Annotated in this window: 50 protein-coding genes (2 of these 50 cut by a window edge); 5 read left to right on the top strand and 45 right to left on the bottom strand. The window is 32.9% G+C overall.

Features of this window, described 5'->3' with window-relative positions; genetic code table 11:
- Together PND65_RS01215 and PND65_RS01210 are read right to left on the bottom strand one after the other, a co-directional pair.
- Positions 1 to 1,073 carry the 5' portion of an LCP family protein gene (locus tag PND65_RS01215; RefSeq protein ID WP_271989827.1) on the bottom strand. It extends 673 nt beyond the left edge of the window, so 1,073 of the gene's 1,746 nt are visible here — the first part of the coding sequence; it begins with the start codon at positions 1,071 to 1,073; its stop codon lies off the left edge, out of view.
- An 81-nt stretch (positions 1,074 to 1,154) separates the two neighbouring features.
- On the bottom strand, positions 1,155 to 2,906 hold the full coding sequence (locus tag PND65_RS01210; RefSeq protein ID WP_271989829.1) for an LCP family glycopolymer transferase: 1,752 nt from the start codon (positions 2,904 to 2,906) through the stop codon (positions 1,155 to 1,157).
- Positions 2,907 to 3,151: 245 nt separating this feature from the next.
- Between PND65_RS01210 and PND65_RS01205 the strand changes: the two genes are divergently transcribed.
- On the top strand, positions 3,152 to 3,763 hold the full coding sequence (locus PND65_RS01205) for a sugar transferase (RefSeq protein ID WP_271990105.1): 612 nt from the start codon (positions 3,152 to 3,154) through the stop codon (positions 3,761 to 3,763).
- Positions 3,764 to 3,906: 143 nt separating this feature from the next.
- On the opposite strand, the gene PND65_RS01200 is transcribed toward PND65_RS01205, so the two are convergent.
- The 28 genes from PND65_RS01200 to PND65_RS01070 all read right to left on the bottom strand — a co-directional run bounded on the left by PND65_RS01200 (position 3,907) and on the right by PND65_RS01070 (position 35,851).
- The gene (locus PND65_RS01200) at positions 3,907 to 5,949 is read right to left on the bottom strand and encodes an S-layer homology domain-containing protein (protein WP_271989831.1); all 2,043 of its coding nucleotides are present in this window, start codon (positions 5,947 to 5,949) and stop codon (positions 3,907 to 3,909) included.
- A 161-nt stretch (positions 5,950 to 6,110) separates the two neighbouring features.
- Positions 6,111 to 7,085: a phosphate acetyltransferase gene (pta, locus tag PND65_RS01195; RefSeq protein ID WP_015535269.1), complete on the bottom strand. Its 975-nt coding sequence runs from the start codon at positions 7,083 to 7,085 to the stop codon at positions 6,111 to 6,113.
- Between the two features lie 164 nt (positions 7,086 to 7,249).
- Positions 7,250 to 10,612 carry a hypothetical protein gene (locus tag PND65_RS01190; protein ID WP_271989833.1) on the bottom strand — a complete coding sequence of 1,121 codons (3,363 nt, stop codon included), beginning with the start codon at positions 10,610 to 10,612 and terminating at the stop codon, positions 7,250 to 7,252.
- A 254-nt stretch (positions 10,613 to 10,866) separates the two neighbouring features.
- On the bottom strand, positions 10,867 to 12,831 hold the full coding sequence (locus PND65_RS01185) for a hypothetical protein (protein ID WP_271989835.1): 1,965 nt from the start codon (positions 12,829 to 12,831) through the stop codon (positions 10,867 to 10,869).
- Between the two features lie 319 nt (positions 12,832 to 13,150).
- Positions 13,151 to 14,104: a DUF5011/hyalin repeat domain-containing protein gene (locus PND65_RS01180; protein WP_271989837.1), complete on the bottom strand. Its 954-nt coding sequence runs from the start codon at positions 14,102 to 14,104 to the stop codon at positions 13,151 to 13,153.
- A 149-nt stretch (positions 14,105 to 14,253) separates the two neighbouring features.
- The gene (locus tag PND65_RS01175; protein WP_271989839.1) at positions 14,254 to 14,952 is read right to left on the bottom strand and encodes an LPXTG cell wall anchor domain-containing protein; all 699 of its coding nucleotides are present in this window, start codon (positions 14,950 to 14,952) and stop codon (positions 14,254 to 14,256) included.
- 1 nt (position 14,953) lies between these two features.
- Positions 14,954 to 15,940, bottom strand: a complete 987-nt coding sequence (locus PND65_RS01170; protein ID WP_271994382.1) for an LCP family protein — start codon at positions 15,938 to 15,940, stop codon at positions 14,954 to 14,956.
- Positions 15,933 to 16,583, bottom strand: coding sequence for a CpsD/CapB family tyrosine-protein kinase (locus tag PND65_RS01165; protein ID WP_271994379.1), 651 nt, complete (start codon positions 16,581 to 16,583; stop codon positions 15,933 to 15,935). Before PND65_RS01165 ends, PND65_RS01170 begins: the two co-directional genes overlap by 8 nt.
- Positions 16,584 to 16,585: 2 nt before the next feature.
- Positions 16,586 to 17,320, bottom strand: a complete 735-nt coding sequence (locus PND65_RS01160; RefSeq protein WP_035403459.1) for a YveK family protein — start codon at positions 17,318 to 17,320, stop codon at positions 16,586 to 16,588.
- Positions 17,321 to 17,389: 69 nt separating this feature from the next.
- The gene (locus PND65_RS01155; protein ID WP_271989843.1) at positions 17,390 to 18,127 is read right to left on the bottom strand and encodes a tyrosine-protein phosphatase; all 738 of its coding nucleotides are present in this window, start codon (positions 18,125 to 18,127) and stop codon (positions 17,390 to 17,392) included.
- Between the two features lie 4 nt (positions 18,128 to 18,131).
- Positions 18,132 to 18,788, bottom strand: coding sequence for an acyltransferase (locus PND65_RS01150; RefSeq protein WP_271989846.1), 657 nt, complete (start codon positions 18,786 to 18,788; stop codon positions 18,132 to 18,134).
- A gap of 10 nt (positions 18,789 to 18,798) precedes the next feature.
- Positions 18,799 to 20,133, bottom strand: coding sequence for a phosphoglucosamine mutase (gene glmM, locus PND65_RS01145; RefSeq protein ID WP_271989849.1), 1,335 nt, complete (start codon positions 20,131 to 20,133; stop codon positions 18,799 to 18,801).
- On the bottom strand, positions 20,111 to 20,467 hold the full coding sequence (locus PND65_RS09630; protein WP_408611281.1) for a VanZ family protein: 357 nt from the start codon (positions 20,465 to 20,467) through the stop codon (positions 20,111 to 20,113). The genes glmM and PND65_RS09630 overlap by 23 nt, the downstream gene beginning before the upstream one ends.
- Positions 20,468 to 20,648: 181 nt before the next feature.
- On the bottom strand, positions 20,649 to 21,803 hold the full coding sequence (gene wecB / locus PND65_RS01140) for a non-hydrolyzing UDP-N-acetylglucosamine 2-epimerase (RefSeq protein ID WP_271989851.1): 1,155 nt from the start codon (positions 21,801 to 21,803) through the stop codon (positions 20,649 to 20,651).
- A 2-nt stretch (positions 21,804 to 21,805) separates the two neighbouring features.
- On the bottom strand, positions 21,806 to 22,534 hold the full coding sequence (locus PND65_RS01135; protein ID WP_271989854.1) for a Fic family protein: 729 nt from the start codon (positions 22,532 to 22,534) through the stop codon (positions 21,806 to 21,808).
- A 26-nt stretch (positions 22,535 to 22,560) separates the two neighbouring features.
- On the bottom strand, positions 22,561 to 23,055 hold the full coding sequence (locus tag PND65_RS01130; protein ID WP_271989856.1) for an acetyltransferase: 495 nt from the start codon (positions 23,053 to 23,055) through the stop codon (positions 22,561 to 22,563).
- Between the two features lie 47 nt (positions 23,056 to 23,102).
- On the bottom strand, positions 23,103 to 23,894 hold the full coding sequence (locus tag PND65_RS01125; RefSeq protein ID WP_271989858.1) for a dCTP deaminase: 792 nt from the start codon (positions 23,892 to 23,894) through the stop codon (positions 23,103 to 23,105).
- Positions 23,895 to 23,955: 61 nt separating this feature from the next.
- Complete coding sequence (locus tag PND65_RS01120) at positions 23,956 to 25,155, bottom strand: capsular polysaccharide biosynthesis protein CapF (RefSeq protein WP_271989860.1); 1,200 nt, start codon at positions 25,153 to 25,155, stop codon at positions 23,956 to 23,958.
- A 38-nt stretch (positions 25,156 to 25,193) separates the two neighbouring features.
- Complete coding sequence (locus tag PND65_RS01115; RefSeq protein ID WP_271989863.1) at positions 25,194 to 27,473, bottom strand: hypothetical protein; 2,280 nt, start codon at positions 27,471 to 27,473, stop codon at positions 25,194 to 25,196.
- A 26-nt stretch (positions 27,474 to 27,499) separates the two neighbouring features.
- On the bottom strand, positions 27,500 to 28,600 hold the full coding sequence (locus PND65_RS01110) for an AbiH family protein (RefSeq protein WP_271989864.1): 1,101 nt from the start codon (positions 28,598 to 28,600) through the stop codon (positions 27,500 to 27,502).
- Between the two features lie 22 nt (positions 28,601 to 28,622).
- Positions 28,623 to 29,150, bottom strand: a complete 528-nt coding sequence (locus PND65_RS01105; RefSeq protein WP_271989866.1) for a hypothetical protein — start codon at positions 29,148 to 29,150, stop codon at positions 28,623 to 28,625.
- Between the two features lies 1 nt (position 29,151).
- Positions 29,152 to 30,195, bottom strand: a complete 1,044-nt coding sequence (locus PND65_RS01100; protein ID WP_271989868.1) for a polysaccharide biosynthesis protein — start codon at positions 30,193 to 30,195, stop codon at positions 29,152 to 29,154.
- A 416-nt stretch (positions 30,196 to 30,611) separates the two neighbouring features.
- On the bottom strand, positions 30,612 to 31,805 hold the full coding sequence (locus PND65_RS01095) for a glycosyltransferase (RefSeq protein ID WP_271989870.1): 1,194 nt from the start codon (positions 31,803 to 31,805) through the stop codon (positions 30,612 to 30,614).
- 245 nt (positions 31,806 to 32,050) lie between these two features.
- On the bottom strand, positions 32,051 to 33,049 hold the full coding sequence (locus tag PND65_RS01090; protein WP_271989872.1) for an acyltransferase family protein: 999 nt from the start codon (positions 33,047 to 33,049) through the stop codon (positions 32,051 to 32,053).
- The gene (locus tag PND65_RS01085) at positions 33,042 to 33,287 is read right to left on the bottom strand and encodes an acyltransferase (RefSeq protein WP_271989874.1); all 246 of its coding nucleotides are present in this window, start codon (positions 33,285 to 33,287) and stop codon (positions 33,042 to 33,044) included. The genes PND65_RS01090 and PND65_RS01085 overlap by 8 nt, the downstream gene beginning before the upstream one ends.
- Positions 33,288 to 33,298: 11 nt before the next feature.
- Positions 33,299 to 33,574: an LbetaH domain-containing protein gene (locus PND65_RS01080; protein WP_271989876.1), complete on the bottom strand. Its 276-nt coding sequence runs from the start codon at positions 33,572 to 33,574 to the stop codon at positions 33,299 to 33,301.
- Positions 33,575 to 33,806: 232 nt separating this feature from the next.
- On the bottom strand, positions 33,807 to 35,156 hold the full coding sequence (locus tag PND65_RS01075) for a lipopolysaccharide biosynthesis protein (RefSeq protein ID WP_271989877.1): 1,350 nt from the start codon (positions 35,154 to 35,156) through the stop codon (positions 33,807 to 33,809).
- 5 nt (positions 35,157 to 35,161) lie between these two features.
- Positions 35,162 to 35,851: a CatB-related O-acetyltransferase gene (locus PND65_RS01070; RefSeq protein ID WP_271989879.1), complete on the bottom strand. Its 690-nt coding sequence runs from the start codon at positions 35,849 to 35,851 to the stop codon at positions 35,162 to 35,164.
- 301 nt (positions 35,852 to 36,152) lie between these two features.
- Between PND65_RS01070 and PND65_RS01065 the strand changes: the two genes are divergently transcribed.
- Positions 36,153 to 36,887, top strand: coding sequence for an IS110 family transposase (locus PND65_RS01065; protein WP_271989880.1), 735 nt, complete (start codon positions 36,153 to 36,155; stop codon positions 36,885 to 36,887).
- A gap of 18 nt (positions 36,888 to 36,905) precedes the next feature.
- Entirely contained in the window at positions 36,906 to 37,229 is a 324-nt protein-coding gene (locus PND65_RS01060; RefSeq protein WP_271989882.1) for a hypothetical protein, read from the top strand.
- Positions 37,230 to 37,267: 38 nt separating this feature from the next.
- Here PND65_RS01060 and PND65_RS01055 read toward each other — a convergent pair whose 3' ends face one another.
- The 11 genes from PND65_RS01055 to PND65_RS01005 all read right to left on the bottom strand — a co-directional run bounded on the left by PND65_RS01055 (position 37,268) and on the right by PND65_RS01005 (position 50,743).
- Entirely contained in the window at positions 37,268 to 38,593 is a 1,326-nt protein-coding gene (locus tag PND65_RS01055) for a hypothetical protein (protein ID WP_271989884.1), read from the bottom strand.
- Between the two features lie 127 nt (positions 38,594 to 38,720).
- A complete protein-coding gene (locus PND65_RS01050) occupies positions 38,721 to 39,059 on the bottom strand; it encodes a hypothetical protein (protein ID WP_271989886.1) in 339 nt (112 codons plus the stop codon).
- 553 nt (positions 39,060 to 39,612) lie between these two features.
- The gene (locus PND65_RS01045) at positions 39,613 to 40,686 is read right to left on the bottom strand and encodes a glycosyltransferase (RefSeq protein WP_271989888.1); all 1,074 of its coding nucleotides are present in this window, start codon (positions 40,684 to 40,686) and stop codon (positions 39,613 to 39,615) included.
- 411 nt (positions 40,687 to 41,097) lie between these two features.
- Entirely contained in the window at positions 41,098 to 42,135 is a 1,038-nt protein-coding gene (locus PND65_RS01040; protein WP_271989890.1) for a glycosyltransferase family 4 protein, read from the bottom strand.
- A 641-nt stretch (positions 42,136 to 42,776) separates the two neighbouring features.
- The gene (locus PND65_RS01035) at positions 42,777 to 44,027 is read right to left on the bottom strand and encodes a nucleotide sugar dehydrogenase (RefSeq protein WP_408611279.1); all 1,251 of its coding nucleotides are present in this window, start codon (positions 44,025 to 44,027) and stop codon (positions 42,777 to 42,779) included.
- Positions 44,028 to 44,072: 45 nt separating this feature from the next.
- Positions 44,073 to 45,134, bottom strand: coding sequence for an NAD-dependent epimerase/dehydratase family protein (locus PND65_RS01030; RefSeq protein WP_271989893.1), 1,062 nt, complete (start codon positions 45,132 to 45,134; stop codon positions 44,073 to 44,075).
- A gap of 102 nt (positions 45,135 to 45,236) precedes the next feature.
- Positions 45,237 to 46,421, bottom strand: coding sequence for a radical SAM protein (locus tag PND65_RS01025; protein WP_271989895.1), 1,185 nt, complete (start codon positions 46,419 to 46,421; stop codon positions 45,237 to 45,239).
- Position 46,422: 1 nt separating this feature from the next.
- The gene (locus PND65_RS01020; RefSeq protein ID WP_271989897.1) at positions 46,423 to 47,628 is read right to left on the bottom strand and encodes a glycosyltransferase; all 1,206 of its coding nucleotides are present in this window, start codon (positions 47,626 to 47,628) and stop codon (positions 46,423 to 46,425) included.
- Positions 47,629 to 47,641: 13 nt separating this feature from the next.
- Positions 47,642 to 48,751, bottom strand: coding sequence for a glycosyltransferase family 4 protein (locus PND65_RS01015; protein WP_271989899.1), 1,110 nt, complete (start codon positions 48,749 to 48,751; stop codon positions 47,642 to 47,644).
- A 17-nt stretch (positions 48,752 to 48,768) separates the two neighbouring features.
- Positions 48,769 to 50,121, bottom strand: a complete 1,353-nt coding sequence (locus PND65_RS01010; protein ID WP_271989901.1) for an exopolysaccharide biosynthesis polyprenyl glycosylphosphotransferase — start codon at positions 50,119 to 50,121, stop codon at positions 48,769 to 48,771.
- 127 nt (positions 50,122 to 50,248) lie between these two features.
- Positions 50,249 to 50,743, bottom strand: coding sequence for a transcription termination/antitermination NusG family protein (locus PND65_RS01005; RefSeq protein WP_271989903.1), 495 nt, complete (start codon positions 50,741 to 50,743; stop codon positions 50,249 to 50,251).
- A gap of 694 nt (positions 50,744 to 51,437) precedes the next feature.
- On the opposite strand from PND65_RS01005, the gene rhuM reads away from it, so the two are divergent.
- Positions 51,438 to 51,824 (top strand): RhuM family protein, encoded by a 387-nt coding sequence (rhuM, locus tag PND65_RS01000; RefSeq protein WP_271989904.1) that lies wholly within the window; start codon positions 51,438 to 51,440, stop codon positions 51,822 to 51,824.
- Positions 51,776 to 52,333: a type II toxin-antitoxin system death-on-curing family toxin gene (locus tag PND65_RS00995; protein WP_271989906.1), complete on the top strand. Its 558-nt coding sequence runs from the start codon at positions 51,776 to 51,778 to the stop codon at positions 52,331 to 52,333. Before rhuM ends, PND65_RS00995 begins: the two co-directional genes overlap by 49 nt.
- Before the next feature lie 325 nt (positions 52,334 to 52,658).
- Here the strand turns inward: PND65_RS00995 and PND65_RS00990 are convergent, their stop codons facing one another.
- The 4 genes from PND65_RS00990 to PND65_RS00975 all read right to left on the bottom strand — a co-directional run.
- Positions 52,659 to 54,257: an immunoglobulin-like domain-containing protein gene (locus tag PND65_RS00990; protein WP_271989907.1), complete on the bottom strand. Its 1,599-nt coding sequence runs from the start codon at positions 54,255 to 54,257 to the stop codon at positions 52,659 to 52,661.
- A gap of 153 nt (positions 54,258 to 54,410) precedes the next feature.
- Positions 54,411 to 55,817: a glycoside hydrolase family 1 protein gene (locus PND65_RS00985; RefSeq protein WP_271989909.1), complete on the bottom strand. Its 1,407-nt coding sequence runs from the start codon at positions 55,815 to 55,817 to the stop codon at positions 54,411 to 54,413.
- Between the two features lie 12 nt (positions 55,818 to 55,829).
- Positions 55,830 to 57,203: a M24 family metallopeptidase gene (locus tag PND65_RS00980; RefSeq protein WP_271989911.1), complete on the bottom strand. Its 1,374-nt coding sequence runs from the start codon at positions 57,201 to 57,203 to the stop codon at positions 55,830 to 55,832.
- A gap of 16 nt (positions 57,204 to 57,219) precedes the next feature.
- Positions 57,220 to 57,671: the 3' portion of a M81 family metallopeptidase gene (locus tag PND65_RS00975; protein ID WP_271989914.1), read on the bottom strand. The gene runs 991 nt beyond the window's last position; only the last 452 of its 1,443 coding nucleotides appear in the window; its start codon lies beyond the right edge, outside the window — the gene reads right to left on this strand; its stop codon occupies positions 57,220 to 57,222.

Here is a 57,671-nt window from a genome sequence, read left to right as displayed (position 1 = left end):
GAATAGAATTTACTAACCGCCATACCTGGAGCAACTTCAATATCTATTCCACCGATAGCATCGACAATGTTTTCCATACTTGAAAAATTCACGCGGAAAGTATAATTAATTTCAATTCCCAAAAGATTTTCTAGAGTATCTTTAGTTGTAGAGACTCCATAAATACCAGTATGTGTTAATTTATCTGTCGCTCCATAATTACAAGCATAGTCGTCACAAACTTCTTCTACAAAATAATCACGAGGTATGCTTGTCATCAGGACAGTAGATGTAACAGGATTAACAGTTACAATCATGTTCACATCAGATCTTGACATTTCCTCAAATTCACCATAAGAATCATTTCCGGTAATCAAAATATTAAATGGATTTGTTGTAATATCAGATACAGCAAGTGGTTCATTAGCTGTATCAGTATAAAAAACCGTTTGATATACTACTTTTGTTTGATTCGAAAAATCCGAATAATTTTCTAACTCTGAAACATTTGTTCTGTATACCTCATTCAATACAATAGCGTCCACTTCTCCATCATATAAAGCTTTTACTTGAGCAGGAACATTATCATATTCTACTTTTTCTATCTTTACATCTTGCGAATTAATATCATCTAAAGATTTTTCTGTTCCTAATTGATCAATGTTTTTTAAAGTCGCAATTTTTTTGTTCATCAAATCGTCAATTTCTTCATATGAAGATGACGCTAATGAAATCACGGAAACAGTCGTTTTTACTTTTCCTGCCTGTTCAGTAACTTTCTTTAATGTATTCGCCGTATGTTGAAGATAAACACTTCCAAACCCCATCACTATAGACATTACAATCACTAAGAAAGAGGACAAAATTTTTGACCATAATCGAGCAGAAGCAAAATTTAAAAGTACTAATAAAATTATTGCCGATAAGATTACTATCAAGCATACAGGAATTAATAACTGTTCTGGAAGAATATTTAAAGTTAATAATAAATAGATAACGTATCCTGTAAAAAGAACTAATATTAACGAGATAATTATCGCAAAAACCACGAATAGTTTACTCTTTTTTTCCGGACTTTTCGAAACTCTTTCCATGGGACCTCCTCATTTCATCTTATTTATTTTAGCACTAATTTAAAGAAACCACAAAAAAGTAGAGATTTCTCTACTTTTATTCTACCAGGATTGATATTCAGAACTCTGATCATAATAAATATCTTCATTCCCATTAGTAGTATCATATGTTCCAGCATATGGATCTTCATAACTATCTATTTGCGTATCATAGCTTGAATCATAATAATCCTCAGTAACAGGAACATCATAATACTGATTTGGGTCCTCTGTATAAGTAGGCGTGTCTGAAGCAACACTGTCATCTAAATATGGCGTATATACGTTTTCATCTATCACTGTAGTTATTGAATCGGCACTCTCTCCATTAATTACAGCTTGAATTTTTTGTTTAGCGATATCCATAGACTGCGTATTTCCTATTGTCACAGCACTATAATCTCCTAATACCGTGCTATACATCGTATCTTGATATCCCTCAACACTACACTGTTCAAAAGTCCAATCAGGAAAGAATGTAAATTCATAACGAATTAATGACAACATATCTTCACTTGACATATTTGTCTCAAAAGCACCACCTAATGCATCAACAAAATTACCAAAATTCACAATCATGCTTGGTGAAGCAATTTTTTCAAACATTCTCATTAATACTTGTTGTTGGTTTTTATTCCTTTGAATATCTCCATCTGCATAAGCATAACGTTCTCTTGCAAAAGCTAAGGCTCTTTCTCCATCTAAATGATTTGTACCAGCATGAACACCTTCTGTTCCATTAGCATAGAAAGTGTCAACTTCTAAACCTGGCTCAACTTCCACATCAATACCACCTAAAGCATCTACTAGATTAACCAAGCTAGAGAAATTAACTCGAACATAATAGTTAATGTCTATACCAAATGCTTCTTCAATAGTCTTTTCTGTAGAATCAACACCATAAAGACCACTGTGAGTTAACTTATCGTATGAACCTTCTGGACAGTCTGTTGAAGAAGCAGAACAAGCCATCTTTAAATAATAGTCTCTAGGTATACTAGTCAAAAGAATCTTATGCGTACTTGGATTCACCGTAACTAGCATATTTACATCCGAACGAGAAGTTTCATTTAAACTACCATATGAATCATTACCGCTTATCAATATCGTAAATGGTTCACTTACGACATTGACAGCATCTTTTGATATTTCTATTGTATTTTCACGTTCAGTATAATATACAGTTTTATGAATGATAGTAGTTATGTTACCAAACCCAGTAAACTCTTCATTCTCATGAAGCAGTCCTCGATACGCCTCATTTAGAACCATCGCATTAACTTCGTTATTATATAGAGCTGCCAATGCAGCTTGATAATTTTCGTAATCTACTAAATTAACAGATACTCCTTCTGAATTTAAATCAGAAATACAACGATCAGTAGCATCCTTATCCATTGATTCTGCAGAAGAAACAGTAAGACCATTCAAATCCGAAAGGTTCTCTATTCCACTACCATTCATTGTAATAATTGATACTGTATTTGTCATTTTATTTGTTAAGTTAGTAACAGATTCTAACATTGTGTTCGTTCTATAAATGTAATTATTTCCCACCGCAAATACAACACAAAGAACCAAAGCTAAAAATCCACAAAAAAAATGAATGATTCCTCTTTTTTTTATGAAATTAGCAATCACAAATATAATTAGACAAATAGTTATAGCTATCAATGATAAAGGCACAGATAAATGTAACGGTAATATTCCCATAGCCAAAATCTGTATAACAAACAATATCGATAAAATTGTAGCTATAATTGAAAATAAAAACGTAATGATTCCAAAGCGAAATTTACGTCTTTTTTTATCCATATTTCTGGATTTCTCATTTTTTCTCATGAAATTATTAAAAACGATTCTTTTTAAAATGTCAAATTTTCATTTAAGATTTACTAAATATTTATTAAATATGCAAAATAATCAAATCATCTATACCATTTTTTACAAATAACTTATTATTTTCTTGCTATTTACCTAATATTCAAATAGATTCAATCTCACTCCCAACAAGACTTATGCTATACTAGTTATGGTTTTTTAGATGGAGTGAAATTATGATTTATGCAAAATATATAAAAAGATTGATTGATTTCATAGTAAGTTTATTAGGTACTGTTATTCTATCCCCTGTTCTCTTAATTTTGATTCTATTAATAAAGATTACAAGTCCAGGGCCTGTGTTCTTTAAACAAAAAAGAGTAGGCATTCATAAAACCTACTTTAATATCTATAAATTTAGAACAATGCGAATTGACACGCCCAAAGATACACCAACTCATTTATTAGAAAATCCAGATCAATACATTACAAGTATTGGAAAATTCTTAAGAAAAACCTCTTTAGATGAGCTCCCACAGTTATTTAATATCTTAAAAGGAGACATGGCTATCGTTGGCCCTAGACCTGCTCTTTGGAATCAATACGATTTGATTGAAGAAAGAGATAAATATCATGCCAATGATATTCTTCCTGGACTTACTGGATGGGCACAGGTCAATGGACGTGATGAACTTGAAATTGATGTAAAAGCCAAGCTGGATGGTGACTATGTTAAAAATATGAGTTTTGGCTTTGACTGCAAATGTTTCTGGATGACAATTACTTCTGTACTAAAACACGAAGGAGTTGTCGAAGGTGGAACTGGAACGATACATAAAGATAAAGAGTAGATTGTGATTTATTTACACTGTTTTGTACGAATTAATCCATTTATTATCTTATATAAACAATCTACACTTTATCCACATTATAAATTTACATTTTTACTTTACAACTTATTAAAACCCGAGAATTTTTTGATTCTCGGGTTTCTTTACTTATAACTTTCTATAAATCGCATGATGATCGTCGCACATTCAGCACGGCTCGCATTCCCCTGTGGATCCAGCTGGGTTTCATTGTATTTTCCTGTGATGATTCCCTCTCCAACTGCCCAGGACATCGCTTCTTTGGCAAACTCATTTACATTGCCAGCATCTGTATATTTACTTATGTTGGCTCTTGCACTTGTATCATATCCAAGATAATTCGCATATCGATACATCATCACGGCCATCTGTTCTCGGTTGATATTGTCTCCAGGGCCAAATTTTCCTGTATCCTCGTATCCTGTGACCACTCCAATATCACTTGCCCATAGGATTGCATCCGTATACCACTGATTATCGGCTACATCTGGGAACTTATTTGTATATTCCATATCCGGTGAACCATTCATCCTGTGCAGGATAACGGCAAACTGTGCTCTGGCTAGGTTTTCATATGGTCCAAAGGTCGTTTCGTTAAGTCCTGTCATCAGTCCATTGTCATAGACGTATTTTACAGATTCATAGAACCAGTCTGTCGTATAGACATCATGAAACCATGAATTAGAACCTTGAATGATTTTAAACATATTGTGACTATTTATATAACCATAAAAATTATTAAAATCGTATTCTCCTTGATCTTGTACAATTTGCGAACGAGATGCATCCAATGTTGGATCTGATTGAATTTTATACCAAATGTTATTGCCAGATACATTATCTCCTTGAGTTTCCGCTAATAAAATCATTGGATAATAATCTGCAGAACCGCTTTGATACAAAGTTGTAGAAGACAGTGTAGGATCTCTATGAACCTCTATATTAATGCCTTTTGTTTTTATTCCAATTGTATACCTACTATAATCATCATTTTGTGAAGCGCCATTTAATTGCCAGACTATACTTGCTGCTTTTTCTCCCCAATATGGATCAGATGCATATTTAACATTAACTCCGCTAGCTTTATCCCCTAAATGTGATCCAAAATATCGTCCATTATAATCTAATGGATCGCAATATCCTTCTGAGATAAAAATTTTAGAATGGTACAAAATACTGTCTGCAGGCGTATCATATCCATTGGCTCCATAATAAGGATTTGAATCAACTGCACCATGCCCAAACAAGTTGTTCTTAGTTTTAGCAATATTACTAGTTCCCCAACCACTTTCAAGTACAGCCACTCCATACATTAAAGCCGCATTAGTACCATATTGGTTTTGATATTCAATAAAATAGGAACCTAAACCATTTAATTTTCCGTTTGCTTTAGAATTTGTTAAATTATCGAAATCAGATGTAGTATGCGCTGTTTTTGAACGATGAGGTAAGTATTGAAAATAATTAAAATATGGATCATTAGAATTCACACTAGACGTATAACTGCCAGCACGATAGTCATTTATCATTGATTGATATGAAGTATAGAAGTAATGTCCATCATAACTATAATATGGCACATTTTCTTGTAAATAGCCTGGATTATATCCAATCATTACTTTTGAAGCATAATTAGATTGATAAATATTATTTGTAGTTACATGATATAGAACACCTGAATTTACGACATAATAGCTAACAGACGAAACACTATTATAATCCACAATGCTTACTTGATTAGAATCTACCCAACCAATAACACCAGCTATTTTGAATTTAACTTTCGAATAATCCGAATTATAACCTAAAAAAGCTCCATCACTTGCTGCATAACCATTTAAATATCCTTGTTTATTGGTACTATCTTCCACATACAATGTATTTTCATTAGCGCTAGACTTTGTTCTAAAATTGACAACACCTACATCTATAGATCTAGAGCTTGTATCATTTGCCATTACCATTGGTGTACTTGAAATCTCTTCTTCCATTGCATCTGCATCAATAAAAGTTACATTCCCATTTTCATCCACATTCGTAATTGGCTGATCTTCTCTTTGTATCTCTCCAACTTCAAAAGTAGATGAATCTGATTGAGCATGCACAGGATAACTTACTCCTAAAATCGTCAAAACTGAAATTAAAAACGTTGTTAATATTTTTTTCATTTTTTTCCCCTTTGCTATATACAAACTCATTAAAAAGGATTTCATTCTAAAAGTCAATTAATCGACAATTAGTTAAACATATTTATATGATGTCTTTCATATAAAAACCAGTCATATTGCATATAAAAAGACTAGCGCTAAGCTAGTCTAAAGACTTTTAATTAAATATCTAAGAATTTTTGAGCAGCTGTAACAATAGCCATCTTGTAGATTTCTTGTGCTGTACATCCACGAGATAAGTCATTGATTGGAGCATTTAAACCTTGTAATACTGGTCCAATAGCTTCCCATCCACCTAAACGAGCAGCAATTTTATAGCCAATATTACCACTAGATAAGTTAGGGAAAATAAATGTATTAGCATGACCTGCTACTTTAGAATCTGGTGCTTTCAATGCAGCAACTTCTGGACTTACTGCACAGTCAAACTGCATTTCCCCATCAATTTCAAAATCAATAGGCATACGTTTTAAACGTAAAGAAGCTTCAGTCATTTTCGCAACACATTCACCTTTTGCACTACCCATGCTTGAATATGACAACAAGGCTACTTTTGGATCGATACCAAACTGTTTAGCTGTGTGAGCTGTCTGCATTGTGATTTCAACCAATTCATCTGCATTTGGATTGATGTTGATTGAGCAGTCACCCATGATGTACTGTTGATCACCTTTTACAAGTAAGAAACAAGAACTTACTAAGGCATTACCTGGAGCTGTTTTAACTAACTGTAAAGCTGGACGAACTGTATCTGCTGTACTATAAGTAGCTCCCCCTAATAATCCATCAGCATAGCCCATTTGAACAAGCATAGTTCCAAAATAGTTTGTATGTTGAAGCATTTTCTTACATGTTTCCATGTCTAATTTACCACGACGTAACTCAACCATTTTGGTTGCCATTTCTTCCATTTTATCGAAAGATTTTGGTGACATCTGCTGGATGTTAGAAACATCAAAACCATTTTCTTTGGCACAAGCTTCAATTTCTTCTGGCTCTCCTAATAAAATAGGTACCACGATATTATTTTCTACCAGTTTGATTGCAGCTTCCTGAACACGTGGATCCCAACCTTCTGTAAATACAATTCTGGTCCCTGAGCCAGTCACTTTTTTCTCTAGTTCATTTATAATCATTTTTCACAACCTCTTTTCGTGTCTAGTATAGACTAATTGCAAGCGCTTTTCCACTAAAACAATGTGAAGTTTTTAGCATGCAAATTTACACTTTGTAAATGCCAAAAAACAGGAACCAGAATCCTGATTCCTGTTCATAATAATCGGGGAAAATGTATTATTTCTTATTTTTTACGTTTTTTCAAGAACGCTAATAAACCAGCACCAGCTGCAGCTGCAGTTGCTGATCCAGCAAATAATCCAGTTCCAACAAATACACCTGTATTTGTTCCATCTGTTTTCTTAGACTCTTCTTTCTTTGTCTCCGTTCCTTGATTCTTATCCTGATCAGATCCACCTGTTCCTGGTTTACTTATGCTAGATACTGTTACATGAGCTTTTGTAGCATTGCCAGCTAAATCATATACTATAATATCTTCACTCGTATTTTCTGTGTAAAGTTTAGTATATTTTGTATCACTTACTTTTGTCCATCCATCTGGAGTTTGAATTGGTTCGCTTGTTTCGATTGTAACCAATACACCATCTTCAGTTGTTTCATTTTTAACTTTAACTGTAGTACCTTCTTTATCTATACCAGTTACATTTACAGGAACTTCAATTGCATTACCAGTCAAATCTTTAACCGTAACCGTTTCACTTGTATTATCTGAATATGTCTTAGTCAATGACATTCCATCATCTGATAAAGTCCATCCTTCTACAGGCTGAAGTTGTTCATTAGCTTGAATAGTTACCGTAACATCTTCATTAGTAGGATTTCCATTATTAGAATAAGTTACTGTGCATTCTGGATCCACCATATCCATTAGTTGAATATTGTAATACCATGGAGAATATGTATTATCCCAACCTTTTGTATATTCAAATGTTACATACTGTTCTCCATCATTGATATCAAATGTACCTTGGAAACCTTTGCTGTAGCTAGTTTGACCATCCAAATAAGTTATATTTTTCAACCATGCTGTTCTTTTAGATCCAAATTCTGAAGTATATGTACGAACTGTGGCCTTTGCATCATTTTTTCCGATACTGAATTTATCAAATTCAGTACTTCCATTTGCATTTGGTAATTCTTCTCCATAAATTGGATGTAATCCATCATTGTAGAATGATACATGAAGTCGAATTTTCTTAACACCATCAACTTCTACTACTTCTTGACCAGTTACTGCAAAATTACCCTGACGATCATCAACTGAAGTAGAATCAGGATTAAATCCAATGTATTTTTCATCTTGAGCTGCCAATGTTAATCCAGCTTCTGCTTTCAAGTATTCTTCATACCAGCCTTTCATCTGTCCAATATTACCCTGTGCTTCACTTTCCTGGTAACTGTTATTTGTTCTGTTATGAGTAATACCATACATATTTTGTACAGGAATTATAGAGTCAGTTGTATACTTGCTATAATCAAATGTATCTGGATCATATTTAGTATTTAAAGCAGCAACTAAAACTTTATAATAGCAAGTTTCAATATTTCTTGCTGCATTATCTACCTTCACTTGAGTTGCTTCTGGATCCTCTAATAATGCTTTACCATTATTCAAAACTTTTACATAGTTATCGTAAACAGATCCTGATCCTTCAAGATTTCCAAAATTCTCGATAGCTTCTTTCAATGCAGTTTTATCTGCTAATGTTAATTGTACCTCAGCTTCATTTCCAGCTAGATCATATACAGTAATCGTTTCATCTACTGCACCTGCATAAACTCTTTGATATTGAGTATCGCTTACTTTAGTCCATCCATCAATAGATTGGATTGCTTCATCAGCAGTTAGTGTTACTTTAACTCCTTCATCTGTCATTTCATAAGAAAGATCTACAGTTGGAGCCGTTTTATCAGCTGGTACTAATGCATTGAAGTTTTGCTCTAATCTATCAACAACTAGATCAATTTCTTCCTGTTTGAATCCGTCTAATTCATAGAACATTTCTGCTATATCCAAATCTCCTTGTAATTTATTCCATGACTCTTGTGTATAATCATCTGGATTCAATGCATTAATTTTATCAATCCAAGCTTTTAGCTCAGATTTATCAACTGTATCTTCTGCTTCAGTTGGAACATAGTATGTTCCTAAAGATAATGTATAGGCTGCCTTACTAGTGGTTCCTTTTTGAGTTAATGTCAAATTGATTTTTGAACCAGCTGGAACAACAAAATCTTTTTCAAAACCATTAAGTACTTCATCATCATTCAGCGGATCAACCTTAATTGCGCTATAATCAGTATCTCCATCTGGTAACTCAACTGTGGAAGTTAATTTAACACCATTCTTTAAATCATTTTCTTCGAAAGGACGATAGCTATATTCAGCATCATATTTGTTATAAGCTGCTTGTTTAGGGACATTGTAGAACATTCCTCCTGTTACTGGATCAATTCCTGAATTTTCCCATTTTACAGTAACAGTTACTGTACCATCGCCATTAGCTTTATATCCACTGATGTATAATGATCCACCACGAACCAAAGCACTTTTATTGTAATTTGCGTAGTTTCCATCCCAGCCGTTTAACCACTTGTCGTTGATTCCATATTCTTGTCCTACTGTGTTTTCATCTACTACTACCAAATTATTTTTTGCTTGAGTTAAATTGTCAATTAAAGTTTGAGCTACAGCAGGATCTATTGTAGTTTCTCCTTTATTAACTTCTGTTCTTGCCTCATTAAGCGCATTTGTAAAATTAGCATACGAATCACGTGTATAGTTAACTCTTCTTGAAGGATAATATTGGTTATTAACTATAACTTCACACTCTGCAACTAGATCTCTTAATGTAACTAAATTCTCATCTACCTTTGTCTGTAATACAGCTTCATATAAGCTTTGAATATTAGCTAAATCTTCTGAATAATCATCAGTAGCATTACCGTTAATTCTTCCTCTAGCAGAAGATAATGCACTAGAAAGAGCTTCCCAAGCATCCAATTGATATTCAGAAGGATTCAATTTTGCTACTTCTTTATTGATAATTACAATTTGTTTAGCTGATTCACTTAATACATTTTGAGCCGTATTCATTGCTTTAATACAATTACTCAAATACTGTGCTTGCCAAGCCAATTTATCTTTTGCAAGTGTTGTATCTGCTAAAGCTGCCTCAGCAGTTGCCTTTGTTGTAATGTAGTCATTCTCTGTAATTGGACGATACTTATTCTCTTCATAAAGGCTAGCTGCTTCATTTAGCAATCTTTGAATTTCATCACGTAATTTCTGCTCTGTCCATGAATCATCATATCCACTAGGGAAACTATATGTTGTTGGTGTATCAACAATTTCATTTGTCGTAATTGTGTTACTTGATGTAGTTTCCTCATTACCACCTGTTGCTTCTTCAGGTGTTTCAGTTGGTTCTTCTTCAACAGGTGTTTTTTCCACTGTTGTTTCTTCTTCCGGTACTACTTCTGGCTCTTGCGCTAGGATGTTCGTCGATAACATCGAACATGCCATCGTTGAAGCCATGACCGTACTGAGTACCGCTTTTCCGGTCAAAACTAACTTTTCGTTCATTATTGGTCTCCTCCTTAAAAAAAAGCTTTTTGATAACGCTTTCTTTATTGTATGATATCATACCCCCCTCGTTTCGAAAATGCACAAACAAACATTTTTACGATATTTTTTGCACTTTTTGTTGTGTTTTTGTTGTGTTTTATACAATTATTGCAATAAAAAAATATGCATAGAAAAAAACCCTGTACTTAGAAGCAATTTCATACAGGGCTTTTTCTGTTATTTTAAAGGGGGAGACCTTTAATAACCGTTATTTATTTTTTGTGTCTTTTCTTGCGAAGAAGACCAAGAATACCAATACCGCTAGCAGCCACACCAGCCATAGAAGCACTTAATGCTGTTGCAACACCTGTATCAACACCATCAGTCTTGCTGCTGTCTTCTTTGTTACCTTCTTCTGTAGATCCAGTGTTTCCTGTACCTTCATCTTTAGTAACATAGAATTCTGCTGTCATAGTTGAACCATAGTTTACAGTAATATCTGCTGGCTCAACATCTTTGATTAGTTTATATCCTTTAGGAATATTTACCTGATAATCTTCACCATATACAAATGTATATGTCTGATCAGCTTGACCTTTATCTGCAGAAGTAAATGTTTCTGCTGATAAAACTTCGCGAGAATCATAATCAACTACTTTAACATTTAATGTAGCTGCTTTTGTTTCTTCTTCAGTAGTGATAGCTCTTAATGTGATTGTGTAAGAAGCCCCATTTTCTACGAAGAAGTCACCTGTTGTGATCAACTCATACCCTACAGGTAAAGTTAATTCACTATAATTAGCGATTCCATCTCCATCTGGATCAACGAAGAAGTCACCACCACCAAGGACATTTCCTTCTTCATCAACGTATACTACATTGATGATTGTGTCTTTAACAATTTTCTGTAATGTAATAGTTGTTGTTTTTCCTTCGAAATCTTTAACGAAGAAATCGCCTGTTGTGATTAGTTCATAACCTTCTGGCAATGCGAATTCAGTGTAGTTTGCGATTCCATCACCATCAGCATCGATATAATAATCTCCGCCACCTAAGTTATTTCCAGCTTCGTCAACGAATACTACGTTAACGATAGATCCTTTTGAAATCTTTTTAACAGTAATAGTATTTGTTTTTCCTTCGAAGTCTTTAACGAAGAAATCACCAGTTTCGATTAATTCATAACCTGCTGGTAAAGTTAATTCGCTGTAGTTTGCAACACCATCGTTGTCTAAGTCAACTCTGTAGTCACCGCCACCTAAGTTGTTTCCAGCTTCGTCTACGAATACTACGTTAACTACTGTTCCATCAACGATTTTGTCAAGAACTACTGTGTATTTACCACCATCTTCTACAAAGAAGTCACCAGTTTCTTTTAATTTGTATCCTTCTGGTAGAGGCAATTCACTATAGTTTGCAACTCCGTCTCCATCTGGATCAACGATATAATCGCCACCACCTAAGTTCTTTCCATTTTCGTCTACATATACAACATTGATTGTTTTAGAAGTTACGATTTTCTTTACAGAAACAGTCAATGGCCCATTAGCAGTATTGAAATCTCCAGAAACTGTCATTTCATATCCTGCTGGTAGATACTGTTCTAAAATTGAGTAATTATTGATTCCTTCTGGTACAAAGTAGTCTCCACCTGCAACTACTGTTCCATTTTCGTCAACAAACTGTACGTTAAGGATCACATCTTTTTGAATTTTCTCAACATTAACTTGGATTGATCCACCTTCTTCAACCATGAAGTCTCCAGTGGTTGTCATCTGATAACCTACAGGAACGTATTGACTTAATACTGAATAGTTTTGTACGCCTTCAGGTAAGAAATAATCTCCACCGCCAACTACAGTACCTGTCTCGTCAACAAACTGAACCTTCATGATTACATCTTTTTGTGTTTCATTGGCTTTTACTGTAACCTCAATGACACTTCCACCATAAAGCGATAATAAATCTCCCTGAGAAGTAATTGTATAATTAGCAATTGTAGGAAGTTCATTTGCGTTAATAGTCCAGCTTCCATCTTTATCAAGATGACTGAATAACATTGTGTTCTGTGCTACTTTTTCATTTGTAGCTTCGTCAATATAAAGAATACTTACTTTCCGGCCTAATAATTCTTCTTCAGATTGACTTTCAGCAAATATCGGAGTAGCTACACAAGGAATCATAGAAACTGCAACTAAACCAGATAGTGCTGATTTTGTGAATTTTTTTCGATACACTTTAAATCACTCCATTTCTTAAAATAAATTTTTTTTGTACAAAAAAAATCTCCAATAGATGAGCGTACTTCATCTATCATTGATATAATACCCCCCCCCCGTTTGAATTTGTCAATACATAATCATTATTTTTTTACATAACTTTTTTTGAATTTCAATTGGAGTGATCAAAGTGTTTTTTTACTTATTACTTATGTATTAGACAATCACACGAGAGCGGATATCTTTTATAATTATGCAGGTTAAGTCTTAAATAAAGCTAAAAAAAAGCTAGATCCTAGCAAATAGGAACCTAGCTTATCTTTTAATCAATTAATATTTAAATATTTAAATCAGATGGATGCCAATAAGAATCTAAACGATATCCTGAAACATCCAAACCAAGACGAGCAATTTCATCTTTGATTTCTTGAGATACTTCTCCGTAATAATACATTATGACATTAGCATCTACACGTTGTTTAGTATCCGTAGCCATAGGAATGCTGCCATCGATCATAGGTGTTAATTCAATAGGAACAGCTACCATGGTCTCTTCTGAAATCACCTGTACAATAGCATCTTGACTTGTTGTATTACCGGCTTCATCGGTACTGGAAACTGTAATCGGATATTCTCCTTCTTGTGAAAGATTAACATCTCCAGTTACTGTAACTTGCATCTGTTGATCATTATCAACTGCTAAATAATACTTTGAATAATCTACATCAACTGCGTTTAAATTTATAACGATTCGATCAAGAAAACCAACAAAAGCAGGACCTGTCGTATCCTTGTTTTCTGTTTTATTTTCTGCTACTTCACCAACTTTTTCCTGACTTTGATATTGATTAAACACTTTGAATCCAGCATAGAATACAATTCCTAGTAGTACACAAAGAATACAAATCAAAAACCAACGGCCATCGATTTTCTTTTTAGGTTTAGAGTCCGTATCTTCCTCAACCACCAAATCTTCAACATCTTCTTCTAAAGAAATTTCTTGCTCTTCTTCTATTTCTTCTGTACTATCTTCTTCTGAAATTTTCTCAGTTTCATTATTTTCTTCAACTATCTCTTCTTGCGCTTCTAAAATTTCTTCATTCTCTGATACTTCCTCTTCAAGTACAGATTCATTTTCCTGTGAAGATTCCATTTCCTCTTGAAACATTTCTTCAGTTTCTTCATCAATACCTATTTCTTTATCTAGATTGATTATTTCTTTTTCTTTTTTCTCTTCTTTTTCAAGACCTTCTAAAACGTTTATCTTTTTATGCTGTTTTCTTTTTTCCATAGAATAAAACTCCATTCAATTTTTTGTCTAGTGATATTTTAACACAAAATGAAAACAAAAAAAAATTCCCGAGAAATTGGGAATACCTTTTAGATAAAAAAAAAGGAGTTGTCTAATTTGACAACCCCGAAATTTACTTGACTTGATTATTAAGCTTTATGTTTTTTGAATACGATCAATCCGATTGCTACTAAAGCAACAGCACCAACACCTAAATATAATCCAGCGTTTGTTGAAGTACTTGTATTAGGATTTTCAGTAGGTACATTTTCTGTTGATTTATAAATTACCGCAACTGGAGAAAGATCTTCAAATGTTGCTGTAATCATCTTAGTATCGTAGTTAACTTCATCTGGTTTAATAACTTCCCAGCCTTTATCTTCTTTTGTACTGTAGTGTAGTACATATACTTCACCAAGTTCACTTGTTAAGTTTGGAACTTCCCAGCTAATTGTTACATTTTCTTCAAGACGATTTCCATCTGCATCAAATGCCTGTAAGTCCTGAAGTTTTGTCAACAATGAAAATTCAGATAAATCGATTTCTACACCTTCAGGTAATGCAACGGTTTCACCAGAGAAAGCTTCTGTCAATGGTGTTCCTGCATTCAACTGTTCGATAATGTCAGCTGCCTTAACATCCTGCTCGTTTTCACTTGATGTTAAATAAGATAAATCATCTACAAACTGAGCATAAGAGCCTTCAACTACTACACCATCAACAAGAACTTCACCACTTGGTGTTCCATTTGAAGTAATACTTCCTGCAGCAAATGCTGGAGTCAAGCTCATGCAGATTGCTGTAGCTGTACCTAATCCTAACGCAAATTTCTTAAATATATTCTTCATATTAATTCTCCTCCTCATAGAATAATTCTACGACCAATTGTTGTAATGCTTCCTGATCCACTTCAAATTCATCATGCAATTCACCGGTTTTATTTTCTCCTTGCAATGTATAGAAATCAGAATTGGAATCATAAGAATAGGATAACAACATTGAAGAAAATGATTGAATATCATCCAAAGTAATATTCGTTGTCATATCCTTGCAGACATTATACAACAATTGTACAGTATTATCAAAATCATTTGTTAACATTTCTTTAATTTTTTGCACATATGCTCCTATATATGCTTTTTGTCTTTCCATACGATCTGTGTTGGAAAAATCTTGCTCAATATCACGTGTTCGAACAAAGCTCTCAACATTGTCTGCATTTAATGTTACAACACTTCCTTTTGTCCATGTTGGATCTACTTCCACCAAAGAATCATTAGGAACTGTTACCTGCAATTCGCCAACAACATTTTGCAGTTCTGGTAAAATTGAAAGATCCATAGCTGCAAAATGGACGACTGGTACATCATATAACAATTTAGAGACCGCTTGACTTGTTAACATGGCACCATTTTTAGGAGAATCCCCATAAGCATAAGCCAATCCTAAATGTTGTTTATCCCATCCAAGATCATTGTGTTCAACATCAAATAGATGGATATCTGTCATGATATCTCTTGATAATGCAATAACCTGGATGGATTCTTCCTCTCGGTTTAATAATACCAACTGCATTGCATCCGCCTGCCCCATTTGTTCAGGGTCAGTGGAATCAATTCCCATAAAAAGAATAGATACAATAGAAGAATTATAATCATATTTCTTACCATTATACTCAATGTGATGATAATCTGAAGTCGAAGAAACATCTTCGTTAGAAGGTCTTTCATTAAAAAACAATAACATGCTCATCAAAGCAAGGATCAAAAACAATATAACAGCTATCAAACCTAATGTTTTCGTCTTATTTTTCTTCGTAGTAGTATTCCTAGCCATAGTTCTTATAGTCTACTTGATCTTTTTTCACACGATTTAAAACAGATCCAATGACACGAGCACCATTACGTTCCAGTTGTAATTTAATACGTTTTAAATCTTGTTTCTTTACAAAGTCATTACGAACAACCAAAACCACACCATCTGTAACACGTCCAATGATAGCTGCATCCATGGCTGCATTCATTGGTGGCGTATCGATAATGATATAATCATATGCATTTCTTAAACGATTGATAATATTTTCAAAGATTTCTCCTGATAACAATTCTGTTGGGTTTGGTGGAATTTTACCAGCAAATACAACATCTAAATTAGGAATTGTTGTCTCTTCAATGATTTGCCCTGATTGTCTAGAAAGAGCTTCCGATAAACCAGCGACTTTATGTCTTACTGTAAAGAAACGTTTTAAAGAACCTTTTCTTAAATCAGCATCAATCAATAAAACACGTTTATTGATCTGGGCAAAACTTTTAGCCAAATTAAATGAAGTAATTGTCTTTCCTTCATTTGGAAGCACACTTGTCATTGTAATAACCTGTACACCTTCTGAATAAATTAAGTTTGTCCTTAATACCTTAAATGACTCCGTTGAAGCTGTCGTCATGGTGTTATAACGAATTTCTACTAATCCTTGTTCCATTTCTAAGCTCCTTTCTTGTTGTTTTTAGCCATTTTCTTAAAATCCATTTGTGGATCATCTAAAACTACGGCAAGTACAGGAACATTCAATGTATTCTCTAGATCATCTGCCGAAGTGATATTGTCACTTAATACAAAGCGTAAGAAAATGTATCCTAAAGTAATCACTAAACCAGCAACCGCACCTAAAATCGTCATTCTAGAACGAGACATACCAACACGTGCAGCATTTTCAATAGCTGTTTCTACTACATAAGGTTGCTGTGCATCAATTTCGCTCACTTTTTGAACACCATTATCCATAATTGAGTTTGCGATATCTTTGGCAAGCTCTGGTGTATCCGCTGTAGCAGTGATACTTAAGATACGTGTATCTTCAGTATTTGTTATAGAAATTAGATTGCTTAATTCTTTGGTAGACATATCTAAATTTAACTCATCGATCGTGCTTTCCAAAACCGGACGTGATTTAAAAATAATTTCATAGTCTTTGGTAAGCTGTGTTCCTACCTGAAGATCTTGAATTGAGATAGAAGAGGATCCATTTCCTCTTAAGTAAACCATAGCTGTGGATTGATATTCTGGATTTACCAAGAAAATTGAATATCCCAATGCTAGTACTGCTCCTAGCAATAAGCCTAATATACAAGTTAACCACTTCGTCTTTAATCTAAGAAAAAACGCTCGTAGATCAATTTCAATTTCATCATTTTCTCTTGTCACTTTATCTGAAGCCATATTTTTCTCCCTTCATACAAATAACTGCTTTATTATACACTATAATAATAAATAATGCTTTCTTTTTTATTATAAAACTTCATCATCTAAGATGATTAAAGGATTTCGAAGAAACAATTGATCGGCATATTCAGTATCTGTTAATTTTATAACCACTTGATATGCATCACTCAGTTTTTCAATACGGTTTCCTACAGTTCGATGTGTATCGCTGGCTACTAGATGAATCATCTTATTTTTTACTAAATGATGAGCGTTTCTTTGAATCACTTTTCCTTGAAATCCCATCAAACTTGTACGATTTGTCTGCAATAAGCACCCCATATCAAGCCAATTTTCAACCATTTCAAGATCTAAACCTGTAGGAAAGAAACGCTCAACATGAGCTATGATTGGAATAAATCCTCGACAAAACAATTCATTCAGATACTCGTCTATATAAGATATGTAATGAATATCTCTTGATAGATCAAATTCAACCAACATATATCGCGATTCGTTCAATGTCTGAAAAATTCCATTATCCAAACTATCCAGAAAATCAATGTTCATAAACATCTCTGCACCCGAATAAATGTAAACGCCCATTTTCTTTGCAATCTCCATCAATTCCTGTTGTCTCAATAAGATGTTTTGAAAAGCATTCGTATCTGTTTTTCCGCAAATAACATGAGGTGTTGAACAAATCCCCATGATCCCATCTTCTATGGCCTGTTCAAGAGCCTTGATGGCATCTTCTTTGGTCTTGATTCCATCATCTACATCCCAGGCAATATGAGAATGTAAATCAATAAATGCTTGCGGCATAACCTTAATCCTTTCGAATTACAACACCAGAATTTTTAAAGATACTATTTTCAGGAATCACACCTCTTACACAAGACGTTGGATATACATTACTGCATTTACCAATAATGGTTCCTGGATTTAAAACACTGTTGCAGCCAACTTCAACATAGTCTCCTAACATAGCCCCAATTTTCTTTAAACCTGTTTCAATTTGTTCCAAATCCGATTTGATTACTACAAGCTTTTTATCCGATTTAACATTTGAAGTGATTGAACCAGCTCCCATATGTGACTTATACCCTAAAATACTGTCTCCTACATAGTTATAATGAGGAACTTGTACATTATCAAACAAGATAACATTCTTTAATTCCACACTGTTTCCAACCACGCAATTAGCTCCAACCAAAGCCGAACCACGAATAAATGCACCATGCCTTACTTCGGTTTCAGGGCCAATGATACAAGGTGCTCCAATATAAGCACTCTCAAATACATTGGCACTTTTATGTACCCATACATTTTCTTTTACTTCTTCATAAGAATCATCCAAAGTCTTTCCTAAAGAAACAATAAACTCTTTGATTCCAGAAAGCGCCTGCCAAGGATACTCAAACTGAGACAAGTAATCACCAGCTAAACTATGTTCTAGACTATATAGCTCTTTAACTGTATACATATCGTTCCTCCTAGTAATTATTCTTTTCAACAAACTCAACAACTCGATCAACATACTGGGCACATAGATCATCCGTCTTGGCTTCCACCATTACTCGGATCAACGGCTCCGTTCCACTAGGCCTTACTAAGATCCTACCTTCATCTCCCAGTTCTTTGGCAACATCTTCGACCACTTCTTTGAGTGCCTTGTCATTCAAGGCCCTGGTCTTATCATTTACCTTTACATTCTTCAACAACTGCGGATAGATGAACAAGCCTTCGCTTAATTCCTTGACTGACTTGCCTGTATTCTTCATGATCTCCAGCAGTTTCAAAGCTGTCAACAGACCATCTCCAGTGACTGCATGTTCATAGAATATGATATGTCCGCTCTGTTCTCCACCAAGGTAGTAGTCATTTTTCTGCATCTCTTCAAAGACATATTTATCTCCTACATCCGTCTTGATATAGTCGATCTTATTGGCATCCAAAGCTTTATATAATCCTAGATTTGCCATGACCGTTGTCACACACATGTTCTTGTTCAATGTATTCTTTTCTTTCATATATCTTGAGCAGATATACAGGATATAGTCACCATCCACTAGATTTCCATCCGGATCCACTGCGATCAATCGATCGGCATCCCCATCAAATGCCAGTCCCAGATCAAAATCGTTCTCACGCATCATGCGTTGTAAATTTTCTGGATGTGTGCTTCCGCATTTTGTATTGATATTGATCCCGTTTGGTGAATTGTTGATGGCTTCAACTGTAGCTCCTAAGGAATCCAATGTTTCTACCACGGTACTTGTTGCAGAACCGTTGGCAAGATCCACGGCAATATGATAGCCTTCCAGATCCACTGGAACGATTTCCTTCAACCAGGACATATAGATTTCCAAACCATCTTTCCAGTTGAAATATTCACCGATATGATCTCCGGTTGCCAGATCGATCGTACAGTTTCCATCCATATAGGCTTCAATTTCCAGAAGAAGATCTTCTTCCATCTTTTCTCCGTTATGGTTAAAACACTTGATCCCATTGTCATAGTATGGATTGTGGCTGGCACTGACCATGATCCCGCAGTCAAAGCGTTCCTTGCGAACAAGATAGCTGATGGCCGGCGTTGGACATACCCCCAACAAATAAACCTGGGCACCCATGCTGGTAGCTCCCGCTGCCAATCCTAATTCAAACATATCGCCAGATAAGCGAGTATCCTTACCAATCAGAATCTTGGCATGTTTTTCTTTTCCATAGTACCATCCAAGATACTGTCCGATCTTGATGGACATTTCTAAAGTCAAGCCTTCATTGGCTTTGCCTCGAACACCGTCAGTTCCAAAGTACTTTCCCATATTTCTTTAACTCCTTCTCTATTAACGTAAACAATAAATATCCAATTATGCCGCCAAGGACATTATTCACTAAATCATTTATGTCAAAAAATCCAATTTGAAATACCAATTGAATTATTTCGATACCAAAACTAATACACAAACATTGAAATAATATTCTCTTTAGTCTTATATTCTTAAAACACAAAGGAGTCAAAAACCCCATTGGGATAAATAAAAGGATATTATAAAAAGTTTCACTCATATCATAGATAGAAACTCCTGTGTTCAATGAGAAAAACTTAATTTGCCTTGTATCAAGGATCACTCGATGCAATAAAGTAAAATGAAGCATTCCTGCTAGATATATAGAATACAATATACCTATAACACAATACTTGATCCTGTATTCTTCTTTTCTTATCACAAAATAATAATATCCAATAAAGAATATAAAACTAAAGATGATTTCAATCCATTCATTCCATATATTCATAATGACCTAAAGAAAAACAGTCTGATAAAATCAAACTGTTTTAAAATTTTCTCCAGACCATCTTGTTGACCACACCTGTATACGACTGGATGATCTTGACCACCTTTGTCGATACGTTTTCATCCACATAGTCCGGTACCGGTATGCCAAGGTCATTGTTTTTGTTCAGCTCTACCGCTGTATCCACCGCCTGTAACAGGGATCTTTCATCAATGCCTGCCAGGATAAAGTCGCCTTTATCCAGGGCCTCTGGTCTTTCCGTACTTGTTCGTATGCAGATGGCCGGGAACGGATGTCCCACGCTTGTAAAGAAGCTGCTTTCTTCTGGCAGCGTCCCGCTGTCACTGACCACCGCATAGGCGTTCATCTGCAGACAGTTATAGTCATGGAATCCCAGCGGCTCATGCTGGATCACCCTTGGATCCAGTTTGAATCCGCTTGTTTCCAGTCTCTTCTTGCTTCTTGGATGACAGGAATACAGAATAGGCATATCGTATTTCTCTGCCATCTTGTTGATCGCATTGAACAAAGAAAGAAAGTTCTTCTCCGTATCGATATTTTCTTCTCGATGAGCGGATAAGAGGATATACTTTCCTTTCTCCAGGTTCAGTCTTTCATGGATATCGCTGGTTTCGATCTTAGAAAGATTGTTATGTAATACTTCCGCCATTGGAGATCCGGTCACATACACTCTTTCTTTTGGCAGTCCGGCCTCGTGCAGGTATTTTCTGGCATGCTCGGAATAACATAGATTGACATCGCTGATGATATCCACGATCCTTCGATTCGTTTCTTCCGGCAGGCATTCATCCTTGCAGCGGTTCCCTGCCTCCATATGGAAGATCGGGATATGAAGACGCTTAGCACCGATCACCGACAGACAGCTGTTGGTATCCCCTAATACCAGCACGGCATCCGGCTGGATATCCACCATCAGCTGATAGGACTTGGCGATGATGTTCCCCATCGTTTCTCCCAGATCGTTTCCGACCGCTTCCATATAAACTTCCGGATCGGCCAGTTCCAGGTCTTTAAAGAAGACTCCGTTTAGATTGTAGTCATAGTTCTGTCCTGTATGAGCTAATACCACATCAAAGTATTGTCTACATTTATTGATGACAGCTGACAAACGAATGATTTCAGGTCGAGTACCAACAATAATCAACAATTTTAGTTTTCCATTATTTTTAAACATCTTCATTCTCCTTTTATAAAATTCTTTATTTCATCATGATATTGATCTTGTTCCTTTTTAAACAAAATAACAAGAGCATCAAAATCATTTTCATTCTGTGCCTGATTTAAAGCATAATAATATTCCACTTTATTAGAATCATGAATGATAAAAGGCATGATCTGATTCTTTAAACATTCCTTATAAAGGATCATACGACCTGTTCGCCCATTGCCATCAGCAAAGGGATGGATCTTTTCATATTCCGCATGAAACAAAGCCAAATCGACAACATCGATTATTTGTTTTTCATGATAGGAAGTCAGTAAAGATTTCATTTTATTTTCTACTTCATTTGGTGAAGCCGTTTGTATATCTCCGACAATATTGGATCTATTCTTATATTCTCCAATAGGATATCCATTTAGCTTATCTTCAAAGACACCGCTTTTTAATTGAAAATGATATCGTTTGATCAAATCTTCTGTTAATGGTTCATGATATGTTTTTAACATCTCATTGAACATCGCAAAATGACCTGTCATCTCTTCAATATCCTTAGCCCGAATGATCTCTCCATCACTTGTCAATGTTCCTGTCTCAAACAAAAAAGCCGTTTGTTTTTTTGTTAGTGTGCTTCCCTCAATTCGATTGGAATTGTAGGATAATTCTCTTTGGGTCAAACCATAAACGCCATTTCGTATCTGATGTTCAAATTCATATAATAAATATTCAATCAGTTTCTCTACCATATGATCACTCCCGTGATTCTATTTTACTAAATAAATGTGTTATTTTCTATAACACATCCAGCTTCTATCTTGGTATAAGCTGGAATATTATTATTCGCTTTGATCGTTGCGTTCAAACAAATATGGCATCCTTCTCCAATATGACAGTCATGATCGATGATCGCTCCACAATTGATGATACAACCTTTTTCAACAACTACATTGGTATTCACCACAGCGAAAGGTAGGATCATACATCCACTGCCTATATGTGCCTTTGGACTTACATAAGAACTTGGATGAATTAAAGAAGCAATCATGCAGCTATTTTGCTCTAACTTCTTGATCCAATTCATTCTTGTCTTATTATCTCCAAAGGCAGGATAAAATTCAGTATCTGGATTGTTATATTCTAAAAACGTAGAACATGTATGTTCTGTATTATCATCCAAAAATAAGATCTCTTTATATCGTTTGGATTGTATAGCCATATCCTCAATCACATGACCGTACCCACCTGCCCCTAATAGTACTAATCGCATTTACTCTCCTTAATTCATTTGTAAATAAAAAGATGGAAACCCATCTTTTATAAAATATAACAAGTTAAAACAATTAAAACGCCAAATAAAGCAATATAACTTCCTAAAAATAATTTAGATTTTGCTTTATTCAAAAATATCAAAATTAATCCCATAAACAAAGCAATAACTACACCCAATGAAATATTAATTGGTATAATGTTTTCCGATGAAAAATTATTCGTTAACTGCGAAAAGTTAATTGTAATTAGAGAAAAAATAGAGACAAATAAACCCATGAAAGTAATAATATTCAAATAGACACTATTTTCCTTTTTTTCTAAAGTTTCATTTAGTTCTTCTATTTTTGAAACTCTTTTTTCATATTCACTTTCGTATTTACCTAAACCTCTATATTCATTTTCATTATTAAAGGATGCATTCGGATTTGAAGCATAGTTTTGTTCCGGTTCCTGTTTTAATTCTTCAAAGAAAATCTGTGCGATTTTATCACCTTTAGAAATAGTTATAGAATTACTTGATAAATTAACTACACGTAAAAACATATATGTTTCATGACCTGGAAAATAATGTGGTCCTGATACAAATAAACCTTGACGCATACGAGAATTTTTTTCTCCAATGCGACCCATTAAATTATTAGGCATCTTTATTTTTTCCATAGTTTTAATAAAAATCATTTCCTGTGGTCTTAAAACAAACATATCTTTATCTTCGTTTTCACAAATAATACTTTGAATTGTTACATCATAAGAAACAGGACCTACGTTATTCTCATCATATCCTTTAATTATTATCTTTTCAGCTAATGATTTTATATTTTTATCCACTAAAATCATATCTATCAACTCTTTTCTGATTTTATTGAATTATACCACTTTTTATAGACGCATGCCAAATTTAAATGACCTTTTCAAAGAATGTATCAGGATGTTCTGGATCAAAACTTTCATTGGCCCACATCACTGTTACTAGATCTTGTGTATCGCTTAGATTGATAATGTTATGTGTATAGCCTGGTAACATATGAACTGCTTGAATCTTTTCTCCGCTTACTTCAAATTCAATAATTTCATCGGTTCCGATCTTTCTTTCCTGTATTAATGCATGGCCACTCACTACAATAAAGAACTCCCATTTGGTATTATGCCAATGTTGTCCTTTAGTGATCCCTGGTTTTGAAATATTGACACTGAATTGTCCATGATCATTTGTTTTTAGTAATTCTGTAAAACTTCCTCTTTCATCACAATTCATCTTTAGATCAAAACAAGTCTTTTCTTTTGGTAAATAAGAAAGATATGTTGAATACAATTTCTTAGAAAAAGAATCCTTTGGAATCGAAGGCATCAATAATGTATTTGGTTGAGCTTTAAAGCTTTCTAGCAAAGAAACGATTTCTCCTAAAGTTGCCTTATGAGTTACAGGAACATAACAATATCTTCCTGTTTCACTTGGTACAACATCTAATCCATCAAATTCACAATGATGTTCTTTTCCTTCTAGCGCATCTAACATTTCTTCTACTAGATCATCAATATATAAAAGTTCTAATTCAGTACTTGGATCATTGACCTGGATTGGTAAGTCATTAGCCATATTGTTACAGAAAGTAGCTACAGCACTGTTATAGTTTGGTCGACACCATTTTCCAAATAAATTTGGAAAACGATAAACTAATACTTTAGCCCCAGTTTCTTTTCCATAATCAAAGAATAATTCTTCACCAGCTAATTTTGACTTTCCATAATCACTGGTTCCATAACGACCAATCAAAGTCGCCTGTATCGAACTTGATAACATCACTGGACAATTATTTTCATATTTCTTTAATGTATCTAGTAATATAGAAGCAAATCCAAAGTTTCCTTTCATAAATTCTGATTCATCTTTAGGACGATTAACACCCGCTAAATTAAAGACAAAGTCACACTCTTTACAATATATTTCTAATTCTTCTTGTGTTGAATCAATATCATATTCAAAGATAGAATCAACAACTAGATCTCTAGTTCGATTCTTTCCTTCTTTGATGTTCTTTAGATTTTCTACTAAGTTCTTTCCTACAAAGCCTTTAGCTCCTGTTATTAGTATTTTCATAGGGCCTCCTTGTCATAATAAATTCTATTTCTTTAAATCTATGACTCACTAATAGTTTCATTTTCATACTTATATTCTATATAAGAATACACCTCTTCAATTCTTTGAATTAACATAGCTAAACTTAATAATGTAACTTTAAATCCAAAGACTAATTCATCGCCTGTTGTATATGATCTTCCATGTACACATTCGTTTCTAATATTGAAAAAATTCCCATTATAAAGATTGTGATAAATAAACAAAAAATCAGAAACAGTCTCAAAGCTTTGAATTGTAAAATATGTTTTCTCAAGAAGTATCTTTAAGATTGAGCTAGGATCCTTGCTTTTCATAAAATTTGATTCATCTTCTTTGAAAGGAAATATACTATATAGACTACCTAGATGATGTATTAATGCTTCAATAATTGGAAATAATTGAGTTAAATGAGCAAGTGTTATATCATCTGAATAATCAATTAATGAGTAATAATCTTTTAAAGACTCTTGAATGGATTCATATAACTCTTTTGTTTCATTAAAAAAATATGTATATTTGATAACACAATCTCTCATATCCCTTAAAAGTTCCCTGATATAAACTTTTGTATCTAGGATATTTAAAAATCGATAACCGTATTCTTTTATAATTTGTTCGATTATTGCACCTGTTAATCTATCTACATCATGACGATCAACATCAAATACTATTGTTTCATCTATAGGAAAAGTTTTTTCTAAATGAATTTTACTAACTTTAGAAAATATTGCATTTTCAGATATTATTTCCATGTGAGTTATGTACTGATCTGTTTTAGTAAACATACAAGCGTTTGCTAAAAGCATAGGATTGTTTAAGATAGCCTGATTATATTTATCTAGTTGTTCGTTTTTTATAGAGATTGTTTGCGAAAAAGTATGTAATTGTTTTGAACATTTTTCAAAATATTTGTTCTCCCAAATAGATTGAATACGAATCATTTCCCATTTTACTTTCTCTTTATCTACATTTTGATTATTTTGCAAACGCAAAAGAAATAACATATATTTAATAAAATAATTTGAACAAAGTCTATCATCTTCCTCAATTATGTTATTAAAAAATTTAGCGTTTTTATTAAAATATTCTTTATTTATAAACTCAGAAATCTTGTCATCTGACAAATATTGCAAATATTCTGCTCCACTAGTGATCGTATCTAATCTTTGAAATTTGGTTTTATAGTAATTTTTAAGTATCTTTCTTTGAGATTCAACTAAAATAACATTATGACTATTTAAAATTTCTAATTCTTCTATATCACTTATTTTAGAAAATAAGCGCATTAACTCAGAAAACATTGAGGTTTTTATTAATTTGTCTTTAAATAAAAATGAGATTACAGAAAATGAAGAATTATGATACTTATCATAAAGAGAAGTTGCAGTAGGATAGTAATTTAAAAATAATTCTATATGTTTATTTATTACATTTTCAGTAGGTTTATTCCCATACAAAACATATCTTATAGTTTCAATCACAAAATCTGAAATAAAACAATGATAATAATCCTGAATTACTTTTAATACTTCTAAGCTCCATTTTTCTTTTAATTCCTCGTTTGAATTAGTATATGAAAATAATGGAACTAGCCGTTTATCTTTCTTAAAACTTACATTTAACATATCTAAGAGATAGTTTTCTTCCCATGTGTTAAATGAATTAGTTTTTAAACTTTGATAATTAAAAGCATTAACATTAACAATCTTTTCTTGTAAATCATCTAGAAATTTAGACTCTGCTGGATAAAGCTTTTCATTAATATTACTAACAAAAATATCTTTTAACTCAGAAATTCCATCAATCTTAATGGAATCAAGATATTCCGTTATGTCTTCTTCATATAATGATAAAGTCTTGGTTTTTAATATTTGAAAGATATTTTTGTGAGTAATAAGTCTATGGTCCAACAACTGATCGGTATTGTTATCTTGATTTTCAAGTTTAGTAATCCAGGTTATCAAAAAGAGCGTTTTTCCTAACAAACTATTTACCAAATCCATTATTCCGTCTTTTTCTTTCTTTCCAGAAAAATATTCACAAATTAAATATATTTCTTGAAATAAAAAATTTGAAAACCATATTGTTTTTGGATCACACTCAATGATTTTAGAAAAATAATTAAATAATTTTCCTAAGATAGAGAACTGATTAAAAAATTCTTTCCATGATGTAATTTCAACTATTTCAAATCTTTCTTCTAACAAATCAATATACTTCTGCCAATTTTTTGAACGTTTTAAATAATTTTCATGAAAAGCTACTTTTTCTTCATGTGTCAAACTATTTTTAACCACAATAATCTCCTTTTGATTAAATTGATTTATATTAAAGAACTATCATATCTGACAACTTTTGTATAAGGTGATTTTTCTTTAATTGATATATATTCTACCTTGTCTATATCTAATTTTAAGTTAGCAACATATTTTTTCGAATTAACATAATCTTCTTCAGAATAATAATACAGGATCCAATTTACATTAGGTATCTTATCTTTTATGTATTCAAAATAAGGAAAATCAGTTTCACTATATCCTAAACCTAAAATCACTATTTCTTGAATATTTTCACAATCTATTAAATAACTTTCACAAGATTGAATAGCTTTTTCAAGTCCTTTATAAAACTTTTGAATTAATTTTATTTGTCGTTCGTCATAATAATGTAAAGACTCTATATTCTTAGTATGACCCATTCTTGGTGGATTTCGAAGATCTGATTGTCCATGTATATGTAATGGTTGTTTAGAATAGATAATTTCAATAGTATCAGAATAATTGAAATTGATGATATAATCATCACCGCCAAAAAAATCATCTGGTAATAGTTTCATTGTATCTTTTCCACTTGGACTTTCATAATCTATGGGATCAAAAATTGTCGAATTTATATGTTCAACCCAACTTAATAAATCTATTTCAAATTTTTCAGAAAGGCTGAGTAAATATCTATATTTCTCCACAGCAGGTTTATAAAGAGCATCTAAATCAGATTCGATAACTTCTCCGTAATCCTCTTGTTTTAATAATTCAAGAAACAATATACGTTCCGTATCAATATCTAATACTTCTTCATCTAAAAACAAATACCATAAATAATTTTCTAGAGATTCCCATATAGTATAGAGAATTAATGTTTCCCCGGAAACTTCATATAACCGACTATACTCTACAGTTCTCTCTATTTTTGAAACATTCATTTTACTAATAGCTTCATCAACTGAATTTAAAGGTCTAGTATATCTCCAATCATCTTCCCACATATAACCATTTTTCATTAAAAAATTCTTTAATAAAAATTTATTAAAAGTTAAAAATGTTTGGTGGTCATGCTCATACATCCAATTCATGAAATCTAAATATCTAGTATTAAGTCCGTGAGCTAGATCAAAACCATTGCCTATTAAAAATAACTTTTTCATATATCTAAATCAACGAGTAAATTTACTTGATTTTAAATTCTTTTCGTAAATTTAATTCTTCGATGATAGAATTTATTTTTACCTTCATTTGATCATATAAACCTTCTTTTATATAAAGGTCATTTAGTCTAATTTTTAATGTATCCATAGGATTTGTTATTTCCCCAAAATAATCATATTTCAATTGTACGACTATTAATGTACAATAAGCCATAAGTTTATATATGTTATCTTGATTAGATCTATCTTGTAGAAGATAATTAAACTGCATAAATTCAGATAAAATAGTTATAACATCTTTTGACCCATACAAATAAAGATCATTAACCAAATCATTTAATTTTTTTTGATTAAGTTTTCCCATCTCATTAAGATCAACGAATACTTTAGCCTCATTTATTAGTTCTATTCCCTTTTCTAACATTAATGATCTTTTATTTTTCAACACTTCATTTTCCATATATTTTCTATTTTGCCAATAAGAAATAATAAAACCAATGATAGAAACTGTACTCGGAATAATAATAGATAACCATTCTATATTTATCATTCTACTTTTCCCAATCTTTTAATGCTTCTTGCACATAGTCTGTAGTAAGAATCTTTTTAACAGTTCCTTCTACATCTAATCTCTTTGTATTATGACTTGTATAAGATTCATCTGCTTGTGTATGCACTTGTCCATTCACCATGAATTTATCATAGTTTAGATCTCGACTATCTGCAGCTACTCTGTAGTATCCGCCCATATCTTCAGCTCGTAATCTTTCTTCTCTTGTCATCAATGTCTCATACAGTTTTTCGCCATGTCTTGTTCCAATGATCTGTGTTCCTGTATCTCCAAACAATGATTGAACTGCTTTTGCCAGATCTCCAATTGTAGAAGCATCTGCTTTTTGAATAAATAGATCGCCTGGATTAGCATGTTCAAAGGCAAATTTTACTAGATCAACAGCTTCATCCAAGTTCATCAAGAATCGTGTCATATTTGGATCTGTAATGGTAATTGGATTCCCTGCCTTGATCTGATCAATAAACAATGGAATAACACTTCCTCTTGAACACATTACATTTCCATATCGAGTACAACAAATCACTGTATTTCCTCTTTCCGCTGCAACTCTAGCATTGGCAAAGATAACATGTTCCATCATTGCTTTAGAAATACCCATGGCATTGATTGGATAAGCAGCTTTATCTGTACTTAAACAAACAACTCGTTTTACATTGTTTTCAATTGCTGCATGTAGTACATTGTCTGTACCAACAATATTTGTACGAACAGCTTCCATAGGGAAGAATTCACAAGATGGCACTTGTTTTAATGCAGCTGCATGGAAGATATAATCCACTCCTGGCATTGCATCACGAACAGACTGTATATTACGAACATCTCCAATATAAAATTTAACTTTATTGGCATATTCTGGATATTTAGCCTGTAGATCATGTCTCATATCATCTTGTTTCTTTTCATCACGTGAAAAGATACGAATTTCTCCAATATCTGTAGTTAAAAAATGTTTTAGAACAGTATTCCCAAAAGATCCTGTTCCTCCTGTAATCATTAATGTTTTTCCACTAAATGCTGACATATTATTATTTTTATATGATACAAATGTAACTTATCGTAACATTTATATCTCTTCTCCTTTCTAACCTTTACATTGTAAATAGAACTTTCATACTCTTTATACCAATATATGTAATTTATCTACTTTGAGGAAAGTGAATCTGTTAGAATTCATCGGTTTATAGATGGATAGTTTTTGATATCTTCATGTTTCATAAATTTACATTGGTAAGATCATTACAAAATTTATAGAAAGCAAGCTCTATGTGACAAAATCGTTTTGCAGCATCAATGTTGCTAAATTCGAACATATCACAAGTATCTACGATCTTTCCTCAGTTGAATTAATACTAGATTCACTTCACTTTGATAATATTGATAAAAGTTTTCAATCATTATTACCCTATTTTCCTAAATCAAATAAAGATAAAGAATTATTCATTGGTTTTTTATCAACCTATCACTACCATCAGGTTGGTTTCTTTTTAACATTTTATTTAAAAAAGTTAAAAATGCATCTCTATAGTTTTCATCATAAAAATATTCATTTGCCGTTTTTAAAGCCTCTTTCTTCATTTTCATCATTTGTTCCACAGACATTCGAAGAATGCGACCAAGTGCTTCTATTAATGTGTTTATATCATTGTTTTCCACCAAAATGCCATTAACACCATCCTTAACATAAATATCTGTTCCTCCTACTTTTGTACAAATGCTTGGAGTCCCAACACACATAGCTTCCGTAAACTTTGTTGAAACCCCTGCCTTTGCATAGCGTTTATTTTCACGCAAAAGTACAGACATATGAGCTTTTGCTACATATTGAAGTACTTTATCGTGTTCTATTCTACCCAGAAACCTAATGCCTTTTCCAAATTCAGAAGAATTATAAGCTTTAAACGACTGCATATCTACACCTATAATTATAAATTCAATCTTTATTGATTCTAAATTAATTTCGTTTACTGCTTTAATCATTGGTAATAAAAAATCTTTCTGTGCTAGTGTTCCTGCAAAAACAAGTTGTACTTTTTCTCCATTTATTTCCACAGGCTCTGCTCTGAAATCCTTATCCTGATAAATTGGTGGTAGTTTAAGAACATTTGCTCCCTGACTGATATAATGCTTTTCCAATAACGGACTAATTGCTATCATATTCCCACATTTAATATCGAGATACTTTTTTCTTATATCTCTTTGCCAATAAACCAGCTTTATAATACCCGTATAATCCTTACTTTCGGCCCATTCCGTGACTTCAACTGAAAGAGCTATATGCATTTTCTTGCATAACTTTAAAACTCGCAAATATAAAATTATTGATGCCGGATCATAAAATATCATAACGTCCGGACGAATTTCCAATAAATTTTTTTTTACTCTGCGCCACATTCGAAATCCAACAATTTGTTCCAAGATCCATTGAATACTTCTTACTTTCCGACTTCCATAATACGGTTTTGAATAATCAATTTTAAATTCCTCACTATGAATCGCCTCTCCTTGTATGGGATACTCGCAACAAAAAAACACGGTGTTTCCCATTTTTTCTAACAGCCGTGCATTTCTAAGAACATGAATAGATGTTGCTGTATTTTTTTGTCCAATTGCGCCAACATACAATATTTTCATTTATCATTTCACCTCTTCATCATTCTGATTTTCACAATAACAGCACTTACTATAACTCAAAAAAAACAATACAGAAAGATCTTTCAAAATAGTACGGATTTTTAACTCTAATCTAGTAAAAAAGTGAAGACATTTATCCAAACAAAGCATAAAAAATATATTTGTTATATATAATTCTAGTGAAATCACTCCTGCTCTTACCAATATTTTCGTAATATATTCCAACTTCATTGTTTCAAAAATAATTAATTACCTATAAGTTTCTTCGCAACAATCTCTGATAACTTCCCATACACTGCACTCAATAGACATCCAAACATAACAACTAAACCATACGTTAAAAATCCATAAACATCCCCTGTCCTCTTTAAAATATCATCAATATTAAAGATGAACACCGCCTGAATAACAAATATATTCCACAAATACATTTCAAGAGAATGTTTCCCAAAGAATCCAAGAACTGTATTAACCTTGTTGCTATGTAAAATATCAAGTATCCAAGATGATATGAATGTTATCGGGAAGCCCAGCATCGCCCATGTTATATTAGTTACAAACAAGAAATTCTTTAAAGGGGTCATTGATTTTATTAAAAACAAGATTACACATATTCCACTTAATATAAGCCCATTCTTATTTGATTTTGTAAACCCGGCATACAGATAACCTATAAGATAAACAATAACACTGGAAAAAACCTGAGCAAGATGTCCATATATATCTGGTATACAAATGGAACAAATGAAACTAAATATAACACTTATAACAAGAGTCAAAATAATTCGTATGTTTTTCCTTTTCTCAGCCCAATCATAAAAGCACGGAAACAGCAAATACACGGGAATAAGCATTGCAACATACCAGGCTCCTTTGTGTTCAACCCAAAAAGACAATGTACTTACATCATATATAAACAAAAGAATATCCTTATTGAGAAACAAGTCTTGTATTCCGTACCAAGTCATAGCTATTAGGCAGTATGGTACTATAACCCTTGCAAATCTTCTTTTGTAGAATGAAGCTTTATTATAATTCCTTCCTCGTGATTTTAAAGAATGATACAAACCAATTGCAGAGAGAAAAACAAAAATATAGACTCCTATTCCACCATACCCAAATATACTATTGATAATAGCCGGCCACTCTACTATGTCTCTTGAATGTCCTAGCACCACACCAAGAGCTGCAATTCCCATAATTTGAGTTCTATATTTCCCTATCCATTCATCTAATTTATTCATCAAGATCCTCCTCAATCATATCACAAATATGAATTACTTCCTCTTTGAAATTAGATTGATAATTTACATAGTCATATGGCGGTGTATTTACAAAACATTTCTCAGCATATGCCGCTGTTGTCATAATAAATTTTGCTGGTACCCCTCCCCACACTTCTCCGGAAGGTATATTCTTACTAACAACAGCTCCCGCTGCAACGATACTGTTATCTCCAATTTTTACATTTGGTAAAATCACACTCCTAGCACCTATAAAGCAATTATCGCAACATTAATTCGTCCAAATTTAACGGTGTTCTTATATTTCTCCAGACTCCGAAAACACCACGTACCAGCGTCATGTGTTATAAAACAAACATCAAAAGAAATCAATGTGTGGTTACCTATAGAAACTAGCCAAGGCTCACTTCCCCAATTAGGAGAATCCGTCAATCTTGAGTTTTCTCCTATCTTTACACCTATTTTTCTAGCATATATCATAGGTTTTCTTTTTTTCAGATACAACGAATATAATCTACAAAACATGATATAACCTCCATTTTTTATGTTCTTTTCACTGCTTCAATTTAAATATTATTTTAAGAATCATAATAAAAAACATGAACATTAACAATGACTGTCAAAAATGTAGATAACACTGCAAAACCACTTATCTTTACTTAATAGCCCAAACTAAGTTATAAATACTGTCAATACTTTGCATATCAAAGTATTGACATACTTGATTCAGATATTCTTCACAAATAGTATCCTTTTATTATTCACAACGAGTCGCATTTCTCATATATCTGATTAGCCATATTGTTTGTACAGCTAGATAGGGTATGAATGCACAGATATTTGCAGCGACAATAGCTGCATAACTATTAGTAGCTTGTGTCAATATATATGTAAGTGCAACATCAATAATTGCACCAATTGTCAAGAAAATTGATTGCAATTTTAATTCGCCAAGCCCATTTACAAAACAAGTAATCGAACCAGACCAAATCATCACAGAGCCATACAACGCAAACAATGTAGCTATTCCATAATCAACAGGAATCGTGTTCGCTCCAAGCCAGATATCAAATATAAACTGGAGTGGGATAATTAAGAAAAACTCAGCGCAAATAGCCAATAAGGCAATAAATAGAAATCTCTTAAATAAATTATACATCCATCTATAATTTTTCTCCACCTGAGCCTTTGTAACAGCAGACCATATTGGTGTAGTCGCCAATGTAACAAAAGTTCCAATTAACGTAAATATCTTATTATAGATATTAAATTCTACGGTAGCTTCATTTCCAACAAACAGTGTTACAAAGTAACTATTTGTGCTATTCAAAACCATAGACATTAACTGAATCCAAAGAAACACACCTCCAATTCTTAACGTTGACATCGCGTACTCTTTTTTTACAAACTTAAGCGAAGGCGCTATTTCTTTATTGCTTATGCCAAATACGATAAATGTTGTTATAATAAGCGGCCCATTAACCGCAATCAAGTATGCAATTGCCATAGTAACAATGCTTCCATTATGACCTATTCCGATAGCAACGGATGCATATGCGAGCATTATTACATTAGTTAAAAGATTTAACAAGCTAGGAACGAATGCTCTTTGAAGTGCATATAAAATGGAAGTAATAAGTCGTAATACAAATTGAAGAATTATACTCATAAGCAAAATTGTAAGAGCATTCCTTAGTGTATCTTCATCCAAAACAGAGACATCTATATTAAACACTTTATTCCAATTCACAAATTGTGAAATCAGAGCAATTACGACGATGATAATCAATGATATGCTGAATAGAAATATATAGGCAGATGACACATATTTCCTTCCTTCGTCTCTGTCATCGCTTTGAAGTGCCCCTACTAGCTTATTTCTTAAACCATTCCCTATCCCCATATCACAGTTTAGAATCCAAGCCAGTACAGACAGAATAGTAAACCAGACACCTAGAATTTCATTATTATTAAAATAACGGATATAAGTGGGAGTAGTAAAAAGACCTATAAAAAGAGATAGCCCTTTCACTCCAAATGAACCAATTATATTAGCAAATAACCTCCTTGTATCATTGTTTTTTATTGAACTTTTTATCTTAATCATTGTTTTCAGCATTCTGTCGTTTCCCTTTCAACTTCAATAAAAAATTTATCAATATTCTCGAAACACTCTGAGTGTTTAATCACCCACTCATCATCCCTATCCCACCATTTGATCTGGAGAAGTTTCTGGATTTGTTCGTTATCAAATCTGTATCTTATTATGCGTGCAGGAACTCCACCAACAATTGCGTATGGAGGGACATTTTTAGTCACAAGAGCTCCCGCAGCAATTATTGCTCCGTCACCTATAGTTATACCTCCTATAACTCTAACATCTGAACCTATCCAAACATCATTTCCTATTTCAACACTATAGTGATCTTGAACATATAGATATTCCTCAAATTTGTTTTCTTTAACATAGGTAAAGCCAGCTTGTTTCGATGTAGAAAAAAAAGCAGGATGTGTTGAAACAAATTCAGATGTGGGATGCCTTCCAATGATAGCCTTCACATTACTTCCAATTGAACAATAGCGCCCTATTGACACATAGTGTAGTTCTGTTCCTGTATTAAAATACGTGGCTTTCCCAACTTTGCAAGAAAACAATTTTGTTCCTTTTGTAAAACGATTTCTCCCTTCTAATATACAATTCCGATCAACGTAAGCTCCCTTTTCAATAATACAATAATTAACTCGTTCCATTTTACGTTTCCACAAAATCTGTTGGATTTTATGCTTTATTTTTCTAAACATAAATTTCTCCATTTCCCCGCGCCTAAGGTCGCGCGGTCACAAATATTTCATCAATAAATTTCACATGTCCCATTTTCATGTTACCCTATAAGAGAGGTGGTACACTACAGAGCACGTGGAGGTGAGTAGGAATTCTACTCGATTGAATATCCTGTATTTTTATAAGTTGCCGTCATCATCTCAAGCACAAATAAGTAGGACTTCGAGCCTGGACACTTATGATTGTTCAATCAACTGTTGTCGATTCGCTTTGATGACAGTCAATGCTACCTCTCCTTTTATATGAAAGGAGCTTTTTTATATGTCAATGAAAATCGTTCGTTTCAACTGCTGTGGCATGGATGTTCACAAAGACTCGATTACTGCTACGATCGGAATTACCGACAAACAGTCAAACATTACTGAATACTTCCAACAATCCTTTTCCACTTTAAACTCGGATCTATATCGTTTAAAGGATTGGCTGAAATCTCATCACTGTTCGGATGTCTGCATGGAGTCTACCGGTAAATACTGGATCCCCATCTTCAACATTCTTGAAGATGAGATCAATGTTCATTTAACGCATCCCAAATATGTCAAAGTCATCAAAGGCAAGAAAACCGATAAGAAAGATTCCAAATGGATCTGTGATCCCTTCAAACATGATCTGATCAAATTTTCGTTTATCCCTCCAAAAGAGATTCGAGAACTGCGTGAGATTGCCTGTTACCGATACAAACTTGTCTGCATGCGTACTTCAGAACGGAATCGTTATCAGAACTGCATGACCGTTTCCAATATTGGTCTGGCTTCGGTTGTTTCAGATCCTTTTGGGAAAACAGCTTCCAACATCATGAAGGAAGTCATGAGGTCCAATGTGATCGACGATGACAAGATCCTAAAGCTCATTCACAAAAACTGTAAGAATAAAGACAAGATACTAGACTCTCTTCATGGCTATCGAATTGAATCAGATCAACGGTTCAAGATGAAGAAATCTTTGGATTATATGGAATATCTGGATCACCTCATCAATTCGTGCGAAGCGGAATAGTTCAAACGGGCTTATCCTTTGCACGAATCTTTCCAGTACATCACACAAATAAAAGGAATCAGTGCTTTATCGGCTATCAAAGATAAGACATCTTATTTTGGAAGAAAGTATTCCAATATAAAGAAACGACGTGGTCACAAGAAAGTCATCATTGCGATCGCACGCATGATGTTGGTCAGCATCTATCACATGATCCTTACAGGTGAAGAATTTAATCCATGTAATTATGAGTTCTTTATGAATCCAAAACTAAACAACAACCAATCACTAACAGTTGAAAAAGCATTAAATTTTTTGAAACAATCTGGTGTTGATATTTCTTCTATTCAAGTCAACTTATAATTTTTTTCAATATTTTTACCATCTTTTTTTTCGTATTTTTATTCATACTTCGCCTCGATAGATGCATCAGTATCATATCTCAGACAATTATTTCGCCTATTAACCACTAGTAAAATAACAATAGACACAATAAATGGATAAAAAACCATAGATTGAGCCATTGTTGACTGGAAGAACAAAATCATAAAAACAATTTTAGCAGCTGTAGTCAAATTACAGCTTTTAATTATAGGACGAATATGCCATATTATCGTGGCAAAGAATGGTATAACACCCAAAGCAGCGCCAAAAGTCATCAACGCTCCGCCTGCTGCTCCTGCAAGCTGCTGCTGTATAGTAGAAAATGTTGCATCAAATCCTACTCCAAAAGGATGCGTAATCATTATTACTACAGAGGTTCCCATCGTGCCCAAACGCCATACTCCGGTTGATGCGGTTATATCCACATTTCCATCACTAAATAGCTTCCCTAGCAATGCAGTATATAATAAACTCTCATTTCCACGAATATTATAGTTAAGAACTAAAAGAATCGCGACAAAAAATAGTGATCCTAGTATTGTCTTTTTGATATTTGTTAAATTATCATATTCTTTCACAAAGAAAAATGCTATGAAATAGGACAGTAGAATCAGATATCCGGATGTAGATTGTGTAGTAAGTACAGCCAGAGTAATTATGATAAATCTTCTTCTTACCTGTTTCCTGTCAAATAAATGAAACTGTGGTAAAAATAAAAGCGAAAATAATGCACAGTTCAAAACAATCTGATAGTTGCCGGGTTCCGTATAGATTCCAAGGTTCCTGGTCATTTCACCTTCGCGCATTGTAAAAAATAATTTCCCCCACGCTGTATAGGGCACTCTAATGACACTTCCACCATAAGTGGCAGCACTCCAGTCATTATATGAAAACGTAGAACTAAAAGGGGTAAGAATCGTTTTAAGGATATCAGGATAGAACAACTGAATAAAATAACAAATCACGCTCAATCCTGCAAAATAATAGACAACATTTATCATGCGAGTAGAAAACATGCTCTTATCCACACATACCGCAAGAAACGCCATCATAATACATGAAAGATATTCTACCAACACAGAAAGTCCAACACCACCTACTGTATATCTTACGACAATAACCCCAATAGCTAAAATTAAAGATATATACAGGCAATACCGATTGCTATACTTTCTTTTATTAAAAAGAATTGCAATAAACCCTATTAATATAATCGCGTAAGAGACCACTTGATTATATATCGGGTTCTCTCCTTGTATGGTGTAATAAAGAACACCACCATTATAAATCATCATTAAATATATGAGTACATATTGTATCAGTGCACTTTTCCTAATAATCACTCTTTATATCCTCCATTATCAATGGTAATCGTTTTAATTCCTCTTTTCAAAAAAGTTAACTAATTGCTAAAACTATTATATATAATCTAACTTAGATTTCTCTGTAATCTTGCATCTATTTGAGTAATCAATTATTTTTTATCATAATCAAGCTACGTCTTATGTCATGCAATATCGTATTTACATCACAGCCATCCATCATTGAACTATTCTTACCATCTTCCAGGTATAACTTAGTATGATCACCACCCTTAGAGCATATAGGTATAATCTCATGGGAAAGTTTTTCGGAAATATTTCTAAGAAAGCTTTCTAAGGTCTTCCGTAAAACAACTCTTGCTAATATCGTGAAATGCCCCCAATAGTATGAATCTACAAATTCCCTATACGACATCCAATCATGTATATTAATTTCTCCAGTAGGACTGTTTCCTAAGTGATATTCTTCCATAATTTGCTTTACCATTTTCCCTACCTCCACAAATGTGAAAACTTATTTTTGAATTTTCTATATTTAATGATAAAGAAAATTCAAAAATTGTTTCTTTCAATGTTTCCTTCATTATTACATTCCCAAAAAAATTAAATATTCTTTTATTACGCAAAAGCTTTTCAATAATCAATATTGAAAAGCTATCTGCTATAATCTTTTTTAACTATTTCACTCTCTATTTTCACAAACCAAATTAAGAATAAATAAATCTCTTGAATATATAATAAGAAAATCACCGCCATCCAAAAAATATTATGCTAAATTTTCCTTATAGTATTTGCCTATTAGATAATTGAAATTCAAGTAATATTCGAATTTATCTCCCTTAAGTTTACATCTCTACTTTAATTCCTTAATACTCGTTTCCCACAAAAAAGACAGTTGGATTCCTGTTAAAATTACAATCGTTTTTTATCTAATCTCCAAAAACTATTACAAAGATCGTAGGTAATTTGTTACTGTCTCACCCGTGTAAAATTTAGATATCCACAAATAAAAATCCTCTTAAGCCTCTATCCATTCTGTGTTAAATTCTATATGTAAGACTGTTAACAAGATTTTTCCATTGTTCGCATACTTTCTCTTCGCTTATCTCCCATCTAATGTTTAATGCTTCTCTTCCAATACTCTCAGCAAACTCTGTATCTGATACGATTTTATTCATTGCCTTAACCAATTCTTCTCTATCACCAACAGGTACAAGCATCCCATTTTCTCCGTTATGAATAATCATTCTTGCACCGCCAGGAGGAGAATCTGTACTTATACAAGGAAGCCCTATCGACATAGCTTCTAATAAGGCATTTGAAAGCCCTTCAAAGTTTGAAGTTATAATGAACATAGATGCATCTCTAATTTTCTGTAGAACTTTTTCGTCAACTCCAGCGAATGTTACTTTTTCTGTTAACCCTTTTTCCACTGTATACATTTTCAGTTCTTGTTCTATCGGACCTTCTCCATAAATTATCAATCGATAATTTTCATGATTGACCCTAAAAATATCAAATGCATCTATCATTAGTTTAAGATTCTTTTGTGGATGAAGTCTCGAAATTGTAACAATATTATGTTTTCTTACGCCATCATATATTTCTGGAATATCTTTTCTTAGTGGATTAAGTATAATGCATCCTTTTTTTTGTACTTTTTTTGAGAAAAATTTCATTGCTCCATTCGTTTGAAATACAATTTTATCAGCAAATCTATATAATAAATCTCTAATATAATTATACTTCGAAGATATTGTTTTTGATGGATCATTACGTTCTGATACAATAACCCCAACTCTAGCTAATTTAGCAGCCAAAATTGCATACAAATTCAGTTTTGTCATAAATGAAATTACAACTGTTTCTTTATTTTTTTTCAACCTATTTACAAGCCACAATATCCTAGTTATTCCACCCTTGGCTACAGCTGTATATGATTTATCTACGAATACATTCTCTGCTATTGAATATTCCACTTGTGAATCAACCATCAACCATATTTCCACTTTAAAATTTTGCGAAAAATTATTGGCCAATGTCACAATTACTCGTTCTGCTCCTCCGCTTTTAAGTGATGGAACAATAAATACTATCCTCGAATTTTGTTTCATAAAGTCACCACCAATATACGAAAATATGTTAATCTTCACTCTTATTTAAACATTGTTACCTAATTTTGATAGTTAAGTTCAGATATATATTCATTGGAATAGCGATAGAATAATCTTTCAATGAATTTTACAATCTTTAATTTTTCTATATTGTCCAAATCAATTACCAATATATTGCTTGTATTATAAAAAGCAAATCTACAAACTTTACGTTGTCCAGTAGTAGAAAAAATATGCATCTGCTATTCCACACACTAACAAAATTACATTTATTTTAGCATTATTACCTTTTCTAACTCTGGACTGTTCCATATGAACACAATTGTCCCTAATTTTATCTGATATAAAAAACATTAATAGTATTAATAAAATTGCAACTATTAAAATTTCATCAAACACTTACATTCTACCTCATCGCTTTAAGCATCCTCTATTAATCAAAGTATTACCAACATATTTTCCATAGCTTAATAAAGAATGCTTATTCTCATACAATGCTCTACAATTAGATGATAACCGTTTATATAGTTCTTGATTACCCCACAATTTTTCGACTGCGACCATCATATCGTCTTTTTTCTTTGAAACCACTAATCCGGTTTCTCCATCTATAACATAGTCATCAGCTAAACAGCTCGGCTTAGTGATTATTATGGGTTTTGAAAAGGACATAGACTGGAGTAATACAGTTTCGCCTGAACCAATCTTTCCATCCATAATTGGAATTATCATAAATTTGCAGTTCTTGATGAATTCAAAAGACTCTTCTCCCCATACGTTATTGTAGATTCTTATATTATCCGGCAAATTATCCTTGTGCAATTCATCACAAACAATTCTCAACGGATAGTGAGTTTCTGAAAAACATTCGATAAGAAAATCCCAATCTCTATTGCTGCGTCCAAGAGACAGAATATAATCATTTGTCGCCGGCACACTCATATCTACACGTTCCGTAAAATCATTAACCCCAAAAGGAAGGAAAACAAATCTTTCTTTAGGTTCACAAAAAACCTCTGCACAATAATCACAAAAAGTTTGAGATGTACATACGAATACATCAATATATTTACTCTTAACAATATATTTCATGAACCAAAAGTATACTATTCCAATAAACCCTTTCTTCGGTTTATAAGTAAAATTTTTTATCAATAGCGTATTTACTTTTTTTACATGGAAAAGCCTACAATAAAATGCAAATAAAAGTCCATAGAAAGCTTGCCATCCAACAATATTGTTATATTTCTTACGATGGAGAAAAATGGTGAATGGAAAGAAAAAATATTTAAAATACCTAACAAGATTTCCAATTCTATTCTTTCGTCCTTCATTTGCTGTATAAACCAACGCTTTCCATTTTTGCTGTGTTGATTGTTCAAGCCCTTTAATGAAATCTTCCGCCTCTTCTTTGTTACTATCAAATAAAGCAATATTTTTTACTTTCATAGGTCCTCTCTTCCATCTCTAATGTAAACGTTTTTTACAAGAGTATAAACGTCTTCCCTTTGTACTTTTCAATATATCCCGATAATGCCTATTCGAATGCACGCTCTATCACGCTATTTCTAAATTCTCTTGAAAACCTTTTTTCCTACCTTCCACTCTATATGTAGAAATTTATAGGAATTTTCTTCATTTGTATCAACATAAGATCCCTATTTTTATCATCAAGCCAAATATACATTTATTCATTGCTGTATTTCATTATTCTTTCTATATCACTGTATACATCAAACAAATGGATTCTCGATTGATAAAAATATCAATGTCTGTGTATCCTAAAAAGTCATATTCCTAAAAATACTCTTTAAATGGATTTTTATGAATATGATTGTAATTTTATAGTTTGTATTTTTTTATATAAGTGCTATCTGAAATGAAAACTGCTTCTGTATTCTTTCTTTTATCTCTTTAAATATTAAAAACAGAATCCTTAAATTGATAGGGACCCCTCCGTATTGTATCATTAAATACAATGAATTCTATCGAAGGACTATTTCGAAGTAAATTCATCCAAAAAAGAAATTATTCAATAATTCCCCAATATAAACAGTGAAAACGTAAATTGATTTCATGATTTATCTTTGTTAATCCCTTTGGAAAATATCCCTTGTGTATACCTTTTCCTTCACATCATTTAAGCAGTTATCATAGCGGTTTGCGATGATTGCTTGTGACATTTCTTTGAATTTTTCTAAATCATTCACCACGACACTTCCAAAGAATTTTTCTCCATCTTCAAGTGTAGGTTCATAAACAATAACAGTTGCACCTTTAGCTTTGATTCGTTTCATAACACCTTGAATGGAACTTTGACGGAAGTTGTCACTGTTGCTCTTCATTGTAAGACGATAAACTCCTACTACAACTTCTTTTTCTTTACTTTCATCCCAACTATCGTTGGCGCCATAAGCTCCTGCGATTTCTAATACTCGGTCGGCAATAAAATCTTTTCTTGTTCTATTGCTTTCTACAATAGCTTCAATTAAATTCTCAGGTACATCCTGGTAGTTTGCCAATAACTGTTTGGTATCTTTTGGAAGGCAATATCCTCCATATCCAAAACTTGGGTTGTTGTAATGAGTACCAATACGAGGATCTAAACAAACTCCATCAATGATTTCACGTGTATTTAGATTCTTACTTTCTGCATAAGTATCTAGTTCGTTAAAGTAAGCAACTCTCAGTGCTAGATATGTGTTGGCGAATAACTTCACAGCTTCAGCTTCAGTAAAGCCCATAAATAATGTGTCAATATCTTCCTTTAATGCACCTTCCTGAAGTAATTCTGCAAACACCTTTGCAGCTTTTACCAAGCGAGCGTTTTTTATATCTGTTCCAACGATAATACGACTTGGATATAAGTTATCATACAAAGCCTTTGATTCTCTTAAGAATTCTGGACTGAAAATGATATTGTCACAATGGAACTTTTCTCTTACACTAGCCGTATAACCTACTGGAATCGTAGATTTGATAACCATGATTGCATCTGGATTATACTCGATAACCAATTTAATAACTTCTTCCACAGCCGATGTATCAAAAAAGTTTTTCTTACTATCATAATTTGTGGGAGCTGCAATAACCACAAAATCAGCATCTTCATATGCTTCTTTTGCATCTAATGTAGCTATTAGATTCAATTCTTTTTCTGCTAAGTATTTTTCAATGTATTCATCCTGAATAGGTGATTGCCTCTTATTAATTAATCCCACTTTTTCAGGAATAATATCTACAGCTGTTACCTTATGATGCCGGGCCAAAAGTGTCGCAATAGACAAACCTACATATCCTGTACCAGCAACAGCAATTTTTAAATCTTTAAATTCTCTCACGATCATTTCTCTCCTTAACTTAAATTGTTTAATTAAGATTAAAATTTACATATAGAACGCTTTATACCACTCAGCAAACTTTCTTAGACCTTCCCTGAGACTTGTACTTGGTTTAAAGTTGAAATCTCTCTCTAATGCACTAGTATCTGCATAAGTTACCGGTACATCTCCAGGTTGCATTGGAACTAGTTCTTTATGAGCTTCAAAATCATAATCTTCAGGTAAAACCCCTGCTCTTACAAGTTCTTCGCTTAATATTTGAACGAAATCCATTAAGTTTTCTGGGTGATTATTTCCAATGTTGTAAAGCGCATAAGGTGGTACAGGTAAGCCATCTTCACCATTCTTTCTTTCTGGAGCCTTTTGCATAACTTTTTCTACACCAGTCACAATGTCATCAATATATGTAAAGTCTCTTTTACAATTTCCATAATTGAATATCTGAATAGTCTTACCTGCTCTTAACTTATCCGTAAACCCAAAATACGCCATATCCGGACGCCCCGCTGGTCCGTAAACTGTAAAAAATCTTAAACCAGTAGACGGAATGTTATATAACTTAGAATAAGCATGCGCCATCAACTCATTTGATTTTTTTGTCGCTGCATATAAAGACACTGGATTATCTACTTTATCATCTGTGCTATATGGAACTTTCTTGTTTGAACCATACACAGAAGAACTAGAAGCATATACCAAATGTTCAACAGGTGTATTCCCTTCATATGAGTGTCTACACGCCTCTAAGATGTTATAAAAACCTAGTAAGTTAGCTTCTACGTATGCGTCCGGATTAATAATTGAATAACGAACTCCCGCTTGTGCCGCTAAATTTACTACAATCTGTGGTCCATATTTTTTGAATATCTCATCGATTAACTCTTTATTCGCAATATTTCCTTTTATAAAAGTAAAAGAATCATACGAAGATAATTCATTCAAACGGTATTCTTTAAGATGAACATCATAATAATCGTTCATATTATCAATACCAATTACTGTTACATTTTTAACATCTTCATAAAGACGTTTGATAAGATTGGAGCCGATAAAACCTGCCGCTCCCGTTACTAATATTGTTTTCTTTTCTAATTTCAGCATGTCCATTTTTATCGTTCTCTCTTTCTTGACTTCTATTTCTCATTTATTGAAACTATGTAATAAAATTTATATTAATATTAAACAATTATGATGAAATCGTTTATTCCGTTATTTCCCCATCTGTTTTGCAATATCCGCATCAACGATTTCTTCACCAGTTTTACCTTTTAACTGTGCTTTACTAGCTTCACTTAATCCATCATTGATTACGGCATTAAAGTCACATGTACTGCATTTATCTAATTGTTCTTTTGTGACTTTTCCATCTCTGTAGTCTCTACAGATTTTGTTTTCGTACATGCTGTATGGGTGTTTTGTAAATAAAGCTTTAGCTTTATGTTTCAAAACCCATGTAGCTGGTTTCCAAATATATTTATGCATTGCCGGACTTACAGAACCAATCATCCAACAGTTTCTGTCACAACAACGCACTTTCTTTCTTACTTGTTCTGCTTCTGGACTGTTCCAAAGTTCATCCCAAGTTTGTCTATTTAAGTTACCCATAACTTCTTTATCTTTTGTACCGTTACAAGGCATAACGTCCCCATAAGGATCAATAAAGAAGGTATCAAAACTCATATCACAAGGTAATAATCTTTTTTGTCCATAGATATAATTGATCAAACCATGGTTAAAGTAAGCTCTAAACCATTTCTTAGGACTATTGGAACGTAATAATTCATTCACTAAGTCCTCAAAGTTTTTGGCTACCATTGATCTATCATGAATAATGTTTTTCGCTTCTACAAAGTAAAAACTGTTATGTAAAGACGCTGTGGCAAATTCCATTCCCATTTCATCTGAAATTTTATATAAAGGAACAAGATCTGGTGCATTTTTATCCTGCACTGTCATACCAAATCCAACATCTTTCATTCCCATTTCTCTTAATTTCTTTAAAGTTCCATAACCTCTTTGATATCCATTCTGTAATCCACGAATATCATTGTTTGTTTGTTCCAAACCTTCAATGGAAATACGAATACCAATTTGAGGAAATTCTTTACACAAATCTACAATTCTATCTGTAAAGAAACCATTTGTAGAAATAACAATACGATCACTTTTCTTATACAATTCACGAACTATGTCTTTTAAATCCGTACGAATAAAAGGCTCTCCACCCGTAATGTTTGTAAAATACATTTTTGGTAATTTACGAATCGTTTCAATACTTATTTCTTCTTCTGGTTTAGAAGGTGCTTTATAACGATTACACATAGAACAACGTGCATTACAACGATACGTTACAATGACGGTACCATTTAACTTCTTTTCTTCATTCTTTGCCATTTTAGTTTTCTCCTTCATAAATCTTCATCAATTTATTTACATAAGCTTCCACGTTATCAAACTTATTTTCTTTACAATTTGTACTATATTTTTCCATTAAAGATTTATTACTCCATAATTTTTCAATTTTATTCTTTAACTCTTCTTCATTTCCACTTTCAAACAATTCTCCAGTTTGACCTTCAATAATCAGCTCTGGAATGCCACCAATTTTAGCTCCCAATACAGGAGTTCCATACATCTGACTTTCCATAACAGAGAAAGGACAGTTTTCATACCATTCCGATGGATAAATACTGAATCTTGCCTCCCGAATCAAAGTTTCTAATGAATCACCTGTTTGAAATCCTACATTTTTAATATTAGGAATTCCATTAATTTCTTTTTCTAGTGGTCCAGTCCCCGCAAAGATAAACTGTACATCGGACAACTGTTTACAAACTTTCAATAAAGTATCGATACCCTTTTCCTTAGAAAATCTTCCAAAATAAAGAACATAGTCTTTCTTTTTTGTATCTTTCCATTCAACTTCATCTACAAAGTTATGCATCGCAATTGTTTTTTTAGCGAACAATGGATTAGTATCCATTTTCGTTTTTAAAAACTCAGAACAACATATCATTGTATCTATATATTTATAAGCTCCATTTAATTTCCAGAAATTAGCTTCCAATGTCCCAATAAAACTTTTGGCAGTTGAACCATGAATACATTTTCCTTTAGTGCAATTAAAAAAATGTCTTCCCAGACATTTTTCACAGTTTTCTCCCGTATTTGGATTTTTACACATATGATTTGGACAAACCAATTGATAATCATGTGCGGTAAAAACGATTTGACAAGAGTTACCCTCTTTTCTCCATTTTTGTATTTCCAATATAATACTTGGAGTCAATTGATAATTAAAGTTATTGATATGACACACATCCGGTTTAAAATCATCCAATACCAATCTGATTTTCTTTCTAGCTTCTTTATTGTATATCGTCTTTAATGGATAGGTGATTTTCGATAGTTTGGAACCTCCATGAAAGTCCATATCCGAAGTATATGCATTCACTGCATTACCAACACAACGTCCTTCATGTTCCATTCCAAAGTATTGAACTTCATGTCCCTGAGATTTTAAAAAATCCCCTAATTTAAATATATATGTCTCTGATCCCCCATTAGGATAGAGAAATTTATTGATCATTAGTATCTTCATAATCTTTTCCTTATTAATACAACTCCAACGTTCTTTGTGTTATAGTATCCCAGCTATACTTTTGACAAATATAATCCGAAGCTTGGTTTGATAGTTTTTCTACTCTATCCTTGTTTTTTAGTAGTTGGTTTAGTTTATTTTGTAGGTCTTGTACGTTTCCTTTTTTAAAGGAGATTCCTTGGTCTTCGATGACACTTGTACATTCTTCTATGTCGCTAACTAAACAACAGTTTCCATAGCTCATAGCTTCAAGTAAGCTTAGTGGCATTCCTTCTAAATCACTAGGCAAACAATAAATATAGGCATTACTATATAATTCATCTAGAATTTGTCCTTGAACAAAGCCAGTGAATATAATATTTTTTTTATTATTTGCCATTTGTTTTAATTTTTCAAAGTATTCATCAGTATCACTAGATCCACCAGCAATTACTAATTTTTTTTCTGTTTTAATTTGATTATATGCTTCTATTAGATAATGAATTCCTTTTTCAGGAACAATTCTTCCTAAATATAAGATATAATCATCTTTATTTAAGTTGAATTTCTGTTGAATCAAATTTGGTTCAACAATTTTTGGTTTGTTTACACCATTAGGGATAAACACCGTTTTTCTTCCATAAGTGTTTTTGAAATATTCTTGTACTCCTTTAGATAACACAATAATTTCGTCTGCATATTTTACAGCACATTTTTCACCAATCATGATATAAGTACTTGCTAATTTACCCCATTTTGCTCTTTGGTGATCTAAACCATGAATCGTTGCGATACAACGTTTACCAAATAACTTAGGAATCCATAAAGTAGCACAAGGTCCTTCAGCATGAAAATGAACAACATCAGCTTTTGAAAAAGCAGCTTTGATACTCGCAAAGAAACTAGCACTCATTGCTGATAATCCTCTTTTATCAATTGTAAGAACAGGTTTTATATGAACCCCTTTATATTCTCTCAAATGATTCTCTTCAATATTTTTATCCATGACATGTTTCCCTTTTCGGTTATAACAAGTCACATCATGTCCTAGTTGAACCATTCGAGTTGCCAGTTCTTCAACAACAATTTCAACTCCACCTTCACGAGATGGAATTCTTTTATGTCCTAACATTGCGATTTTCAATGCTTATCTCTCCCTAATTATTTAGCTCCACTTCCATGAATAACAATTCTTATTGTTTTTATAAGAAGTGTTACATCCAACCAGAAGTTCCAATTTCGATAATAATAATCATCCAAATCTAAACGCTCTTCAAAACTAACATCACTTCGACCATGTGTTTGCCACATACCAGTAACTCCTGGCTTACAATTAATAATTGAGTTATAGGCATAACCCATATCTTCTTTTTCTCTTAATAAATATGGTCTAGGTCCTACAACACTCATTTCCCCTTTTAATACATTAATGAATTGAGGAAATTCATCTAAACTCTTTTCTCTTAACATTTTCCCTGCTTTTGTGATACGAGGATCATTTTCAAGCTTTTTGTTTGTTAAGTATTCTTTTTTAATTGCTGGATCTTTTTCCATCAATTCCTCTAGAACTTGTTCCGCATTAGGAACCATTGTTCTAAATTTATAGATCTTAAATGGTTTTCCGCCCTTACCAATACGCTGTTGCGTAAAGAAAATAGGATCCTTATCTCCTTCTTTTCGATTTTTGTAGAATACATAAATCGATAAAGGAATCAGAATAAGAATACCAGCCAAAGCACCAAGTATATCTAGAATACGCTTTGCGATTCTAGGCAATACTCTTATTGTACCCTGGCTTGTAGAAGTAACTAATAAACCATCATAATCTTCTACCTTTGTATCAAAAGTAATCAAACCTTCAACGCGTGGTAAAAATTTAATTGTTTTTACTTTGTTTGCAATCCTTTGATAGATCAACTTCATATCATGTTTTCCCATCTCAGGAATCGCAAGAAAAACTAATTCAATATTTTCTTTTTCAATAATGATTTCTAATTCACTTAATGGTTTAACATTTTCACCCGTTAGTACAATCGTCTGATTGATATCTCTGAAGAAATTACTATTGTTACAATTGATATATGCTTTAACATCCGTTAATGCAAATCGATTACCTTCACAAACAGTTCCTAATGCTTTTGCAGTTTTTCCAGCACCAATAATAACTGTATTCTTCTTAAAATACTTTCTAAAAATAATTCTTGTAAAGCGATTACATAAAACCGCAAAACAAAAACTTCCTAACGTTAAGCCTGCAAAAATCAATACATTAACAACATCGATATGAATCAATAATAATCCAAGGACAAAACTCACTGTATGAGACATAATCAATAAACGAATTTCATCCCACAATAATAATGCCTTATCCCTATATCTACCAAGTGCAAGTTGAACCACTAAATAAACAATTGCTAGTTTATATCCAACCTCTCCCTTAAAAGGAGAAACTATAAGAATTAAAGATACAAACAACAATTCTAAAATAGCATTCAATATCCCAATCTTAGTCATATCAAATTCAAATTAACCCTTTCTTGCATAAAAAAAGGTATAGTTCCCCTAACCCATATAAAATGGATATTTGAACTATAACCAAGAAAAACTCATTTATGCGGTAAACCAGCTATAAACAAGTAATCTATCCTTTCTGTTCTACTGAAACACCAGCAATCCATCTCTGATTTAGAAAGAATAAATCCAAACTTGCTAATCGGTTTCTCTTATCATATTTTACAATATAAGACTCCAACCCTTTCAAAGTACCATGATCAATAACAATCTTATTATTCTCCAAATGTCCATAAGACATTGGTAAAACATGATTATCATTTAACAATACAGTCAATATTTGAATCTCCTCTTTCTGTAATGCAGAAACATGATCATATTGTAGCTGTTTGATAAAACCTTTTTTTAATTCCTGTTTTCTTAACCATTCGTTAAATTCCAACTGATCAAACTCTGTTTTTACAAAAACATAACCTGGGAATAATGACTTTAGTTCATTCGTTTTTCGATCCCTACGATAATATTCAAGTTTAGCACTAAAAGCATGAATACCCTCGCTTCGATTCAAAAAAGCACAAAGTTTATCCTCGTACAAGGTTTGTACAAACAACACATACCAGTTCATAATTTAATACCCAACTTTCTTCCTAAAAAAATGGTGAATATTTGTACAATATCGATACAGCACACCATAAAACAAAATCTAAGAAATATAAGAAATATATTTCTCAAAGGTACAATAAGAACTCATAATCCTGGCTTTTCTTTTTTTGGGCCGAAAAAATGACCGCCCCCCCCCCGGACAAGTCCGGAAGAGAGCCGAATTACTTACTCATAATAGCAGAATCAATTAAATTTTTAAAGTCATGAAACCGTTATCATGAAAAAATAATTCCCTTTTATTTCCATAAAGCCATCCTATTATTAACCCATAGTTTGAAATAGACCAATTTGGCTAATTATTTATCTGAACAATTTAACTCTTCATTCCTCCTTAACATATATTTCCTATTTCGTTTATATACTTATGAGTATTATACTTTAAAGTATATTGTTTACCATGATTGTGAATTTTTTTATATATACCGTTATCAGACTTTAATTAAGAAAAAACATTCAAGAAGTACCATACTACCAACTATAGAACAATATATCATTCTTTGACTAAAGCTCCAATTAGCACAGTTACTCATATTAGCTAGATGAAAAAGTAATTCGCTTATGTTTCTCAAATCATACACTGAAACTTAAACAACAGGTTCAATGACAACATCTTTTAACAATGCTAGAGTAATAGATATAAGATAGGAGGCAATAATATGTCAAACGAAGTTGTAATCTTTAAAAATGGAGAATTGGAATTAGAGGTCAATATAACACCCGAAAAAGAGACTGTATGGCTTACTCAAGATCAAATGTCATCATTGTTTGATACTGCAAGATCTTCTATTGCTTATCACATCAATAATATCTTTAAAGAAGGCGAATTAGTTAAAGAGACTTCTGTCGAAATTTTCGACAGAAGTCAAGGAAAAGCATCACGCCCACCAATGTACTATAACCTTGATGTAATTATCTCTGTTGGATATCGTGTGAAGTCGCAAAGAGGCATTGCCTTTAGAAAATGGGCTACCTCTATCTTAAAAGACTATATGCCTTGCATAAAACTGTTGAAATTCAAACTAGAATACTTGCATCAACCTTAGAATTAGACGAAAAAGAAGTTTTAAACGTTATTGAAACTTATGCCAACGCCTTATCTTTACTAGATGATTATGACCATGGTTTACTTTCTAAACCAGAAGGAACAGATTTTATTTATCGTTTAAGTTACCAAGAGTGTCGAGAGTTAATTGATAAAATGAAATTTGATTCTGATGTTTTTGGTATAGAAAAAGAAGAAGGTAAACTTAATGGTATCTTAGCTGCCGTTTATCAAAATGTATTTGGTCAAGAATTATATCCAAGTATTGAAGAAAAGGCAGCCAATCTTCTATACTTCTTAATTAAAGATCATCCATTTGCCGATGGTTGCAAACGAATTGGTGCAACCATTTTTCTTGAGTTCTTAAATAAGAATAACCATCTTATCATAGAGGGTACTCCAATTATCTCTAATAGCGCTCTTGTCGCAATTACTTTGATGATTGCTGAATCTAGACCAGAAGAAAAAGAAACAATGATCAGCTTAGTCATGAATTTCTTATCGAAATAATCCATTTAATTATTTGGAAACAATTTTTACTCTTTAGGTGGATCCAGAAATATTGGTAATATCTCATTAGTTTGTCCTACTGTCTATTGCGAAACTGATACCGGTGCCAGCCCAAAAGTTTATGGTCACAATCAAGATTTCCTGCCATATATTCATGGAGAAAACGTTCGATACTCTTTACATACAGCTACAAAAACTATGGTAATGACAGCATTTGATATCTTTAATAATCCAGAAATCGTAAAATAAAGCAACAAGGTTATCTATCCAAAATGGATAGATAACCTTTTACTTTGATTCAATACATTTTAGCGATTATATATTTTTATTCATCACGTTTTTTTAATGTCTTTAACACAGCCATTCCTAATGCAGAAAGACCTGTCATTCCAGCAAACAATCCTGTTGATAGACAAACGGCTGTATTTACTTTTTCTTTGTCTTTTTCATCTTTATCCTTATTTGTTTCTTCAGCCTTGGCCTTAACAGTAACTTTGATAGTCTTTGTTGTTGTAGCTCCCTGTGTATCTGTAACTGTGTATGTTACCTGATATTCTCCAGCCTTACGAGTATCTACATTGCTCTTGATCGTCATAAGATTTGTGATATCGCCATCTTCTTTATCAATAGCAGTTACATCTTTTCTTGGATCAAACTTATCACCTACTGTAATAGTTTTGTCTGTAGCATTAATTACCGGAGCTTCATTTTTAACTTCTAATCCACTAACTGTAAATGTAACATCTCCTTCATTTCCCATCCAGTCAACACAATGTAAAGTATACGTTCCATTTTGTGTATATTCTTTTTGGTATACATATCTTCCATCTTTATAGTGGTATACCCAAGTTTCTGTGTTTACTTCACCATCTACGTCAGATTCTGGTGTCTGTAACAATTCAGCACTGTCCAAACTTACGATTACCGTATTGTGGTCTGTTTTTTCTGTACTAACTTTAATATCCAGTTCCGTGGATGGAACAGCTTCTAGTTTTAAGAATGCTACTATTAGATCCTCTGATAATTTATCTAAATCGGCTTGTGTTAGTGAACCATCACTTCGTGCATTTTTAGCTTGTGTGTATAGAGGTTCAAATCTAGCCCAGGATTCTTCAGTATATGCCGATTCATCTTTTAATGTTCTTTCAACATTTGAAATCGCATTATCTAAACCTTTAAAGTTTAAAGCTTCCAATCCTTCTACAGTAAATGTAATAGTCTCTGTATTTCCAAATACATCTGTACAAGACACATTATATGTACCATTTTGTGTAAATTCTTTTTGGTAAACATATCGCCAGTTAGAGAAATGATATACCCATGTTTTTTCATTGATTTCACCATCTGGTGTTCCACGAGGTGTCTGTAATAAATCATAACTATCTAAATTTACGATCATAGTATTATGATCCGTTTTTTCCATAGTTACAATAATATCTAAATCTGTTTCAGCCCCTGGATCTATACGTAACATCATAAATGCACCTATTAAATCCATAGCCAATTGATCAACATCTTCCTGTGTTAATGAAGCATCACTTTTAGCCCCTAATGCCTTGTCATAAACAGGTTTAAACTGAGCCCAAGAATCCTTAGTATACATAGATTCATCTCGCAACCCATCTTGAACTGTTTTTAAAGCACTATCCAGCTTACTATAATCAATAGTTGCATAAGTGATAACTTCACCCGTTGATGGTTGAATGGATTCTGCAGGTTCTCCTTCTACAACATCTGCATCTCCAGTTGTCGGTTGTTCAATAACCTCACTTGTTTCTGTTGACTCCTCAACAGTTGCCAGTTCTTCAGGCGGTGTTTCAAGTTCTTCTGCATGAATGTTTGTTGCTAACATTGAACATGCAATACTTGAAGCCATGACCGTACTTAAAACTGCTTTTCCAGTCACGATTACTCTTTTGTTCATTTTGTGTCTCCTCCTTTAAAAAGCGTCAAAATTGTAAGCGTTTTCTATACTCTCATGGTATCACAACAAAACATCTTAAAAAAGAGAAAATAATATATTTTTAAATAAGTATTTCTAGCTTTAAAATTTACCCGGTTTTTACAAGATGAAGATTTATCTCATACTTTCTATTAAATCTTTATACCAAAAATAACTCTTCTTAGGATATCTTTTATTGTTGTCTTCAAAATCCACACGAACCAATCCATACCTTTTTTCATATCCATTTACCCAGCTATATAGATCCATAGTAGACCAAGCATAATATCCACGAACATCACAACCATCTTCTATTGCCTTAAACATAAAATCAATATAACCTTGCATCATTTCGATTCGGTCATCATCTTCAACGTAGCCTTTCTCATCCGCTTGTTCGTACATACCATGTCCATTTTCTGTAATGTAAACAGGAAAATCACCATATTTGTTTTTTATTTCCATCAAGGTATTGTACATGCATCTAGGATAAATTTCTCTCCCCCATAAATTTCTTTTTGTGTTTGGGTCATCTGTTGTTTCATAAAGGTTTTTGATTCGTATACCTTCTTTCATTTTTGATTTTGCGCCCTTATTATTATGAAAAACTTCTGTTTCCCCTTCTGAATAGTCCGTAACATAAAAACGGTTATAAACATTCATGCCAATAAAATCAACGATCCCTTCTCTAAAATCCAATGCATCTTCTAATTTCATGAAAGAATAATCGACTTTCAACTCATGTAAAAATGGAATCAATTCAACAGGTATTTCTCCCTTTAAAGCCGTATTTAAAATAATCCCGTTATAAAACATATCTGCACGAAGATATACTTTTTCAGGCTCTTTACAATCCGGAGCCACTTCCACATTACTGCTGTCATGAACTATTCCAATTTGTCCAGGTAAACCCATTTCGTGAAAAATATTTACCACTTTTGCACTTGCAAGAGCCTCATTATACATAACATTAAAATATCTTTGAAAATCTAATTTATGATTTGGAGGGTAATTCCCAACAATATTTGAACAATAAGCATAATATTTAGGTTCATTGATAGTAACCCAAATTTTTACTCGATTTCCAAAATACTGAAAACAAGTCTTGGCATATTCCACAAATGCTTCAATTGTATTTCTATTTTCGAAGCCACCTTCTAAAGCAATTGTATTCGGCAAGTCATAGTGAAATAACGTAACATTGGGTTCCACCCCTTTTTCAAGACAATAATCAATGACTCTATTATAGAAATCAATTCCTCCTTGATTAACCTTACCTCTACCATCGGGTAATATTCTTGCCCAACTTATTGAAAATCGATAAGAATTCTGTCCTCCTTTGACAAGTAAATCAATATCTTCTTTATAATGATGATAAAAATCACAGGAGACATCCCCAGTTGCACCATTAATATTTAGAGGATTTTCATGACTAAAAACATCCCATTCCCCTAATCCTTTACCATCTTCATTCCAAGCCCCTTCACATTGATAAGCCGCTGTTGCGGAACCCCATAAAAAATCATCTTTTACTTTTGACATACTTCCTCCATTTCATATATTTTTTAATGCATCATCTTTATTTAGCATAAATGGTCTACAATAAGCCGTAGCCATACTAGTTGGTATGATTTGATCACTAATCTTGATTCCTAATTCTTTACGCATATAGTCTTGACGCTTTAAAATTCGTTTATATAACATTGGATAGGATTGCTTTATTTCCTGAATTAATTGTTCATCGGCCAATAAGACTCCACTTTCACAACTTATTCCACCATAACCCGATACGGATGGGATAATATCAATTTGAAAAAGCATTCCGTTTTTTATAATTTCTTTAGATCCCGGATATATTGGGCTTGACAACCATTCTTCATCAGCACATAAATGACCCGGATTTAAAGTCCAACCGTATATATCTTTTGGTAAAACCTTCTCTATGCAGTTATATAGTTCACCGCCAGTCATTCCAATATGAATTTTTTCCAGCCAAGTAACAACCGCATTAAAGTAAGGTTTAGCTACTTTTTCCAAATAATCATTTACTTTTTCAGGTAAATCTTCCTTTTTGTCTACCGCATATCCTCCTCTACTTTGTAATCCTCCTTTAAAACCAGTTGTAATAGATAAAGTATCTCCCTTTTGTATCTGTTTATTTATTGGATACATATTGGCTTTCTCAAATCTTGCACCTGTTGCCATGATTGTTACAACACTATGATATTGTCCAAATGCATCGAGTTCTTTAGCAACGTCCATTTCTGTTTTTCCAATTTCAATTGCGTCCATTGCTTTTAGAATGCAATTTCCAGCTAAAGCAGCGCCAAATTCATAATGGGCAAATTCATTTGCATTGTTTTGAACTCGAATACCATCTTCTCCAATTAATAAATCTGTCACATTAATGTACTTTGCATTTGAATTTATTTCTCTTAAGCCACACATAATAAAGTCTGGAATATCAAACAACATTGAATTATCTTCCAGTTTGCTCGTAAAATTTTTCCAACCTACGATACCAATTCTTTTATCATTTTGTACACTGCATTTCGATAAAATCTCACTCACTGTTTTATCTGTCATCATAGGCTGATTAGGCAAAGAAAAATGAGGCATATGTACCGCTGTAGCTTTAATTCTTGATTTATCGGCTTTATTCAGATTCTCATTACCCAAAACTAGATGCGCCTGTCCATCTTTATGCAAAACAAGCAATGCTTCCTCAAATCGAGGCAGAAACCCCACAAAATATTCAAAGTTACTACCGTGCTCTAAATCTGCCCAAATAATAACTGAATCAAGATTCCGTTGTTTCATTCTATCAAGAATTGCATTTTTTCTTAATTCCATGGTCTCATCTGTTAATACAACAGGAACAATATCTGTTTCTATTTCCGGCCTTTTAATCTTTTCAAGTACGATCATGATTTACTCTCCATTTCTAAATATTATCAATAGGATACATCGGTCTCATAATCAATTTAAAAGGAATTAATTTTGTATCTTGAACCGTTGCCCCATCCGTTAAAGACATAATACAGAGTTTTCCCTTCTCTTTTAGTTCTGGATGTATGTACCCTTGTTTTACAACAATGATATCGTAATCATCCCAATCAACCCCACAAGCTTTAATTTGATGTTCTTCCACAAAAGAATGATTATTATCCGTGATCGCTATATCAATCGGATAATGCTCTATTGAAACAGTAACGATAGGACCATAATCTCCATGCTCTCCATACATATTAGTCCCCTCTTGTCTTCCTTTTGCTGTTATGACAACATCTAATTCAATTTTTTTTGACAAGTTATCATAATTTAATCCAAGGCTTATATGATGTTTAGAATTGATTGGTTCACCAACAAGTTCATGGCAAATAACAGGATCATTTA

It is taken from the genome of Faecalitalea cylindroides, assembly GCF_028321995.1.
Classification (GTDB): Bacteria; Bacillota_I; Bacilli_A; order Erysipelotrichales; family Erysipelotrichaceae; genus Faecalitalea; species Faecalitalea cylindroides.
The sequence above is the reverse complement of the archived record's forward strand: the minus strand, read 5'-3'. Positions and strand labels throughout refer to the sequence as shown.

Bases quoted from the DNA above. Each gene is read 5' to 3' on its own strand.
- PND65_RS01210 (WP_271989829.1), bottom strand. From the start codon at position 2,906: ATGGATAAAAAAAGACGTAAATTTCGCTTTGGAATCATTACGTTTTTA.
- PND65_RS01200 (WP_271989831.1), bottom strand. From the start codon at position 5,949: ATGAAAAAAATATTAACAACGTTTTTAATTTCAGTTTTGACGATTTTA.
- pta (WP_015535269.1), bottom strand. From the start codon at position 7,085: ATGATTATAAATGAACTAGAGAAAAAAGTGACTGGCTCAGGGACCAGA.
- PND65_RS01190 (WP_271989833.1), bottom strand. From the start codon at position 10,612: ATGAACGAAAAGTTAGTTTTGACCGGAAAAGCGGTACTCAGTACGGTC.
- PND65_RS01180 (WP_271989837.1), bottom strand. From the start codon at position 14,104: ATGGAAAAAAGAAAACAGCATAAAAAGATAAACGTTTTAGAAGGTCTT.
- PND65_RS01175 (WP_271989839.1), bottom strand. From the start codon at position 14,952: ATGAAGAATATATTTAAGAAATTTGCGTTAGGATTAGGTACAGCTACA.
- PND65_RS01170 (WP_271994382.1), bottom strand. From the start codon at position 15,940: ATGGCTAGGAATACTACTACGAAGAAAAATAAGACGAAAACATTAGGT.
- PND65_RS01165 (WP_271994379.1), bottom strand. From the start codon at position 16,583: ATGGAACAAGGATTAGTAGAAATTCGTTATAACACCATGACGACAGCT.
- PND65_RS01160 (WP_035403459.1), bottom strand. From the start codon at position 17,320: ATGGCTTCAGATAAAGTGACAAGAGAAAATGATGAAATTGAAATTGAT.
- PND65_RS01155 (WP_271989843.1), bottom strand. From the start codon at position 18,127: ATGCCGCAAGCATTTATTGATTTACATTCTCATATTGCCTGGGATGTA.
- PND65_RS01150 (WP_271989846.1), bottom strand. From the start codon at position 18,788: ATGTATACAGTTAAAGAGCTATATAGTCTAGAACATAGTTTAGCTGGT.
- glmM (WP_271989849.1), bottom strand. From the start codon at position 20,133: ATGGGAAAGTACTTTGGAACTGACGGTGTTCGAGGCAAAGCCAATGAA.
- PND65_RS09630 (WP_408611281.1), bottom strand. From the start codon at position 20,467: ATGCTTCATTTTACTTTATTGCATCGAGTGATCCTTGATACAAGGCAA.
- wecB (WP_271989851.1), bottom strand. From the start codon at position 21,803: ATGTTTAAAAATAATGGAAAACTAAAATTGTTGATTATTGTTGGTACT.
- PND65_RS01135 (WP_271989854.1), bottom strand. From the start codon at position 22,534: ATGGTAGAGAAACTGATTGAATATTTATTATATGAATTTGAACATCAG.
- PND65_RS01130 (WP_271989856.1), bottom strand. From the start codon at position 23,055: ATGCGATTAGTACTATTAGGGGCAGGTGGGTACGGTCATGTGATTGAG.
- PND65_RS01125 (WP_271989858.1), bottom strand. From the start codon at position 23,894: ATGATTTTAGTGGATAAAAATATAAAATCATTAGCTGAAAAGATAATA.
- PND65_RS01120 (WP_271989860.1), bottom strand. From the start codon at position 25,155: ATGAAAATACTAATAACAGGAGCTAAAGGCTTTGTAGGAAAGAACTTA.
- PND65_RS01110 (WP_271989864.1), bottom strand. From the start codon at position 28,600: ATGAAAAAGTTATTTTTAATAGGCAATGGTTTTGATCTAGCTCACGGA.
- PND65_RS01105 (WP_271989866.1), bottom strand. From the start codon at position 29,150: ATGATAAATATAGAATGGTTATCTATTATTATTCCGAGTACAGTTTCT.
- PND65_RS01100 (WP_271989868.1), bottom strand. From the start codon at position 30,195: ATGTCAGCATTTAGTGGAAAAACATTAATGATTACAGGAGGAACAGGA.
- PND65_RS01095 (WP_271989870.1), bottom strand. From the start codon at position 31,805: ATGAAAATATTGTATGTTGGCGCAATTGGACAAAAAAATACAGCAACA.
- PND65_RS01090 (WP_271989872.1), bottom strand. From the start codon at position 33,049: ATGAATAAATTAGATGAATGGATAGGGAAATATAGAACTCAAATTATG.
- PND65_RS01080 (WP_271989876.1), bottom strand. From the start codon at position 33,574: ATGTTTTGTAGATTATATTCGTTGTATCTGAAAAAAAGAAAACCTATG.
- PND65_RS01075 (WP_271989877.1), bottom strand. From the start codon at position 35,156: ATGATTAAGATAAAAAGTTCAATAAAAAACAATGATACAAGGAGGTTA.
- PND65_RS01070 (WP_271989879.1), bottom strand. From the start codon at position 35,851: ATGTTTAGAAAAATAAAGCATAAAATCCAACAGATTTTGTGGAAACGT.
- PND65_RS01065 (WP_271989880.1), top strand. From the start codon at position 36,153: ATGTCAATGAAAATCGTTCGTTTCAACTGCTGTGGCATGGATGTTCAC.
- PND65_RS01050 (WP_271989886.1), bottom strand. From the start codon at position 39,059: ATGGTAAAGCAAATTATGGAAGAATATCACTTAGGAAACAGTCCTACT.
- PND65_RS01045 (WP_271989888.1), bottom strand. From the start codon at position 40,686: ATGAAACAAAATTCGAGGATAGTATTTATTGTTCCATCACTTAAAAGC.
- PND65_RS01040 (WP_271989890.1), bottom strand. From the start codon at position 42,135: ATGAAAGTAAAAAATATTGCTTTATTTGATAGTAACAAAGAAGAGGCG.
- PND65_RS01030 (WP_271989893.1), bottom strand. From the start codon at position 45,134: ATGGACATGCTGAAATTAGAAAAGAAAACAATATTAGTAACGGGAGCG.
- PND65_RS01025 (WP_271989895.1), bottom strand. From the start codon at position 46,421: ATGGCAAAGAATGAAGAAAAGAAGTTAAATGGTACCGTCATTGTAACG.
- PND65_RS01020 (WP_271989897.1), bottom strand. From the start codon at position 47,628: ATGAAGATACTAATGATCAATAAATTTCTCTATCCTAATGGGGGATCA.
- PND65_RS01010 (WP_271989901.1), bottom strand. From the start codon at position 50,121: ATGACTAAGATTGGGATATTGAATGCTATTTTAGAATTGTTGTTTGTA.
- PND65_RS01005 (WP_271989903.1), bottom strand. From the start codon at position 50,743: ATGAACTGGTATGTGTTGTTTGTACAAACCTTGTACGAGGATAAACTT.
- rhuM (WP_271989904.1), top strand. From the start codon at position 51,438: ATGTCAAACGAAGTTGTAATCTTTAAAAATGGAGAATTGGAATTAGAG.
- PND65_RS00990 (WP_271989907.1), bottom strand. From the start codon at position 54,257: ATGAACAAAAGAGTAATCGTGACTGGAAAAGCAGTTTTAAGTACGGTC.
- PND65_RS00985 (WP_271989909.1), bottom strand. From the start codon at position 55,817: ATGTCAAAAGTAAAAGATGATTTTTTATGGGGTTCCGCAACAGCGGCT.
- PND65_RS00980 (WP_271989911.1), bottom strand. From the start codon at position 57,203: ATGATCGTACTTGAAAAGATTAAAAGGCCGGAAATAGAAACAGATATT.